This is a genomic window from Psychrobacter sp. UBA6291 (assembly GCF_002439405.1).
Taxonomy (GTDB): domain Bacteria; phylum Pseudomonadota; class Gammaproteobacteria; order Pseudomonadales; family Moraxellaceae; genus Psychrobacter; species Psychrobacter faecalis.
On the sequence record NZ_DJUD01000053.1, the window covers coordinates 1 to 41577 of the forward strand.

Annotated in this window: 29 protein-coding genes; 13 read left to right on the forward strand and 16 right to left on the reverse strand. The window is 43.8% G+C overall.

Going from position 1 to position 41577, the window contains the following annotated elements:
• The 10 genes from B3R91_RS09130 to B3R91_RS09175 all read right to left on the reverse strand — a co-directional run.
• The coding region (locus tag B3R91_RS09130) for a DEAD/DEAH box helicase family protein (RefSeq protein ID WP_286797327.1) at positions 1 to 1448 on the reverse strand (1448 nt) is incomplete at its 3' end.
• A gap of 137 nt (positions 1449 to 1585) precedes the next feature.
• The gene (locus tag B3R91_RS09135; protein ID WP_286797329.1) at positions 1586 to 1768 is read right to left on the reverse strand and encodes a DUF2256 domain-containing protein; all 183 of its coding nucleotides are present in this window, start codon (positions 1766 to 1768) and stop codon (positions 1586 to 1588) included.
• 51 nt (positions 1769 to 1819) lie between these two features.
• Positions 1820 to 2071 carry a DUF2256 domain-containing protein gene (locus B3R91_RS09140; RefSeq protein WP_286797331.1) on the reverse strand — a complete coding sequence of 84 codons (252 nt, stop codon included), beginning with the start codon at positions 2069 to 2071 and terminating at the stop codon, positions 1820 to 1822.
• Between the two features lie 171 nt (positions 2072 to 2242).
• Positions 2243 to 8386 carry a DNA repair ATPase gene (locus tag B3R91_RS09145; protein WP_286797332.1) on the reverse strand — a complete coding sequence of 2048 codons (6144 nt, stop codon included), beginning with the start codon at positions 8384 to 8386 and terminating at the stop codon, positions 2243 to 2245.
• Positions 8387 to 8668: 282 nt separating this feature from the next.
• Positions 8669 to 10672, reverse strand: a complete 2004-nt coding sequence (locus B3R91_RS09150; protein WP_286797334.1) for a flotillin family protein — start codon at positions 10670 to 10672, stop codon at positions 8669 to 8671.
• A gap of 147 nt (positions 10673 to 10819) precedes the next feature.
• Positions 10820 to 11488, reverse strand: a complete 669-nt coding sequence (locus B3R91_RS09155; RefSeq protein ID WP_286797335.1) for a hypothetical protein — start codon at positions 11486 to 11488, stop codon at positions 10820 to 10822.
• Positions 11489 to 11827: 339 nt separating this feature from the next.
• Entirely contained in the window at positions 11828 to 12838 is a 1011-nt protein-coding gene (locus B3R91_RS09160) for a Xaa-Pro aminopeptidase (RefSeq protein ID WP_286797336.1), read from the reverse strand.
• A gap of 221 nt (positions 12839 to 13059) precedes the next feature.
• Positions 13060 to 13551, reverse strand: coding sequence for an META domain-containing protein (locus B3R91_RS09165; RefSeq protein ID WP_286797337.1), 492 nt, complete (start codon positions 13549 to 13551; stop codon positions 13060 to 13062).
• Positions 13552 to 13911: 360 nt separating this feature from the next.
• Complete coding sequence (locus B3R91_RS09170; RefSeq protein ID WP_286797338.1) at positions 13912 to 15018, reverse strand: lipase secretion chaperone; 1107 nt, start codon at positions 15016 to 15018, stop codon at positions 13912 to 13914.
• A gap of 298 nt (positions 15019 to 15316) precedes the next feature.
• A complete protein-coding gene (locus tag B3R91_RS09175; RefSeq protein ID WP_286797339.1) occupies positions 15317 to 16405 on the reverse strand; it encodes an esterase/lipase family protein in 1089 nt (362 codons plus the stop codon).
• A 369-nt stretch (positions 16406 to 16774) separates the two neighbouring features.
• Between B3R91_RS09175 and map the strand changes: the two genes are divergently transcribed.
• Positions 16775 to 17566, forward strand: coding sequence for a type I methionyl aminopeptidase (gene map, locus B3R91_RS09180; RefSeq protein ID WP_414707544.1), 792 nt, complete (start codon positions 16775 to 16777; stop codon positions 17564 to 17566).
• 146 nt (positions 17567 to 17712) lie between these two features.
• Positions 17713 to 20484, forward strand: a complete 2772-nt coding sequence (glnD, locus tag B3R91_RS09185) for a [protein-PII] uridylyltransferase (RefSeq protein ID WP_286797341.1) — start codon at positions 17713 to 17715, stop codon at positions 20482 to 20484.
• Between the two features lie 165 nt (positions 20485 to 20649).
• On the opposite strand, the gene B3R91_RS09190 is transcribed toward glnD, so the two are convergent.
• Positions 20650 to 21318, reverse strand: a complete 669-nt coding sequence (locus B3R91_RS09190) for a hypothetical protein (protein WP_286797342.1) — start codon at positions 21316 to 21318, stop codon at positions 20650 to 20652.
• A 314-nt stretch (positions 21319 to 21632) separates the two neighbouring features.
• On the opposite strand from B3R91_RS09190, the gene dapC reads away from it, so the two are divergent.
• The 6 genes from dapC to B3R91_RS09220 all read left to right on the forward strand — a co-directional run bounded on the left by dapC (position 21633) and on the right by B3R91_RS09220 (position 29457).
• Positions 21633 to 22907: a succinyldiaminopimelate transaminase gene (gene dapC, locus B3R91_RS09195; protein ID WP_286797343.1), complete on the forward strand. Its 1275-nt coding sequence runs from the start codon at positions 21633 to 21635 to the stop codon at positions 22905 to 22907.
• 283 nt (positions 22908 to 23190) lie between these two features.
• Positions 23191 to 25305, forward strand: coding sequence for a DUF294 nucleotidyltransferase-like domain-containing protein (locus tag B3R91_RS09200; protein ID WP_286797345.1), 2115 nt, complete (start codon positions 23191 to 23193; stop codon positions 25303 to 25305).
• Positions 25306 to 25364: 59 nt separating this feature from the next.
• Positions 25365 to 25976 carry a 3'-5' exonuclease gene (locus tag B3R91_RS09205; protein WP_286797347.1) on the forward strand — a complete coding sequence of 204 codons (612 nt, stop codon included), beginning with the start codon at positions 25365 to 25367 and terminating at the stop codon, positions 25974 to 25976.
• 65 nt (positions 25977 to 26041) lie between these two features.
• Complete coding sequence (locus B3R91_RS09210; protein ID WP_286797348.1) at positions 26042 to 28099, forward strand: D-alanyl-D-alanine carboxypeptidase/D-alanyl-D-alanine-endopeptidase; 2058 nt, start codon at positions 26042 to 26044, stop codon at positions 28097 to 28099.
• A 104-nt stretch (positions 28100 to 28203) separates the two neighbouring features.
• Positions 28204 to 28728, forward strand: a complete 525-nt coding sequence (locus tag B3R91_RS09215; RefSeq protein WP_286797349.1) for an ABZJ_00895 family protein — start codon at positions 28204 to 28206, stop codon at positions 28726 to 28728.
• 168 nt (positions 28729 to 28896) lie between these two features.
• Complete coding sequence (locus B3R91_RS09220; protein ID WP_286797350.1) at positions 28897 to 29457, forward strand: DUF421 domain-containing protein; 561 nt, start codon at positions 28897 to 28899, stop codon at positions 29455 to 29457.
• A gap of 166 nt (positions 29458 to 29623) precedes the next feature.
• Here the strand turns inward: B3R91_RS09220 and B3R91_RS09225 are convergent, their stop codons facing one another.
• The gene (locus B3R91_RS09225; protein WP_286797351.1) at positions 29624 to 30070 is read right to left on the reverse strand and encodes a DUF2147 domain-containing protein; all 447 of its coding nucleotides are present in this window, start codon (positions 30068 to 30070) and stop codon (positions 29624 to 29626) included.
• A 276-nt stretch (positions 30071 to 30346) separates the two neighbouring features.
• Between B3R91_RS09225 and rlmH the strand changes: the two genes are divergently transcribed.
• On the forward strand, positions 30347 to 30835 hold the full coding sequence (rlmH, locus tag B3R91_RS09230) for a 23S rRNA (pseudouridine(1915)-N(3))-methyltransferase RlmH (protein WP_286797352.1): 489 nt from the start codon (positions 30347 to 30349) through the stop codon (positions 30833 to 30835).
• 116 nt (positions 30836 to 30951) lie between these two features.
• Positions 30952 to 31911: a DODA-type extradiol aromatic ring-opening family dioxygenase gene (locus B3R91_RS09235; protein WP_286797353.1), complete on the forward strand. Its 960-nt coding sequence runs from the start codon at positions 30952 to 30954 to the stop codon at positions 31909 to 31911.
• Between the two features lie 98 nt (positions 31912 to 32009).
• On the opposite strand, the gene B3R91_RS09240 is transcribed toward B3R91_RS09235, so the two are convergent.
• Together B3R91_RS09240 and B3R91_RS09245 are read right to left on the reverse strand one after the other, a co-directional pair.
• The gene (locus B3R91_RS09240) at positions 32010 to 33503 is read right to left on the reverse strand and encodes an amidase (RefSeq protein ID WP_286797354.1); all 1494 of its coding nucleotides are present in this window, start codon (positions 33501 to 33503) and stop codon (positions 32010 to 32012) included.
• A gap of 211 nt (positions 33504 to 33714) precedes the next feature.
• A complete protein-coding gene (locus tag B3R91_RS09245) occupies positions 33715 to 37020 on the reverse strand; it encodes a DNA translocase FtsK (protein WP_286797356.1) in 3306 nt (1101 codons plus the stop codon).
• A gap of 597 nt (positions 37021 to 37617) precedes the next feature.
• On the opposite strand from B3R91_RS09245, the gene trxB reads away from it, so the two are divergent.
• The 3 genes from trxB to B3R91_RS09260 all read left to right on the forward strand — a co-directional run bounded on the left by trxB (position 37618) and on the right by B3R91_RS09260 (position 40026).
• Positions 37618 to 38640 (forward strand): thioredoxin-disulfide reductase, encoded by a 1023-nt coding sequence (gene trxB / locus B3R91_RS09250; RefSeq protein WP_286797358.1) that lies wholly within the window; start codon positions 37618 to 37620, stop codon positions 38638 to 38640.
• The gene (gene aat / locus B3R91_RS09255) at positions 38641 to 39483 is read left to right on the forward strand and encodes a leucyl/phenylalanyl-tRNA--protein transferase (protein WP_414707543.1); all 843 of its coding nucleotides are present in this window, start codon (positions 38641 to 38643) and stop codon (positions 39481 to 39483) included.
• 105 nt (positions 39484 to 39588) lie between these two features.
• A complete protein-coding gene (locus B3R91_RS09260) occupies positions 39589 to 40026 on the forward strand; it encodes a MerR family transcriptional regulator (protein WP_144298154.1) in 438 nt (145 codons plus the stop codon).
• A 27-nt stretch (positions 40027 to 40053) separates the two neighbouring features.
• On the opposite strand, the gene rimI is transcribed toward B3R91_RS09260, so the two are convergent.
• Both rimI and B3R91_RS09270 read right to left on the reverse strand, forming a co-directional pair.
• Positions 40054 to 40539: a ribosomal protein S18-alanine N-acetyltransferase gene (rimI, locus tag B3R91_RS09265; protein WP_201592116.1), complete on the reverse strand. Its 486-nt coding sequence runs from the start codon at positions 40537 to 40539 to the stop codon at positions 40054 to 40056.
• A gap of 291 nt (positions 40540 to 40830) precedes the next feature.
• Positions 40831 to 41358, reverse strand: coding sequence for a peroxiredoxin (locus tag B3R91_RS09270; protein WP_068404024.1), 528 nt, complete (start codon positions 41356 to 41358; stop codon positions 40831 to 40833).
• Positions 41359 to 41577 lie beyond the last annotated feature (219 nt).

The window sequence follows — 41577 nt, forward strand, 5'->3', positions numbered from 1 at the left end:
ACTTTTGCAAGAGGTCTAATAAACTTTACTAAGTCCGCACCAATAATTAGAATCAAGCAGTAATCTTTCTCCCCTCTAACACTTCTTCCTAAACCCTGTTCAATTTTTTGTGCTATTTTCACATTAATAGAATCACTATTAACCCTAATAGCTTCCTCATATTTTTCAGAAAGTGAGTTAGTAAATGGTCTTCCATCTAGAATTAAAACTCTACATGTTTCATCCGGTAAATCAATACCATCATAACGATTTGCAAACACAACAGTATCTTTAAAAAATCCTTTTTTCAAACCTTCTATAGTAGCAACTATTTCATCCGATCTTGGTACAATAGAACCTAAAGAATTATATATTTTAGACTTATCGAAAGATGGTACTAATGAGACAACACCAAAACTCTTATCAAATGGCTTGGCTAATTTATTGATAACATCAGCTCTATCTAAGCTTTCATCTATTAACGAAGGAATAATCATCATTTTTTCTCCTGACCAAATTTGTTCAGGATTATCTAAAGGTCTCTCAATTGCTTGAGAGTTAAAACCGAGACCTTTTATAAAAAAAGAATCATCTTGAGTTGTAGCAGACATTAAAATTCTTTGGTTAGCATTATGAAAGAAAGAAAATCGTTCAATAGGTATATGTATTGGTGAAATCTCTAAACTATTCCCAGATATAAAAGCCTGACAGTTTTTAATATTATTTTTAATAAATGGCCAAGAGAAAATCACCTCTCTTTCATTTCTATAACTTGATAAAATATTAAGAACCTCATCTGATTTCTCAATCCAACTCCAGTAAGGTATTTGTAGAAAAGAGTTATATTCTCCACTTTCAATCTCTAAAAAAGTCCCTTCTCCTTGTTCTGCTAATGAGTCTTTAAAGAGTTGTAATAATTCTTTATAAGCAGGACGTTCACTATTTATATTAATTGCAAATGTATTTCTTATAGACTCTATGCAAGCATGAGAATCATCTAAAATAATATTCTTAATAGGAACAAAATTATTATCTAAGCCAAATATAGTTTTACCATTAAAAGCTTTTTGGACATAAGTAATAAGTATTTTTCTTCCATCTAAAAATTCATTTGGTAATGTATTATCTTGACCTATTGAACAATAACTAATGCCAAACTTATCTGCATCATTTTTTACTTGTTCAACTAGATATTTATTTGGGCATATATATAAGCAAGGTCCTTCGTTAGAGTTAACCTTAGATTGAAGGGCTATCAAACCTATTAAAGTCTTGCCCTCTCCAGTATGTAATTTAATAATCAGGTCTTTTTCATCTTTACGATTCGTATACCATTCTGACAGTATCCTACTTTGAGCTGGTCTCAATGGCCCAGCAATACTTCTTCTATCTAAAGACTCGTAAATTTCTATAGGATCAGTTTTCTTGATTATCTCTTTTTTATTGAGTCTTTTATTAAAATCAACCATCAGAATGCAAACCTTATTAAACTTATGTTTAAAAAATAAATAATCTAGTTACATATATTACTATTAATACTTGATAAATTTGAATCTTAGATAGGTATGGTTTTACCCATCGCCTTATACTCTTCAAAATATCTTAATCAAGAATATGCTCTTCTTTTTTCTGCAGTTCTAGCTAAATCTACTTTACCTTTAGCTCGCCGACACCGCTCAGAACAATAAATCACCTGCTCCCAGTCTTTCTCCCACTTCTTACGCCACGTAAACGGGCGCTGGCAGACGGGGCAGGTTTTTTGCGGTAGGTTTACTTTTTTATGTGCCATCGTCTGCTCCTTTCTGCCGTATATCTAACATCTATGGTTAATGTTTACTGCCTACTTAGCTTCTTTTTGATGATCCAGCCCTTCATACTTTTTAACGCGTCGGCATTGGTCGGAGAAATAGACCATGCTCTCCCAGTTTTTATCCAGCTTCTTAGTCCAACTAAACTCGCGCTCGCAGACAGGGCAGAGTTTTTTGCGGACGTTTTTCTTTTTGTGCGCCATAATTTTCTCATTGGTTTGATATAGTCGATTCACTACCATCGGATACGGTGTCAAGCTCGCTTCACCTACTGTTTGTAGCAACTTTACTCGCCGTCATCGTACCTAAAGTAGCTGTTGCCGACTATATTACCACTGTCTCTTACTCATCAGTCCTATTTATAGTGCTATTCATCAGCATTGCTCATAAGCGTTAATAATTAATCATTAGTTGTCAATCGTCAGCTATTAATCAGTAGTGATTAATCATAGCTATTAGTCATAATCATCAAATATTTTGTTCAGCCTATTAAGACTATTGACGATAAGTTTGCCAGATTGATCGGTGCTGCTATCAATTGCCAACTTCTCGTCCATCCGCATCGTCAGTGGCGTAAGCGCCTCTTTAAGTGCGTTTGCCATCAGTACAGTCTGTTGATGAATATCAGGAATATCGGTACCTGCTATTTGATTCTCATCACTCTTAGATAGGGTTTCAGATAGTCTATCAGCCATTTTTTGCGCCAGTTGTTCAACGGCATTAACCAGCTGTACCATCAGCTGTTTTTGCATCTCTTGGTTTTGCTTGAGATACTCGCTTTCCGCCTTTCCAATATTATGATCATGCTTATAGATTTGTATCAGCTGATTCATACTTTTTTCAATGCCATTGTCGATGCTGTCGCTGACGACCTTGGCATTGCTGATCACGCTATCGGCAAGGATTTTCTGTGCTTCTAACTGGTTATCAAGTTGGGCTTGCTGTCCTGCTTCTCGTAAGCGAGCGATTTTCTCTGGATTATTTTGCGTGAGGTACGTTTCAAATTGGCTACTGATAGCATTGAAACCAATCGCCAAGTCGACCAATTGTGCAACAATGCGCGCGCCTGTATCACCGTCTTCGCCGCCCATGGCTTTATTGCGTAAGAAGTCAGCCTTGATTTGCGCCCAACGCGCAGCCTCTGCCTCAGTCAATTTACCGCGTATCTCAGCGAGCTTCAGTAGATTGCTTTCTGCGCCTTGGGTCAATAGCTGCGACTCGCCTAGATAATGATCATCGATTAGCTGATTCAGCTCGTTCTCATTCATGACTGCCGAGAGTTTTTCAGTCATCTTATTCATATTACGGTAACTGCCTTGCAGCTTAAATATCGGCTCGACGCGATATTTATCATCCTGTGAGGCGGACGTAATATAGGCTTGGTTGACATCGAGAATAACTTTTTGCACGGTAAACATATGGCGCAAGATGGCGATAATCTCATTAATCTCCGAGGTGCTATAGGGATAAGTCAGCTCGCTGCTTTGTGCTTGGGCAAGATTGGTATTGTTTACCTTTGCCATCTTTATAAGACGATGAACATCGCTCAAATCACGGTTGGCAAGGGGCGCTAATACCGCGTTAGAGGTCAGCGAATTTTCAATATAGCTGAGGGCAAATATCTCTTCCATGCCGCTCATGATATCGCCTAAATTGTAGATATCGGCGCGGTTGGCAAGCATATCAGGCACTTTAAACGCTTCGCCACTTTCGGTATATGGGTTACCCGCCATGACCACGCAGAACTTTTTACCACGCATATCATAGGTCTTGGTCTTGCCTTGCCAGACGCCATCGATGCGGCGTGTACCATCGCCAAGTGAGATGAATTTCTGCAAAAATTCCGCATGGGTATGCTGAATATCATCGAGATAAAGCATGACGTTATTACCCATCTCAAAGGCTAAGTTAATTTTATTCAGCTCTTCGCGGGCGGTGGCATTGGGCGCTTTTTCGGGATCTAAAGACGTCACATCATGACCGAGTGACGGACAGTTAATCTTCATAAAGATAAGGCCAAGACGATTTGCCACATACTCCATCAAGGTGGTTTTACCGTAACCTGGCGGCGATATCATCATCAGGATACCCATCAAATCGGTACGCTTATCCTCGCCAACCGTGCCCATCTGCTTGGCGAGATTATCACCGATTAACGGCAGATAGCTTTCATTAATCAGACGGTTACGTACAAATGAGGATAACGGACGCGGCATAAATTCATCAAGTCGCAACGTTTCTTTTGATGTATTTAAAATCTCTGAGCGCATCGCTAGATAGCGCCGATAAGCAGGAATGACTTGGGTGTCGTGATGATGCAAACGACTTAAGAAATCATCAACGGCAAAGGTTAAGGTTTGCTGATGAATGCGCTCATGCTCACCTAGCAAATTATTGACTTGAATTTCAAGCGAGACCTTACTTATGCGACGCTCGAAACTGTGCGCTTGATTGAGTGGGTTATTGAGGCTGGTTAACGAGGTCGATAAAGAGGTCGTCGAAAACGAAGTGCTCGTTGCGCCTTTATTAATACTATCAAAGCTTACCCCTGACTCGATAAGATGCTGTACCAAATCTTCTCTTTGAGTATCATTTAGCTGAGTAAGTAAAACAGCAATTGCTTCGGGCACGTAATGACGATCACTTGCCAATTGCTGTTGGCGTAAGATGTTTTCTTCATCGATTTTTGCTTGCTGATCTTCGCTAAGTGCATTGTCACCGCTTTCATCGCTCTGACTGTCAGCTATTTTATCATTGCCATAAGTTTGATCGAGCAGCGCATAAAACCATGTGGCTAGTAATTCATAGGCTGATTTTGGCTGTAAACCAAGCTTGCCAATCGAGGACTGTAGTTGCTCAAAACCCATGTTATTTTGCGCATTGGCTGACGCGCTATTTAGCGTTTTGCTCAATAGCTCACCTAACTGCTGCGCTTGTTGGCTGGTCTGCCACTCGATATTACCATTGGGCGTAGTAACTTGCCCCATAACGCTGACCAAGTATTCACAAGCTTGCTGCACGTAGCCTTGCTGAAAGACAGTCGTGTTACTAACCATAGCGGGTTGATTAATTTGGCTAATCTCTGAATCTGAGCTATCTTCTAAAGCAAATTTATCGGCGTTATAAGCGGCAACAAAGCTCTGCATCACATGCGTCATATCTTCAACCAGCAATGCTTTTGCAGTATCACTGCTCAGGCTTCGATGCAATTGTTCAGCGGTAATGGCTCTATCTTGCCAGTTGTGTACCCGCGTCAGTACCAGCTCATTTAACCAAGTATCATAACCAAATTGACGTAGCGCTTCTAAGCCGAGCGCTTTGGTTAAACTTAACTGCCAGTAAAACAGTTGCGCCAACGCCCGTACTTGCGGGGTATAAATCAGTAGCCCAGCTTCACGTAGGGTGGGTAATATTTGCAGCAATAACAGCGTCGCATCATGGTCATGAATACCTTTGTCATAACCGAGCTGATAACGCGGCGTGGCATAGGCCCTGACGAGTTTAGGTAGCGGACTGTCCTCATCTATCTCACCCTTGCTATCGAAGGTTAACCGCGTCGCATCATAGGCCTGATATAAACGCGCTTCCGTCAAGCCGTCTTGGCTTTTTTTGGCACTTTCGATAATGCTATACGCCAAGTACTCAGCGCGATAAACGCTGTCAGACTCAGAGGCGATATTGATATCCCAATAAGGGCGCAAGGCATTTAACTCAGCATTATTGAGCACTTCATAATAATCGGTGCCCGTTAGATGCAAATTGAGCACACGCTTGCCATCTGACTGCTGACGACTGAGCAACGTTAAATCTAAAGGCTGAGTATTAACCGAAAAGCGATGTTTGCCCAATTTAATAATCTGACCGCCATCTTCGAACAAGTCAGACTTATCTTTTAGACTCTTATAACTCTCAACTTGTATGGCTTTTAGGCGCGCGTCTATGTCATCGGCTTTGACACTAAAGCCCATCGCTTGCAAGTTCTTAGCGATAGCGCGTACTTTTTGGACTAAGCCATCTGAGGCAAAATAGGTATTGAGCGCCTCCTCTTCCTTAAAGCCAGTGACGCCTGTGCTCTGCGTACGCTTTTTGATACTCTCAAGCATCCGCAGCGCACCATCACCTAAGTTCTGGGCTTTACGATTTCGGGTATCAAGCAGCTGCTGTTTATGATTTTCAAAGGTTTCGTAAATCTCTTCACGCTTGGCTATGATATCTGCTAAAAACTGATCACCACTACCGCTCTCTGGATCAGCGAACTGGCTTTCCAATTCTTCTAGCTGTACTAGTAATTTCGCCATTTGCTCGTCTGATTTCTCAGGCGTATTGGCAATCGACAAGGCATTAGCAATGGACTGACCAAATAGCTTAAACTGCGCGCCAAATTGCGCGACTGCTTCAGCAGAACCTAAGTTTTTACGCTTATGATTAAGCTTGGCTTTGCTTTGATTGAGACTCGAATAAATGGTCGATATGTCATCGATAATTTGGGTACGGACCGTGGCATCGGCAACATCTAATGTGCCTAATAGCTCGGTCAATAAATCTAAGCCTTGTGCTGTCTCATCAATTTTTTCGAGTACGGGCTTTAGCTCGCTATTGGTTTCGGCCGTATTTAAGCGTTCGCTGACCTCTGCTAATATGTCTTCGTAGCTTGATAATGCTTTGTCTCCACTTAAAAATACGACGGTCTTTTCGGCGAGCTCGCTTTCTGCTGCTTCTAACTGTGTTTGCAATGCCTGTAGCTTAGCGCTATCTAAATAACGCAAGTCCTCCAAGCTGACCAAGCGGCCTTTTTGTCGTCTTAACGCCGACAGCTGCTCCACATAATCACCGGCAGACTCAAAGGTGGTCACACGTATTTGCCGTAGTATCTCATTTTGCTGCGTATCGGCATCGGCTAACGCCGTTTGGGTTTGCTTTTGGATGCTTTGTACTTTGGCAAACTCATCAATGACCAATTCAGCAGTCGCCGTTACGTCCTTAATACTACTGGCAACGTCATTAAGCTCAGGGTCAGACAACCAGTAATAGCTATCAAAGAGACGGCTGGTATTATCCGCTAGCTCCTCATAGAGTTTTTGTGACACGCTTTGATTATCAATAAGGCGGGTGATGCTATAAAGGTCGGAGATACCCCGTACCAATTCTTTATTACCAATTTTGCCATAAAAACTGCTGCTTTCAGGCAACGCACTGACATACTCAGGTGACGCATAAGGCGTATGCCATATCTGCATCGGGTGAATGCGTGACGGCTCACTTTGGTCATTAAATAGTACCAAACGCCCATTGTCCGCCAATGCCATACCATTGCAGTAAATGGGATTTGCCAATTGTTTTTTAATAAGGTTGTAAGGAAATAACCCTGTGATACCCAAAGCGACATCGTAAAATAAAAACAACACGTCTTCACCATTGGGCGATACGATTTTACGTTTAAACTTTAAGTCTTTAGCACCGACACTATTGGTATCGAACAGCTTATACTCACCGGTTTGCAGATAATAACCACCAGGAAATATAATGCCGTGATCTTCTGGCAACTGCACACACGACTGCCCAATCGCATCCAATCGCAATACGGCTTCAGTCAAGGTGTTGTAAACAAAATAACGATAACTTTCTTCGCGATACGGCAGTATCTTGAGCAGTATTAAACTGCCAACTTTGGCATAAGCAATTTCAGCGTCAGTCAACGACTGGGTGCGATCATTCACAGGCTCGCTATAAATACCCTGCCCTGATTGAGTATTATCCTCAATCTTAATGGTCAAATCGCCACCAATGGTTTCCACAAAGATGGTATCTAAGATATTCATATGCGGATATTTACCATTGACCATCTGCTCACGCGTGGTATCTACCCAATCAAAATCGTAAGCAGGAGGCAACTCGATATCACGCTCGCCTCGATTGTCTACGTAGGCAATTTGGGCTGACTTTGGTGTGCCTTGGCTAAAATCTAGGGCAAAACGAAAGACACGAATATCGGTGATACGCTCGCCAATTTGAAAGGCCAATAGCAGTTTGCTGTCTTTGACTGTCAGCTGAATCAGGCGCGTGTGCTTGTAATAGCGATATAGTTCATTAAAATCTTGGACAAATGCCTCTTGATCTAAAAAGGTATTTTTTAAATCTACTTCTTCCAGCTGATATTCTTGCTCAGCGCTTTCCTTATCCATGCTATCGTTACTATCGAGACCATTCTGCTGACTTTCATCACCACCATTTTTATTAGTAGGCTCTATCAATCGATATAGCGACAACACATCTTTGATATTACTCGCCCGCTTTAGCCCCATAAAGACGTTGTAGCCAAACAACAGGTAGTCGCCAACTTGTACCATATCTTGCGCCACACAGTTGTATTCGGTACGAATACGGGTGCGGGCGATGACTTGCATCTGCGTGCTGCCAAACTCTTGCAGACGCGCATGATTCAGCTTAGCGGTCTGTTGCTCTAGCCGACTACCCTGCTCAATAAGACGCTTTTTAATAAGTTCATAAGCATTACCTGAAGCGACCGCTTGATCCGTTTGTTCGGATTGATTCTGGCTATTGATATTATTTGAATTGGTTGGGTTTTGCGTATCTGCCATCGTTGCTCGTCCATTTTTAGGCAATCAGATAAATCTAAGGTTTTTCGAACTAAAGAAGCACTTGGCTCGTCTAAGAAAACGAGTGGTCACCGCTGGTTTTTTTTAGATGAGCCAACTCATGGTTAATAGTAGTCATTAACTACTGCTATGTTAAAGCGTTTAGATTGAGTTGGTTAAAACAATCCGCCACTTAAGTGACAGATTGCTTATTAATGAAAAGTTATGGGTCAAATCTTGCTGATAATAAATCAGTCATGTCGACTAACGATGATACTAAGCCGTTTAATCATCATTCTGCTTGTTCGCTTTGGTCATTACTTGATTGGCCATCATCGTATTGATAATGCCGCTCAATGTATCTGACTTGCCAGCGAGACCATCAATGGCTTTACCGATAGACAATGACTTGGCAAAGTTATCGAAGAAGTGCGCTTCGCCGCCAACGATATCGATTTTGGCTTTTTGTAGCGCAACTGCCAAGACTTCAGCATTTTCTTTGGCAATCTCTTTACCGGCCTCTATAGACGCCATCGCTTCTTGTAGCGCAGTTTCAAGACCCATACGGAATTCTTCGTGCTCGCGTGCCTCGACGGTCATGCTGCCCATCGCATTGAATTTTTCGACCAGACCATCGGCTTCAGCTTGGAAATGCGCACGAGTAACTTCCGCTTTTGCCAGTCCAACTTCACGTTCCGCCTTGGCATTTGATTCACCACGAGCGGCAATCACTTGCGCGTTTGCCATACCGATGTCACGCTCGGCTTTGGCATTAGACTCACCGCGCGCGGCGATAATCTCAGCATCAGCCATACCTTTTTCACGCTCTGATTGCGCTTCCGCTTGACCAGTCGCTTTGATAATATTAGCCTTGGCAAGCCCTTCTTTTTCCAAAGATACCGACTTGGCTTCTTGAATGGCCGCTTCAGCAAAACCATGCGCAGACTCTTCAGCTTTGATACCTTCCGCCATTTTCATTTTGGCTTCCGATTCTTTGGCAGCTGCCTCAAGATTGGCCGTCGCAAGTGTGGTAATCTCAACCGCTTTATGCTTAGCAGACAACTCTTCTGCTTCAGCCTTTTTCACCTGACGTACTTTGATTTCTTCGGCATCGGCTTCGGCAGCTAGGACACGTGTTTGCTTCGAGCGCTCGGCTTCGCTCACTTCGCGAACTTCCTTGATACGCTCTTCTTCTTGTGCAACCGTTTTATCTACCGCGATACGCTCACGAATGACGTTAGCAATTTCTTTTTTCTCAAGCTCAATGGCGCGTTCAGCTTCAATACGCTGCAAGTCGACTTCCCGCTCACGCGAGACGATTTCTAAATCACGAGCGCGGGTGACTTTTTCTTCTTCAATCACAACGGCACGCAAGCGGTTCTGTCCAGCGACTTCAATTTCACGCTGTTGATTTTCACGCTGAATCGCTAAGTCTTGCTCAACCATGATAACGGCTGTCTCTGACTTTTTACGCTCTTCTTCTTCAATCTTGCGCGTTTCAGCTGTTTCACGGGCAATCACTGAGGCGATTTCACGGCGCTGTTTGGCTTCGGCATCGGCTTGTTGACGCTCAAGCTCAAGCATCGCCTCTTTAGTCTCGACGTTTTTCTTCTTAACAGCCAGCTCTTCGTCACGCTCAAGCTCATTGGTGATGACGTTTTGGAAGGCCGTTAGCTGGGTAATCTTTTTGATACCTTCAGCATCCAAAATATTGCTTGAATCGAGTGACGCTTTCGGCGTTTGCTCTAAGTAATCAATCGCCACGTCTTCTAAGACATAACCATTAAGATCATTACCGATTTCTTGCACGATGCTGTCACGAAACTCGCTACGGTTTTCGAAGAGTTTGACAAAGTCGATTTGTTTGCCGACCGTCTTTAGTGCTTCAGAAAATTTGGCATTAAACAGCTCATTGACCGCCACTTTATCAGAGGCGCGCTCCACCCCAACCGATTTGGCAACTTTAAGGACGTCTTCTTCTGTTTCATTAACACGCAAGTAAAACGCCACTGTAATATCCGCACGCATATTATCGGCGCAAATCAGCCCTTCTTTACCGCGTCTATCGACTTCTAAGGTGATAAGGGAAATCCTCATCAATTCTTTTTTATTGATAATCGGCCAAACAAAACCACCATCAAAACGTACGGCGATTTTACTCACGCCATTGATAATCAGCGCTTTACCCTGCTCTACCTTAAAATAAAAAGCCTTGAGCATTAACAGCGCTGCCATAATAAAAACAAACGCCAGCACCACAACCACGCCGACGATAATGAGTATATCCATATTCATTCCTTTAATGAGAACATTGCAACCAAATTTAAAACAGTTAATACCATACTTAAAAACAAACTATTAGCTATCTCTGTACCGCCAATCAGCCAACTTATAAAGCGAATGGAGAAATGTTATTTATTTCAATTTTAAAATTATTTATAGCGGCGGTTTATACGACTTTTCTTTTACGGGGGCGACTCGGTAGGCGTTGGCTTCTTCTAAATATTCTATCAACGTCACTCTATCACCCTGCCTGAGCAAATCATCATTGATTTCTGAACGAATTTTGAGTATCAAGCCTGCGCCGCCGTCATTTAATTCTGCTTCACCATGTTTGTCAGTCACACTCAATGTACGTACCACGGCGATTTTACCGATATTACTAGACGCATTACGCTTAGGGATTTTGGCAATATTTTTGCGAATGGGAGCAATGATCATACCTGTTAGCCACATGGATACGACCAACACAAAGATGAGCGCCCCTGTACCAAAGAGATAATACAAAAGACCAGAGTCAAAATATTGATGTAAAAAGCTCGTATATAAGTAGCTTAATAGCCAACCGATTAGGCTGATTAAGCTTAGTATGATGATGAGTGGCACGCCATAAAGACCAAATTTGAGCATGAGACCAGTGAAAAACCCCGTCGATGACAAGGTAGAAACATCACCATCGGGCTCACCAAAATCTACGCTATCCATATCTGCCATGCCGAGTAATGACACCAGCCAATATAACGTCACAAACATGACAAGCCCCGTAAAAATAAACGTCGGGTACAAACTGATTTTAGTGATAAAAACTAAAAAGGACTCTTGCATGAACCGCTCTCTCCTTTTGCTCGCCTAATCCAACCTTTTGATGTCTTGGTTATACGATTTTTTATATGACTGAAAGTTACTCGACGTTTCTTTAATGAGATTTACTTCATTCAGATTTATTCATTCAGCTTCAACTATTGCCTTAGTGCTCAAGACTTTATTTCAGAAATTTTGCTTGTTGTATTTTGAACAATAAGACAGTACTGCCGTACAATCTTGGGCTATAAGGAATTTAACGTACGGTTATGCCACCTCTAAATCGTAGGGTATTAAATCAACTTATGTTTCTTTGTTAGTGATTATATATACATTCCATTACATAATACATAGGTTTTGCCCTTAACGACCCCAAATCGGTGAGCGCACGACGCCGCCTGTTTTACTGCTAATCGCATAACTTGAATTGCCAGCTAAAGAATGAATCACCAAACTGCTACCACTTTGACCGCTTACTTGCGAAAGCTTTGTGGGATAGACAGCATACTGTGCAGAAGGCGACAGACGCGCGGGCTCATCAAGTCCTGTCTCTGCTAGATTAACCACTTGCCTTGTAGCCAGTGTCATGACCGCCGCCTTACGACCATTAAGATAGGCTAAATACTGTCCATTCAAGCTCAGTTGCGGGCTGGCTGCATAGCCTGCGGTCGGTATCAATGTCGCCTTACCGGTAGCAAAGTGATAGCGATAAATACTGGGACGACCAGCGCGCACTTTGTCGCTGGTATAGACAAAGCTTTGCCCGTCGCTTGCGTAGCTTGGCTGCACTTCCGTGCTCGCTAAGGTCGTAAGCTGTTTGGTATGACCGTCACTTAAGCGCATCTCATAGATATCAGCATTGCCGCCGACGGTTGAGCTATAAAGCAGTTTTTGCCCGTCAGGCGAAAATGAGGCTGATAAGTTACTGCCCTCGGCATTGACGATTAGATTTTGGGTGTTGCTGTTGCGATCATAAATATAAATCTTGGGAGACTGGCGCGCGACTTGTTTGCTATAGACGAGCATTTGACCATCGGCAGACCACGCTGGCGCATAAATATAACCATTGAGCTGATCTATCAATTGGCGGTCGCTACCATCAGGACGAATACTATATAGCGTTGATATCTTTGCCGCGCCTGCTCCCTGCTCTTCGACATAAGCAATGTGCCCGTGCCGATCTATCGCTGGCATGCGCGCCGTCAGCGGATTACTCGCACTTGTATCAATAGGTGTTTTGGTTGCATGATTCGCTTTAGGCATCGTACTTGGCAACGTCTGACAGCCCGTTAACAAACTAAAAGCCGTTATCGCCGTGATGCCAGTTATTGTGCGTAGGTTGACAGATGATTTTTCTCCAAATATTTCTAACATAAATGACATCCAATAAAATACTGATAAATACAAAATGAGAGTTTTGATAAGGTTAAAAAGTTGATGGCATAAGAAATATCTTAATGGCTTAAACATTTGACCTTAGCGACTTATGACAGTGTAGCGGAAAGCGTCACGAATTTTAGATAAAAAAATGCCCCACTGCTTAGTGAGGCATTTTAAGTGATCAAATTTTAAAACGTTTATACTAAACGATTAACTTATTTAGAAACGGCTTTAAAATGAGCCACTTGATTACTATTAGTAATCGTCAAGATAGGCGTGTTATTGGCATTCTTATTAATGCTATATTTACCTTGTACCGTTGCAAGTGTCGTCGTATCAAAGCTGGCTTGTGGCTCAGGGCACGCCATCATTGTTGATAAAACATTACCGAGTACGACATTGCCATTTACCACACTATAGTTGGCACCCATATTATTGCAGGTATTGATAAAGCTCACGCGGTCATTACCGTTATCTTTAAAGAAATTAAGCGTCAATGGTTTGTTTGGATCAAAGAATAATTGGCTAACTTTGTCGCCATTGGTGCGCTTAGCATCGACAAGCTGCCAGTTATACGCTTGTAGGGCGTCAACAGTAATTGGCTGGGTCACAGGCGCGGTCACGCTAGGTGTGGTTTGGCAGCCGGCAGCAGCAAGTGTACCAACCGCAAGGGTAGCAGCCATCATCATTTTAGTCATGTTTTTCATATAAACTCCTAGAGGTTTCAAATATAAAAATAAAAGTGCAAAGGTAAAAAAATATTGTTTTTATCATATTAAGCAGCATTTTCTCAGGTTAATGCGTCCTGATTAATGTGCTTTGCTTAATATTTTTTTATCGTTAGTCTAAACAGTGAGGTTATTATGCCCATTTTTCATAAGCCTGTCATGATAGATTGAGTACCAATTACCGCTATATTTGTTCTACTTTATAGCTTTTTTGCTAACACACCTTGTTACAATACCTATTCCCTGCTAGTACTTCAGTTAAAAATACTCTTTAGGCCACTGAGTTTGTCATTTCACCGTTAAATACTTTTTATTTTTACCTAAAAATTAACATCAGATTTAATTGGGAGTTGCGGCCTTTTGTTGTTGCAAAGCGGCATAACCTGCCAAACGTTTACGTTCCGTCTCATTAAACAATTGCTGCTCTATTTGATTGATTTGGGTTTGTGCTTGTGCCTTATCGGCATTCTGACTTAGTAACTGCTGTTTTTGGGCTTGATACTGCTTAAAACGCTGATCAAAATGAGCATCTTGTTGATCGACCTGCGCGAGCCTTGCTGCTGCTGGCGCGCCAACCAACTCACGGCGCATATTGTATAACTCTTCAGCCGTTGCACCCTTGGCTTGTAGCTGCTCTGTACGAGTAATTAGCTCATTAAGATTGGCCTGCTGAGCGATATTGGCTTTGGTCGCATTATCAGGCATACGGCTAATATAATCTTGCTTTGCTGCTTCTTTTTGGGCGTCGGACATTTGCTTATCTTGGTTAATTTTGACCATCGCAATACTATAATCATCATATGCATCTTCTGCGCCAAAAAAGGCGGTTATAGTAGTTTTATCAAAGTGCTGCTGACGTAATTTTGCGACATCTTGCCGCTGCTGCGCCACCACATTTAAATCCAGCTCGCCATTTTTGGTCGCCTGTAGTTGCAGATTGCCATAACGTTTTTCTATAGCAGGAATTGCTTTAAGATAGGCGATATACTGGTCAAATATCTTCATCGCTTGGCTAGCTGCAGGCTCTGGCGTATGACTGCGGATATAACTCTCCACCCGCGCATAAATGACTGCTTCATCCTCTTCACCTAGCGCCGATAAAAAATAATCAAATAAGCGCCGTAGCCCTTCGGTGACGACCAACTGTTTGTTTTCATCAATGATAATCTCACCGTCGACCTCCGTTCCTTGCAAAGAGCGCGGTAGATTCTCAAGACCTGTGGTAAATTGAGAAGCGTCTTGCTTGGATAATGTGCCAACATTATTATTAACATTCGCCTCGTCTATGATGCTGGCATTAGCTTGACTATTCAGCGCTGTAGCCTCTGTTTGAGAAGAAGGTTTACCAGCATTATCGGGCTTAAACCACCAAATAGTCGCCACAACTAAAACGATTATCACGGCGATAATAATGAGCAAAAATGGTGGACGGCGATTAGTTGGCATAACGACACTATCTTATTTAATCAAGCGGTTGATAAGGAATTTACTATTCATAAAATGGCACAAAATAAAAGGGCCCGTTACATAGTGACCCTTTTATTTAAAAGTGGTTAATTTGCTAACTTATAAATGAGCTCTAAAACAAGCTTTAAAAAATAGCGGTGGTGTTCTAAAAAGTATGCTGGCGATAAAAGTCAATAAGAAATCTAAGCTAAGTTCTCTGATTCTATAAAGCTTTCAAGGCTTCAAAAATTGTTCAAATTTTAATCAGCATACTTTTTGACACACCACCAAAATAGCTTTATAAGTTGGCTTTTTTCAGGCGGTTAACCTGATCGCGATACAAGGTTTTAGGGTCTGGCTGTCCCCATGCCGTCAAGCCTAATACTTGATTTGATGAATCTAAATGGTTCATTTCATAGTCATCACGAATCACGTAGCCTAAACGGCTAGAGCAAGCAGAAACCAAACCATCATTGCTCTCACCATCAAAGGTGGTCCCAGTCAATGCTAAGAGATAATCACTGGGATCTAAGCCATTGGTCACTTGACCGATACCGCTAAAAGAGTAGTACTTGATACCGTTGACTTCAGTATTGGTAGGTTGACCACAATAACTGCTAGGCATAGCGGCTGGAAACTTGGCATTAAACTTCGCCGAAGATGTAGTAGATAGCGCCGTTACCGCCTCCCAGCCATCTTGCTCTTGTATCTCTTTAAAGCTGATACCTGAGCCGACGTCCATAAAGCCACCAACGAACTTAAAGAAGCCTAAAGCAATCTGAGAGCCTACGTTAAATTCACCTTCAGCATAGCCACTATTCGCGCTACCTTCCACGACTTGCTTAATAACCCAGTCGGCCATTTTTGAGCCTTGCTCGGGACTTGAAACCGCGGTCACGGAGGCAACGTAATTAGGCGCCACACCAGCGACATAACGAATATCGATACCGCCCATACTGTGACCAAATAAATTTACTTTGGGTTTACCTGAAATCGCTGTAATGGTTTTGATTTGTTGTAGCAATTGCTCACCGCGCACTTCACTGTTATTAACAGCGGAGGTCTTAGTGCTATAAACCTCACTGCCACCTGCCATCAAGGTTTCAGGAATGCCATAAAAGTAGTCAAGCACGCCAAACAGCTTCGTCCAGCCGCCAAGCCCATGCGCCATTACGACAGGATATTTGGTATCAGTATGTTTTGAGGTGAAAAATTTGCTATCGACCATCTTACAGCCGGTGGCATTGGCGCAATTATAAAATTGTCCCGCTGCTTGAGCAGAAGTGGTTTGTAAGGTCATGAGGAGCACACCGGCAGCAATAGCGCCAAGTGAAGGTAGAAAGGCACTGGGCATTATGGCAGCGCGCAGGCGAGATTTTAGAGTCATAACAACATCCTTGTTATTGTAAAATAAAAGCGTGAAGCCACTTTTATGTGGCTTATCTTTAACGTTTATTTTTTCACGCTTAGCTATTGCATCCTGCAGTAAGCGCTAAAAATCGTTGCCAATTCATTTAGCAAACAAAATTACCATACTTCTATCATCTACAACATTCAACTGTTTTTTGATATATGAGTCATATTTCCATGACTTTATAGTCACGTATCTACATATAGATAAGCTGAAACAGCTAATATCACTATAACGCTAGGGTTGATAAATGTGTACAAAGTTGCTAAGGGTTAGCAGAACAGCGACGCTTGCATTTATGGTATAATTGCCTACCTAAATTCTATAACTATAAGTACGACTATGATGACCAAAAAATCCCTTATCCAATCTCCTGAAGCCATAGAAAAAATGCGCGTGGCTGGTAAACTTGCCAGTGATGTCCTTGTAATGCTCGACGAGCACGTCAAAGTTGGCGTCAGTACCGAAGCATTGAACCAAATCGCTCATGACTATATTGTTAACGTGCAAGACGCGATTCCTGCGCCGCTTAATTATAACGGCTTCCCAAAATCTATCTGTACCTCAGTCAATCATGTGGTTTGTCACGGTATTCCAACCGACAATAAACTGCTCAAAGATGGCGATATCATCAATATCGATGTCACCGTGATTAAAGACGGCTATTACGGTGACACTTCGAAAATGTGGATTGTCGGTAATGGCTCTATCATGGCGCAGCGTATTTGCAAAGTGGCGCAAGATGCCCTTTATGCTGGTATGAGTGTGGTCAAAAACGGCGCGCGCTTGGGCGATGTCGGTGCGGCTATTCAAGAAGTGGTCGAGCCTGAGCGCTTTAGTATCGTGCGCGAGTTTTGTGGTCACGGTATCAGTAATGAATTCCATCACGAGCCGCAAGTCATGCACTATGGTAAAAAAGGCACAGGCTTTGAGCTAAAAACGGGCATGACTTTTACCATTGAGCCGATGATTAATCAAGGCACGTGGCAGACCAAGATTTTGCCGGACGAATGGACGGCGATTACTAAAGACCGCAAGCTGTCAGCACAGTGGGAACATACCATGGTGGTGACGGACAATGGCTGTGAAGTCTTTACCACACGCCCCGAAGAAGACTTAAGCTTTTTGACCCAGTAATACGTAAAAAGATCGCCTAGGCGGTCTTTTTTTTGCCTAAAAATTCAGGCATATTGGCGGTGCTATTTTTTGTTTTTCAGCGTGATATTTGCATTCACCCATTTTTTTAGCGCCTCTATTTACAACCTCTTAATCGGATACCCTTCATGTTTACTTGCGATGTCGCGACCATTGATTTGACACCTATGCCTCTATTATCAGACCATGGCACTACCACTGATAGCGCGACGTCGTTCAGTAATCGCGAGCAAAATATTTCCGAGCACAGTATTTCTAAGCACAGTATTTCCGAGATTGGTATTGCTGAGTGGCTACTCCAAATCAATGACGATATCAGCCGCGAGCTCGAACGCGGCGTCAATATTCGCCAATTGGTAGCAGCTCGTGCTTGCGTCATCGATGAATTACTCATTGCGTTGTTCAAATGGTTTGAGCTTGATAAAACGGACTTAGCCTTATTTGCCACTGGCGGTTATGGGCGCGGTGAGCTGTCGTTATATTCAGATGTCGATATTTTGCTGCTAACGCCAGACGAGATTACGGTTGATAATAAAGAGAAAATCGATAATTTAGTGGCGCTATTATGGGATATTGGACTTGAGCCCGCCCTATCGGTGCGCAGCGTCAGCGAATGCTTGGAAGCGGCGCTCGACCACACCGTTGCCAGTACTTTGTTAGAAGCACGGTTGTTAGTCGGCAATGAAGCATTGCAAGATGTGCCCCATAAAATCGTCAATACCCAGTGGTCACCACGTGATTTTTATGAAGTAAAAATCGCTGAAGCAAAAGCACGCTATTTGCAGCACAATGCCACTGAGTACAATCTTGAGCCTAACATTAAAACGGCGCCCGGTGGTCTGCGTGATATTCATATCATTGGCTGGGTGACCAAACGCTACTTTCGCGTCAGTAAGCTTTATGACTTGGTACAGCAAAACTTTTTGACCGAAAAAGAGTTCGATGAGCTTAACTTTGCCGAAGGTTATTTATGGCAAATCCGCCATTATTTGCATGAGCTGACTGGGCGCAATGAAAACAAGCTGCTGTTTGATTATCAGCGTGAAATTGCGCAAATGATGGGCTATGAGACGCAGCCTGACGACCAACCAAATGCCGCCGTTGAGCGCTTTATGCGTGATTATTATCGCTGTGCCATGCAGATATCGACGCTATCTGAGATGCTGACCAATCATTATTACGAAACCATTATTGAGCCGCAACTGCCGGATGAAGAAAGACCAAAAAAACATCCGATTAACGCCCGCTTTAACCGAGTCGGCGAACAGATTGCAATATCGCATCATCGCGTCTTTGCTCAGCACCCTGAGGCGATATTAGAGATGTTTTTGCTGATGGGTCAATACGGTATTAAAAACGTCCGTACCCATACCTTGCGTGCGTTAAAAATAGCGGCGCGCGGCATCGATCAAGCGTATAGAGACAACCCGTCGCATCAAGCGCTGTTTTTAGCCAATTTAAAAGAGCAAAACTATCTATTTCATCGCCTGCGTACCATGAATCGTTACGGCGTTTTGGGCAGCTATATCCCAGCTTTTGCGCAAGTGACTGGGCTCATGCAGTACGATTTATTCCATCGTTATACCGTTGATGCGCATACGTTATTTTTGATTCGTATTTTGCACCGCTTTACCGATCCGCGCTTTTTTGAGGACTTTCCACTGGTCAGCTCTATCTTTCAGCGTATCGAGCGCAAAGAGATTTTGGTGTTGGCGGCGATGTTTCATGATATTGCCAAAGGCCGCGGCGGCAATCATAGCCAGCTTGGCGAAACAGAAGCGATTGAGTTTTGTCTTGCTCATGGCATGAGTGCTGCGGACGCGCATTTGGTCGGCTGGTTGACGCGCTATCATTTGCTGATGTCGATGACAGCGCAGAAAAAGGATATCTCCGACCCAGAAGTGGTGACGCTATTTGCCGATTTAGTCGGCAACGTCACTCATTTAAACCATCTGTACGTCCTAACGGTCGCCGATATGAATGCCACCAACCCCCAGCTTTGGAACAGCTGGCGCGCGACTTTGATGAAGCAGCTGTATTCACAAACACGGCGTATCCTGCGCGCTGACATTGACGCCCCAACCAACCGCCAAGACATGATTAAAGCCACGCGCAAACAGGCGCTGGCGATGCTTGATAATGTCGATAATCAGCATATGAATCGCGATGAGGTTTTAAGGCTATGGGACGACTTGGGCGATGAGTATTTTTTGCGCGAGATTGCAGAAGATATCTTGTGGCATACCGAAGCCATTTTAAACCATCCGCCCATCGGCCGCGCCTCCGATGCCAATAGCCAACCCTTAGTTGTGTTACGTGAGCATCGCGAGTTGGCACTTGATGCGGTGCAAGTGTTTGTTTATACGCAAGATCAGGTCAATTTATTTGCCGTTACCATGGCGGTGTTTGATCAGATGAATCTCGATGTTTTGGATGCGCGTATCATTACCGCGACGCGAGATTTTGCCTTAGATTCCTACGTGCTGCTCGACCGCAGCGGTACGCTATTGGTTGATACAGACAGCCAACAAGAGCTTAAACAGCGCTTAATCGACGCCTTTAAAAATCCGACGGTGCCCAAGCTTACCAATAGAAAAATGCCGCGCCAGTTGCGACATTTCGATGTTGCTACGACGATTCACTTTGAGTTTAATGAAGCCTCAAATCAGCATATCATGAGCTTAGAGACGCTTGATCAACCAGGCTTACTTGCCCGCGTTGGTCAGGTGTTTTTACAACAACAAATTGAAGTGCATGCCGCTCGTATTACCACGTTAGGCGAGCGCGCAGAAGATATGTTTTACATCAGCGATCAAAACGATCAGGCATTGTCGGCGGATAAACTTGAGGCATTAAAGGCAGCATTGATAGCAAGCCTGAGCATTCGTAACGATGGTTAATTGCTATATAACTGCTTATGTTAGAAGTTAATCGTTAGAAGCTAAATTATAAATACGAAAAACGCTTTATCGTTAACCTTCAACGATAAAGCGTTTTTTTAAGACGAAATATCAACGATAGCTTTTGACCAAATATTTATAAGCTACTTATATTAAACGCATACTTTATAAGACGCTTTTATAGATCATCTCGCTTGCCATCTCTTTAAGCTCCTCATCGGCAAGCTCCAACGGCAAAATCTCTGCTTCTACCTGCTGCTGCCCAAGCATCAAGCGCCCAGCGTCTACCTCTTTTTGTAGCAGACGATGCAAACTGGCCAAATGAAATTCGCCGTCGTAGTACTCAAAGATTTGCTGTAAGGAAATCGGGGCTTTGGCATGCACATCATTATAAAGCGTGTCAGCGGCCAAAATAGTCATCTCGTTAAGCGCTTCTTCACGCAAGACATCGACTTGATTGATCTTATTTTGTAAATGCGTGGCCATACGGCCCTTAAAACCCAACATGACGATAAAAATCAGCGTCTGTATCACAAACAAACCCATGTACTGCCATAAAGGCAATGAGATGTTTGACAGTTTGCTCAGGAGCATAAGCACCATCGCCACCACCACATAGCTGACCAATTGCCAGAGCAGCCACATCATAAAGCTGTTATCGCCAAACCAAAACATCTGCCGCTCTTTTAACAGCGTCAACTGCTGCCGCGCCTGCCACCAATTGTGCTCGCGCTGTTTTAGTTGCTCGTATAGCTCAACACGCTGGCTACCCTCAAATTGTTGCACATTGATATCTTTAGCGCCACGCTCATCGGTTTTTAAAACACTAGACATATCAAGTTTCCTTAAAATAAGCGGCCGTTTTTACGGACAGTTATTTTTTGCTTGGTTAATAAATGACGCTATTTTAATTTTATCTATACTTAATCGCATGATTAAAATTGGCCAATCTCAATAGAGGTTACCGTCTAAAAAACAAGCGCTATGCGAGGTTATTTACCGTATAAATTGCTTTAAGTGCTGGTTTTAACTCAACAATAAACCGTTTGAGAAGAAAAAAGACAAAAAATAAGAGAAGTGCTACACTGCTCAAATGTAATTTTTCTTTATCACTTTATTATTAATTGTCTATTATAGTTAGCCTACCTATGAATCACAACTTGACGACTCTGCACCCTTATCCGTTCGCTAAGATGGCGACTTTACTCGCGGACAGTACGCCAGCCTATAACTATAGTGAAATTAAGCTCGGTATTGGAGAGCCAAAACACGAGCCGCCAGCATTTGTGTTGGACGTCCTACGCGAAAACTTGGACAAAATAAGCCAATATCCAACCACCAACGGGCTGTTTGAGCTGCGTCAAACCATCGCTCACTGGTTAGAAAAGCGCTTCTTTCTCAATCATCTCGACCCGCATAGCCAAGTATTGCCAGTCATGGGTACACGCGAGGCGATTTTTAGCTTGGTGCAAGCGGTTATTGACCATCCACAAACCGAGTTGTCCGAAGACGAAGCCAATCAACTGGCGGCTCATAATCAGCCAAGCGCGCAGCCCTTGCAAAAAACAGATGAAGCACCAACGATTGTGATGCCCAATCCGTTTTATCAGATATACGAGGGTGCTGCCATACTCGCGCAAGCGACGCCGTACTTTATGCCTTGCAGCATCGATAATGATTTTAAAGGTGACTATCGCGCGGTACCGAGGGACGTTTGGACGCGCACGCAGCTATTGTTTGTCTGTAGCCCAAACAATCCAACCGGTTCCGTCATGACCATGGACGATTGGGAACACTTACTGCGTTTGTCCGACCAGTACGGCTTTATCATTGCCAGCGATGAGTGCTATAGCGAGCTGTATTTTGACAGCGCGCCGATTGGCCTGCTGCAAGCTTGTGCAGCGCTCGGTCGCCATGACTTTAAAAACTGTGTGGTATTTCACTCTTTATCCAAGCGTTCAAACTTGCCCGGCCTGCGTTCAGGCTTTGTCGCCGGTGACGCCAATATTTTACAGCCTTATTTGCAATATCGCACTTATCAAGGCTGCGCGATGCCAATACCGCATCAGCTGGCATCTATCGCTGCTTGGGAAGATGAAAAGCACGTGGCGCACAATCGAGCGCTTTATCAAGAAAAATTCGCCTTATGGATGTCAGAGCTTGGCGAATTGCTTGATTTACGCATGCCAGAGGCGGGTTTTTACTTTTGGGTAAAAGTCCCTGAGCAATTTAATGGCGACGACGAAATCTTTGTCAAAGCTTTGTATGAGCAAGCAAATATTCACGCGCTGGCGGGGCGTTATCTGTCACGCGAGGTCAATGGTAAAAATCCTGGGCAAGGTTATGTGCGTATTGCCTTGGTTGCTAGCGTTGAGGAAAGCCGCGAAGCCATCAATCGTATCCGTCAATTACTTGGCGCTTAACTTGCCGCTGAAACAACATTTTTTAAAACTGAGTTTAAAAACCTGTCTCAAACATTGGCCAGGAAATCTAAGTATTAAACAATAAATAACACCTCAATATTCAACATAGTATCAGAGAACCGTACATAACCACAGTATCATCGTGGTTATATGCGGTTTCTTGCTATCTTGCCGATTAAACAATGCTATAGTAGAAACAACGCGACACTTTTTTATATCCCCTTATCACTCATAAAATCCCTTTTTCCAAAATTTTACTAAATATGCCATCAAGGATGATGCCATGCCCCATCTTGATTTTACCCAGCCACCTTTTGACGTATTAAGCGCGGCTGAACGTCAAAGTATTAGAAAAAATACCCAAATCCGTTATCTTGCTAAAGATGAGCGTTTATCTGCTGATGATTTAAGCTATTTTTATGTGGTCATTAAAGGACAAATCGAGCAGCTGCTTGCTGGCGAGTTCGTGGCGACGTATTTGGGTAGCAATCATACCGACCATCTAAATAGTAATGATTGGTTTGACAGTCGGCGGTTGCCAAAAACGTTTATAGAAGAGGATAACGAAGCAGCCACTTTCATACCTATAAAAAGTACCGTACCTATAAACAATGACAAACCCAAAAATGAAAGTGACATATCGCCCTACGAATTTCGTGCGATTGAAGACACCCTGCTGCTGCAAATCAATGGCACAACCGTTGACAAAATCAGTGCCCAGAATCATTTGGTGCGCCAATTACTCTCAGAAGATTTACCTGAACGATTAAAAGCATTGCAGCAGCGGCGAAGCGGGCAAAGCTTAGATACTAGCTCTCATGGCTATAATGAGCAGCAAGAAGTGCAGCAAATCATGATGCAGCCAGTGATTGATGTCAGCCTATTGCCGGTGCATATCATTGATGCCACCAGCAGCCTCTATGAGGCGGCGCATATCATGACTAAAGCTGGGCTTAAGCATGTGTTGGTGCGACCGCTCGACCAATCACACCTTGCTGAAAAGCAAACATTAGATAATGATTTAAAAACGGATTTAGACCAAAACTTAGACCTAAATTTAGGCAACAACCTAGATAGCAGCTTAGTTACTGATAGCGCTAACGGCCAAATTCCCAACAACTATTCTGGTCGTACGTTAGGTATTTTAACCGATACCGATATCTGCCGCGCAGTGAGTGAGCAGCAAAACCCTGCGACGACGCCTTGCCAGCGTTATGCAAGCTTCAATCTGCGCACCATTGATGCGGACGATGAGATTGGCGATGCGCTATTAACCATGACGCGCTACCGTATCCATAGGCTGCCGGTGATTGATGCCAACGGCAAGGTTGCAGGCGTGCTTGGGCAAAGTGATATGCTCGCTCATATTGGTCATCATTCGCAGCTGATTAGTCTGCAGATTGAACAGGCAAAAGACTTGCCGAGCTTAGCTACCGCGGTTGAGCTTATCGGGCGCTATATTCGCGCGCAGCACCAAAACGGTATCAAAGTCGGTAATGTCAGCCGTATGGTACAGACGCTTAATGCGCAAGTTTTTACCAAACTGTGGCAACTTATCGTACCTGATGAAGTGATGGAAAATACTTGCGTCATCGTCATGGGCTCAGAGGGTCGCGGCGAGCAAATCATGCGTACCGACCAAGACAATGCGCTGATTATTCGTGATGGTTATAGCCATTCTGACTTAGCTCAGTTCGCTGAAACCTTTAACCATCATTTAGCAACTTTGGGTTATCCGCTGTGCGATGGCAATATCATGATGACCAATCCGATGTGGCGGCAGCCGCTCAAACAGTTTAAAGCGCAGATTAGCTTATGGTTTAGAAATACCGACCCGATACATAGTATTTATTTGTCGGCCATATTTGATGGCGAATATGTCTGCGGCGATGAATCGCTACTGACGAGTGTGCGCGAACATTTAAAAATTGCCCATCGCCAGTCAGACCTGATGTTTGTCCGCCAGTTCGCCCGTGCCGCTTTACAGTTTGGCGATGTCGGTCAATGGTGGCAAAAGTTTGTGCCGCTCCTTGGCGGTAAAAAAAGCGCCTACGATATCGATCTTAAAAAAGCCGGTATTTTTCCGCTGGTGCATGGCATTCGTACTTTAGCCTTAGAAAACGATATTTTTGATGCGCCGAGTAGTAAAGGACGCCTTAAAGCCTTGGTGCAAGTGCGCGCCTTAAACCAACAGCGCGCTGACACTTTGCTTGAAGCATTAGAGTTTTTTATGGCGCAGCGTTTGTCAGTGGCGCTATCAACAGATGATAAGCATGCGCGGCAAGTTGATCCGACCACTTTATCGGCACTCGAGCGAGACTTATTAAATGAATGCCTGGCCGTGGTCAAAAGCTTTAAGGGTCAATTAAGTCGCCATTATCAGCTAGAGTTTAATTAAAATAAATAAGTCAGTTGATAAGAACGCTGCGCGCAAAAATAAAAGGGAGCAAAAATAAGATGCGTTGGCTAAAACAGTTATCTTCTCATTGGCAAAAAAACCATTTGCAGCGCCCTGAGCTGGCATCGATGTTTAATACACCTTTGGCTGATAAATGGGTCGCGATTGACTGTGAGATGACAGGACTCAATCCAAAAAAGCATCACCTGCTATCTATCGCTGCCATTCATATCAACGGCGATAGCATTGATACGGGTAACGGTCTGCATTTGGTTTGTCGGCCGCCAGTGATGCCTGATCGTGATACCATTGTGATTCATGGGCTGCGTACTGCCGATGTTGAGCATGGTATGAGCTACGATGAAATGCTGGCTTTAGTACTGCCTTTTATAGACAATCGACCGCTAGTTGGGTTTTGCCCGCAGATAGATACAGGTTTTTTGAACCCTTTGGTCAAGCGCTATATGGGCACCACGCTACCGAACCAAGTTATTGATATACGGCAATTATACATTCGGCGTATGGGCGATCGTACGCAGGGTATTCCTAATCAATCACAGCATTTGACCAATATTTTAGCGCATTATGAGATCCCAGAGCTCGGCACACACGATGCTTATAACGATGCCATCATGACAGCCATGGCATTTTTGCACCTACGCCAACGCTGATACTACGTGAAAATAGCAACTCATGTTACCATAGGCTGTTTTTGCCACCTGATGATAGACCGCTCATGCTACCCACTTCTAAAACTCATAACCGCCCTACCGTCTTCGCTAAATTAGCGCCTTTTTCTAAGCAACCATATACGCTCAATAAGCCTGCTCACTACCTAGTATCGCTGACCTTATTTGCGAGTGTTTTGCTAACGCCGCTATGTGCGCAAGCGGTTTTACCAGAAGCGATTCAGACAGCGCTTACGCGTGCAAACTTAAATGCGACCGATATTAGTATTGTCATCACCCCAGTCGGTGATAAAACTGCGAGCCGCTTACCTGCGCCTATTCAGGTGATTGATAGCCCTAAAGCCGCTAATCAGCCTGAATCGCTAACTACATATAGTGCTGCCGCAGAGCCTAACGGCATCCAAAAACAAACGACTCAAAATAGTAATACTAATGCTAAAGAAATAACGGTACATCAAAGCACTTTAGTGACGATTGAAAAACAGACGATTAAGCAACATGCAAGACAGCTGCATGCTTATACCGATGACCCTTATACCTATCAAAGTATAGAGAGCGTGCCACCGCTACTGCCCGATGACGCTTTAAAACCCGCTAAAAGTAGTAATGAAAATGAAAGCAGCAAAAACAATAACGACAAATCGACTGCTCATAATCCCGCTATCAAAATTTCGTTTTCACCGCTATTAAGCCATCAAGCCGATATTGCGCGCACGCCTGCCAGCACCATGAAACTGGTACCAAGTTTTATCGCCTTAGATACGTTGGGCGCTGACTTCGTTTGGCATACTCGTGTCTATCATACTGGTATGATCATTGGCGATACGCTCTATGGCGATTTGGTTATTCAAGGCAGTGGTGATCCAAAAATGACCCACGAACGCTTACAGCAACTGCTTTATAAAGTGCAAACGGCTGGTATCCGCCATATCAACGGCGATATCATCGTCGATAGTAGTGTCTTTAAAAATGTTACCAAAGACCCTGCAGCCTTTGACAACTCGCCGCTACGTCCTTACAACGCCAGCCCCGATGGTTTTTTGGTCAATTTTAGCAGTGTCGGTATTCAGAGCTATCCGCTAGACAATACGCGCGCCCAGCTAACCTACACACCGCAATTGACAAATTATCAATTGCCAAGCATGATAAATATGCGCTCGGCTGCGTGCGGGCAAGCGCGCTATAGTATTGCGCCGCAGTGGCAAGCGGCACAATTAACGCTCAATAGCAATTTACCAGACAGCTGCGGCGAACATGCTTTTTATGTTGCCTATCCTGATGCCAAAGATTTCGCCGCCCGTGTCATTGCCTCTAAATGGCAAACGCTTGGCAATACCTTAAGCGGTAAAGTCATCGCTCAAGAAACGCCTTATCATGCCAATAAAATTGCTAATAAACAGAAAAAATCGTCACATGGTTTGGCAGCGATTGCCATGTCGCCCTTGCCCATTGTCAGCTATCCTTCTTTAAACCTTAAGCAGCAGATTTATGATATCAATCACTTCTCTAATAACGTGATGACCGAGCAAGTAGCGCTTTCTATTGGCGCTTATAAAACAGATGTGAATAAAAAAGACACGCATAACGAAAGTATTTATAAGCAAGGCACTGATACCTATAAACTGCTTAATAATCAAGCAACCAGCTTATATCAATTTGATCAGCCAACCGCGACCGACTATCCGCAAGCGCTGCAATCAATCAATCGATGGTGGCAAACCAACTTGACTAGCCCGCCGCCGCATTTGACCAATGGCTCAGGACTCTGCCGCGACTGCAGCATCAGTGCCGCCAATCTAAGCGAGCTGTTGACCTACGCCTACAACCAACCGAGCTTTGATGCTTATGTGAGCTCACTAGGCATTGCTGGCGTCAGTGGCACCATCAGCGCCCATAGTGACCGCTTGCCAAAATCGCAAGCCATCGGCCGCGCTTGGATAAAAACCGGCACCTTAAATAATGTCACCTCGATGGCAGGCTATGTCAAAGGTTTGTCTGGGCAAGATTATGTGGTGGTCGGACTGATTAATACAGATCATGCGCTTAATGCCTATACTGCCCGTACCGTATTAGATAGCATGTTAGATTGGACAGCACAGCATTGATAACAATATTAATATCGTCAATATTGTTAAAAAATAATAGTAAACAGCTCAATGCTTAATATATTTTAGCAACTTATGCTTTACCCTTTATAAAGGTTATTTTTATGGCACGCAAACCAATGCAACTTAGCAAGCGTCTTAGTTCAGCAAAAGATACTCAAACAGCGGGCAATACTTCTGACAATCCAAACTTAATGTCGCCTAAAATGGCGCCATATATCGGATTCTTTGCGGTTGGTTATGTTTTGGCCAGCGCCATATTTATGATGGTGCAAACCAAATTTGCCCTAAACTCACAGCTGGTCACTGTCGTATCCATCATCGTCGGCGCTTATATCGCGGTGCATAAATTTATTAAGCATCAACAGCGCGCGCTAGATAGAAAAGAAATCAATCGCTTGATGTTTGGCGGCGTTGCGGTAGTTTGGCTACTTACCATGGTTTATTTCTTAGGTATCTGGTTTTTCTTATTTGATGCCGTGAGCCGTGAGGTATTAACCGAGATGGCTATACAGCGACCGCTACCGCTGCTTTCGGCATTGGTGATGATATTGGTGTTGAGCTTAGTCAGCGCCCGTCTTAGTATCTTATTGATCAACCGCCTCCTTAATCCTAAGCAGAGCCGCTAATCGTCAAGCCCTTTGAGTGCCTGCCATTATTGAATGCCTATAGAGACAACCTCATACAAACTTTTTGCCCTATTAATGATGAAATTCCGTTACGCTGTTTGTAGCCAAACCCTATTTGCTAGCGACAAAACAGCGGACGGTATTTTATGATTAATAGGAGCCCAGATAATGGACATGCTGCTTTTTGACAATATAGAAAAACTTGGGCGCATTATCTTAACAGCGGTCATGGTTTATGCGTTAATTGTGTTAATTACCAAAGTATCTGGCAAACGCTCAACCTCGCAGCTCAATAACTTTGACTGGATTGTGACGGTGATGATTGGCTCTTTGAGCGCCAGTACGATTTTACTCAAAGAAATCCCGTTTATCGAGGGCAGCGCCGCTATCGTGACCTTGTATTGTTTACAGTTTTTAGTGACTAAATATGCTTCTGTCTCAGCCAGTTTTAGTCATCTTATTTTATCGGAGCCGCGGATTGTTTTTTATCAAGGGCAATTCTTACCAGATGCCATGCGTGCTGAGCGCCTAACGCGTCAAGAGCTAGAAAGCGCGATGCGTTCTGAAGGGATGAATAGTTTTGATGATATCGAAGCCATTGTTTTTGAGTCAGATGCGACATTGACGATTATTCCAAAACCTACGCCCTCGGATAGTAAAAACGACGAGCAACAGAGTGATGACGGCGTATCAGAAACCATCAAGCCGCTAATGTCAAATGATGATTAGGAAAGATGCTCTAAGCGCTTTAAGATGATAGCGTTTTAAAATAAAAGCATTGAGTTAAAATCTAAAATTTAAAACATGAAAAAAGGACAGCACATATCAATCTGCTATCCTTTTTGTTTTACAAGCTTGCTTTATAAATTTGCTTTTATAAGAGCACTGGCAAAAACTACTTAATGCGTTGCCACGTTTGCGAGCGACCAAAGACAGGTGTACCGACATAACCGCGCAGTTTTAAGCTTTGGCCATTATCACTCAAGGTTAGCTTACCAGAGTAAGTTTTTCCTGATTCAGGGTCGACCAGCTTACCGTCACTCCACTGGTTATTACCATCGGCCTTTAAGCCTGACAATATTTGTAGGCCTTCAACCGGTTTGTTTTTTAAGCTGCCAGGGCATTTGGTACAAAGCGCGTCTGCCTTTTCTTTATTCAATACTTTGATGATTTTTCCTGAAACTTTACCACCGCTTTCGGTCAATTGAATAACGGCTTTTTTCTCGCCAGTTTTATCATCAATGGTTTGCCACTGCGTACCGTTTAAAGAAGCAGAAAACACAGAGGTTGAGAGTAGCGCACCTGCGCTAAGTGCTAATAGTCTTGATATAGTACGGTTCATGAACGACTCCTTTCGTTTAAAAAATGTTGCAAACTATCTTATGCTCTATCAAAAAGACGGTACAGGGTTGCTGACGCTTTTTTTACCATTCAACGATAAATACTAGTTAACAATAAGACCATGTAACGATAAAAACCGTAAGCATAACAAAGAACAACTGTTGGTCAAATGCTAGTAAAGCATAAAAAAATACTTTGTAAAAGGTCTGTTTGTTACAATATCTTAAGCGCAGAATTTTTTTGTTGCATTTAACCCATTATAAAAGTGGTCTATATTATGAAAGTAAGAATATTGAGTGTTGGAAATAAAATGCCCAAATGGGTACAAACCGGTTTTGATGAATATTTTAAGCGTATCCAGCCCATGCTTAATACTGAAATCGTAGAAATTGCCGCCGCTAAACGCGCCAAAAACCCCTCAGACGCCAATTTGGCGCAGTACCGTGAGCAAGAAGGTCAAGCGATATTGGCCACTCATGCTGCGGCTGGACGCGAGCAATTATGGGTGCTCGACGTAAAAGGTAAAATGCTCTCAACCGAACAGCTGGCTGAAAAACTGGCTGATGGCATGCAGCAAGGCGATGATATTGCGTTGGTCATTGGCGGCGCTGACGGCGTATCGCCAGAGGTATTGGCAAAAGCAGATGTGAAATGGTCGTTATCGGCGCTGACGCTGCCGCATCCTTTAGTGCGCGTGGTATTAATGGAACAGCTGTATCGCGCCATGAGTATCAATCACAACCATCCTTATCATCGCGGTAATTAAAACCTTTATAAAAACAGTCATTTGCTATAAAAATCAACTATGCCCTATCAAAAATAATGGCGACGCGTCATGGTAAAACGGATTGAAATATAGGCGCGCGCCCTAATAAATGCACCATGAAACATCCTAAACCTGCGACACCTAAAGCCATGACCGCTGCCTCGCAACATAAGAGCGAGCGTCAAAATACAACAACATCCAAGCCCGCGCCCATTACCTCAGCGGCTGCTTGGACAGGCACGCCTGCGCCCATTACCTCAGCGGCTGCTTGGACAGGCACGCCTGCGCTAGCAAGTGCTATAACGCCATCAAAACAGGCTAAACTGCCCGCATTATTTATTTCGCACGGCGCTCCGACGCTCGCCATCGAACAATCGGCAACCACCAGTGCGTTGGCACGTATCGGTCAAAACTTGCCCAAACCGCGCGCCATCATCATTATGTCAGCGCACTGGCAGTCGGCTAAGCTTGAAATCAGCAGCAATCCGCGACCAAAGACGTGGCATGATTTTTCTGGCTTTGCGCCCGAACTCTATGAGTTGCAGTATCCAGCAGCCGGCCAGCCAGCGCTTGCGGAGACATTGGCCCAGCAGCTAACGGCGCGTGGTATTACCTGCCGTGTAAACCCTTTACGCGTCAGTGACCACGGGGTTTGGGCGCCGCTTTTACACCTGTATCCTGAGGCTGATATACCCATCGTGCAAATATCCTTGCCACGCCATTATGACAGCATCGCTTGCTATCAGTTGGGCGCGCAACTGGCGCAATTGCGTGCCGAGCAAATCCTTTTGATTGGCTCGGGCAATATCACCCACAATTTACAGGCATTACGTTGGCAAGCAGAGAGTATCGATGAGACCGCCAAAGACTTTAAAGTTTGGCTGCTGCAACAACTAAAAACGGATATTCCAAGCGCTTTAGATTGGCAGCAATATCCTAATTATCAAAATGTACATCCAAGCGATGAGCACCTATTGCCATTATTTTTTGCTTTAGGTGCCGGTCAACGCGTCTCTGTGGTGCATCAAAGCATGGCGCATCACAGTTTGGGTATGGATATTTATCGCTTTGATTAGTGCTTATCTACTACAGCCCCTAAACTTTTAATCAAAGCGTTTTTGCTAATCTCTACTTTTTAATATAGAAGTTATCAAAACTCTTTCATCATATAAAACTATTTCTCAAAAGCCGGTTTGGTAAACATGCCAGCACGCTCCATCTCGCCTGCGATACTAAATAGCGTCGTTTCATCATTCATGCGCCCGATCAGCTGCATCCCAATCGGCAGACCTTTTTTACTCATACCAACAGGTAACGACATTGCTGGTAAGCCGGTGACATTACCCAAGATAGTAAAGCCCATTTTACCAAGTACTGGGGCGCTGAGCTTTTCAATCATACCTGAGCTAAAAGCAAATCTGCCCATGTTAATGCCTTTATTGAGCAGGCCTGCGCTGCGCATCAGTGTTTCATCCATACGGCTTGGCGGTAGTACGCCATGCTTGACCGCAGGCGTTGGCACGGTCGGGCATAAAATCATATCGTACGTCTCAAGCAGCAAACCTGTTTGGTATTGGCTATCGTGCCAGCCATGCTTAGCGTGGGCTAAATCAACGGCGGATAATGAGCGCCCAAGCATCGCCATATTATAAGTCTGCGGCTCAAGGTTTTGGATATGCTGCGCGCCGTAACAACGCTCGATATTATCAATGGTAAAAGCGGTATGGGCACAGACCACCACTAAAAAATCATGCCAAAATTGCTCAATATTAATATTTGGCTCAGCTGGGACCACACGATGACCCATGGCTTCTAGTTGTTTCGCGGTTTTTTCTAATACGGCAAGTACTTCTTTATCGACCTCGGTATTGGCAACCAATGGCTGTTGATGCAGGGCGATGGTTAATTGCCTTGGCGCGCGCATGGCGGCTTGCAAAAACGTGCCGTCGGGCGGTGCAATGACGTAAGGCGCGCCGATTTCTGCGCCGCTTGTCGCATCAAGCATCGCCGCGCTATCACGCACACTTCGCGTAATTACATGGTCAGCGACCGCCCCTTCCCAGCCCTCGCCAATTTTTGGGCCCATAGGGTTACGGCCTCGACTAGGCTTAAAGCCAAACACGCCGCACCATGCCGCTGGAAAGCGTATCGAACCACCGCCGTCACCTGCGCCTGCCATTGGCACGATACCACTTGATACCGCTGCGGCACTACCGCCCGATGAACCACCAGAGCTATAGCCTTTTTTAAAGGGATTGTGCGTGACGCCATGAGCTTTGGGCTCAGTAGTGATAATCAAACCAAATTCTGGCGTATTGGTTTTGCCAAAGGTATTGACGCCAGTGGCTCTCATACGCTTAACGATTTCGCTGTCGCTTTCTGATACGATATTGACGCTGCGACTGCCCATGGTAATTGGCTCATCGGCAAAATGAAACGACAGGTCTTTGAGCAGATAAGGGACGCCGTTAAAGACGCCTGTTGGCAAGCCTTTTTCTGCAGCAGCATAAGCACGCTCATCAAAGCGGTGGATAATGGCGTTTAATTTAGGATTGAGCGCATTGGCTTGATTCACGGCGGCATCTAACAATTCTTTGGCACTGACTTCCCCTGCATTCACCAGCGCTGCCAACGCTAATGCATCGTACTGGGTATATTCTTTAAACATAACTGACCGTCCTTGGAGAGTGACAGATTTATACTTTTTTAAATTGATGCTTATTCTTTTATAAACACTCACCAGTTTAGTATAAAAAATGACGATTTATAATCGATATACAAACTCATTGGTCATTCAGACGATGACAGTATTCTTTTCCCATAAAAAAAGACGAGCCACGTTCGTTACTCGTCTTTTTTTATGGGAAATCTATTAATTTTTACATCAACAGCTCGCGCTTACCACTTTTGCCCATAGAGCTGACCAAGCCAGCCTCTTCCATCGAGTCAACGATACGCGCCGCGCGGTTATAGCCGATGCTAAATTTCCGCTGGATACTAGATGCTGATACTTTACGCGTTTCCATTATAAAAGCCACGGCATCATTATATAAATCGTCATCTTCGCCAGAGGCATTTGCGGCACTACCGCCGCCACTGGGACTCGATAGCTCAAAGTTGCCGGCCATATTATCAATATAATCGGGTGCGCCGCGTTCACGCCATGCATCACAGACACGGTTGACCTCTTCGTCACTGACATAAGCACCATGGACGCGGTCGGGCTCAATTTGCCCAGGGCCTAAGAACAGCATATCGCCGTTACCAAGCATGTCTTCTGCGCCCCCGCTATCCAAAATCGTCCGCGAATCCACTTTTGAGTTTACTCGGAGCGCAGCACGCACTGGGATATTGGCTTTAATCAAACCCGTGATAACGTCAACTGACGGACGCTGAGTGGCAAGCATTAAATGAATGCCAGCCGCGCGTGATTTTTGTGCCAAGCGGGTAATCAGCTCTTCGGCTTGCTTACCGACTTGCATAATCATATCAGCAAACTCATCGGCGACAATAACAATCATCGGTAAGGTTTTAAGCTTTGGCGCTTGGCTAATACTGACGCTGTCATTGGGACGCCATAAGGGATCAAGCATCGGATTCCCAGATTTTTCAGCAGCGATGACTTTTTTATTAAACTCGTTAAGTTTACGTACCTTGAGCAAACTCATCAGCTGATAACGGCGCTCCATCTCTGCCACGCACCATGACAAGGCGCTGGCCGCTTCGGTCATATCAGTGACCACAGGTGTGAGAAGATGCGGAATATCATTATAGTTGGCAAGCTCGAGCTGCTTTGGATCAATCAAAATCATACGCAGCTCATTTGGCGTATATTTGAGCAGCATCGACAATAGCATCGAGTTGACCAAGACCGATTTACCAGAACCTGTCGTACCAGCAACGAGCATATGCGGCGCGCGCGCAAGGTCGGTGATAATCGGCTTACCGCCGATATCTTTACCCATCGCCATGCTGATTTGCGCTTTGGGGTCTTTAAATTTTTCCGTATTTAGTAGCTCAATCAACCGCACCATTTCGCGCTTTTTATTGGGCACCTCGATACCGATATACGGCTTACCCGGAATGACCTCGACCACCCGCAACGACGCCATCGATAGCGAACGTGCCAAATCGCGTGAAATGCCCGTCACCTTGCTGGCTTTAACGCCAGGCGCAAGCTCTACTTCAAAGCGCGTCACCACAGGGCCTGGAATGGCATTGACCACGTTTGCTTTGACGTTGAATTCTTGCAGCTTAATCTCTAACAACTCTGACAATTGCTCGAGCTCAGCGATGGTATAGCTTGGCTTACGGTCAGGGTCTGGCTTATCTAAAATCGACAGCTCTGGAATCGGTGTCAGGCTACTACGATAAGCGGCGGTTTGCATCGAGCGTGATTTTTGACTAAAAGCGGCATCATCACTAATATGCGGCATCACCGGCAGATTAGTGTCGTCAGCTCGGCTGTCATCTTCTGGCACCATGTCAGTAATATGATTACTGCTATCACCCTCTGGCACCGCAAAGCTTACGGTCGGTTTAGTGGCCGCCGGAGCAATATTGGTCACCGAAGTACCAGTGTCCACCGTTGGTGCTAATTTAGGATTGGCAGGCGGCGTATTGGTCGGCGTCATGTCAACGATTTCACTGATTTCATCGGCTGGAGCAGCGTTACCTGCTTGCCAGTCTTTCGTCACTGCGTGTTGAGTTGACAGCACTTCATGTTGGGTAGAAGACTCAGAGTCATCGGTAAACTCAGAGTCTTCGATAGACCAACTTTCAGAGAGATCATCTATTGAGTCATCAATGCCATTATCAAATAAATCCTCTGCTACCTTTTGCTCCTCGGCGAAAGAAGTCTTTATTACTGGCGCTTCAACGATAGTTTCATCTTGCTCTAACTCAGATGCTAATGGCACTGCTGCATGTTCGGCCAACCACGCATCTGCTAAGTGATTAACTGCTGAGCTATCAATTGCTAAGCTATCAACTGCTAAATCAACGCTTTCTGTTATTTCATCTTCATCATTAATATCATCGAAAGCATTAGACGTAGCAGCAGATTTAGCGAGGGTTGAGGTGTTTGTAGCAGCAGTATCATAACCAAACGTCTCTTGCTCAGCCATTGCTTCACGCGCCAACAAATCATCAACCGTATCGGCATCATTCCAAGCAAAACTTGGTTCAACTTTGCGTGCAGGCGCCATCACAGGATTTGCGACAGGCGCTGAGGGTTGCTGTTGGTTAACATGACTAAAATTGCTTACATTAGCTGAAGCTGTTTGTAATTGCTCATCTTGCGCTGCGCTATTCGTTGCCGTTTGTGCCACTGCTGCTGCCGCTGACATAGACGCTTTAACGCTAGCACCAAGACCTGACGTCGCTAAAAACTCTTTCAATACGTTGTTAAAGCGACCACTTTTATCGGCGGTTTGAGCATGATTAGCATGGTCAGTAGCTGGCAAATCGAGTGGTAACTGCTCAAAGCCCTGCGCCGCTTTTGCATCGCTCACACTTTCATCATTTTGCTGTTGCTCAGATGCTGCTGGTGCGGCTTGTATATTATCGCGTTTACTATCACGCGCTTGAGCCGCATTGTCTTGAACTGCAGCATCGCGCCATGACCATGTTTTGATTTTTTGATAAATCGCTAGCCAATGAATATTAAAGGCAAACGTAGCAGTAATCACCACAAATACCGTCAAGAATATCACACTACCCCACTGCGATAAAAGCTGGGCCAAACGTGCTTGCAGCTCAAGCCCAATAATACCGCCAGCAACCCCTTTAAGCCCAGACGTCATTGGGTCTGCAACTTGCTGTACTAGCGCCACCAATTGCGCAAACAAGGCACTGGCACTTAAGAGCAAAAATACATAAGCCACCAAACGTAATAACCAAAACGTTGGTTTGTTGTCCCACCAAATCAGCACCGACTCATAAACCAAAAACGCCAGTAACCACCAAGCACCAAACCCAAAAAAGCTATAGAGCAAATCTGACAGCCACGCGCCCATCTCACCGCCCATATTATTTACGGTGGTCATGTCACTACTGATGTGCGACCAGCTCGGATCGTTACCCGTATACGTCATCAAAATGACAAACAAATAAACCGCCAGCATTAACCCAAGCAGGGTAAATATGCCCTTTTTTAAATACTCAATAAGTGGTGCTGATATCACGTAAGATCTGCCTTGTTGTCAATACTCGTTGTTAATGCTCGTTAGTGCTGGTTATTAATTAAGTGGTTGCTAGCTTATGGTTGAAATTTCTCATGCTGAAGTGATTTTCTACTATTAGATGGCAATATATAAAAACAATGTATAAAAGCAGTGTATCAGTCATCATCTAACTTTCTGCGTTATTCACTGACCACTACGCTTGCATAACTTCTTATAATAACAAATACATAGGCGTAGTGGCGACAGTGTTATCAAGAAAGCGCAGAAGAAAATGCATTATTAAGCGGTTGAGCAAAAAATGCAGTCATTAACCGAACATTCGCCACACTTTTCAGTAATAAAGCGGTGTGCAATAAAAAATTCTGCTTTCATTTTAAGAGCAGTTTTTAAGCGCTCCGTGCTTTGATTCTAATGATATCCATATTCATTTTAGCAAACTTGCACTTTTTGCCCTCAGCCCTTATGTTATTATCACACAGCAATAAGAAAAACCATATTCATCGCGACTTTTAGCGACTATTTTTTATAACATTTATCATTTGTACCACGTATTTTAATTTTTATATTTCTTATTTAGATAGCAAGCAAGGAAATTTTATGGCAACTGATAGCACGGCTCCGCGCCACGAAAAACTCATTATTTTAGGCTCAGGCCCTGCCGGTTACGCCGCTGCCGTTTATGCAGCACGCGCCAACCTAAAACCTGTCATGGTCACCGGTCTAGAAGTTGGCGGGCAGCTGACCACGACTACTGAAGTCGATAACTGGCCAGGCGACGCACATGATTTAACTGGTCCTGCGCTTATGGATCGTATGAAAGCCCATGCCGAACGTTTTGGCACCGAACTGGTCTACGACCATATCAATGAAGTCAATTTAAACGTACGCCCTTTTACTCTAATCGGTAATAATGGTAGCTATACTTGTGATGCCCTGATTATCTCAACGGGTGCATCTGCGCAGTATTTAGGATTAGAGTCAGAAAACAAATTCCGCGGTCTTGGCGTATCAGCTTGTGCCACCTGCGATGGTTTCTTTTATAAAAACCAGAAAGTCGCGGTCATTGGTGGTGGTAATACCGCTGTTGAAGAAGCCTTATATTTATCAAACATCGCCTCTGAAGTGACGCTAGTCCATCGCCGCGACAGCTTGCGCTCTGAGAAAATCCTGCAAGATAAGCTGTTTGAAAAAGTCAAAAACGGTAACATCAAAATCGAATGGAACCATAAAGTTCGCGAAGTCGTCGGCGATGATATGGGTGTCAATGGGTTGGTCATCGAATCGATGATTGATGGCAGCACCAAGCAATTAGACGTGTTTGGTATGTTTGTCGCCATTGGTCATAAGCCAAATACAGATTTGTTCAAAGGCCAGTTAGAAATGAAAGATGGCTACTTAATCGTTAATAGCGGTCTAAATGGCAATGCCACCCAAACCAGTATCGAGGGCGTATTTGCCGCGGGTGACGTCGCCGACCACGTTTATCGTCAAGCCATTACTTCGGCGGGTACTGGCTGTATGGCAGCGCTTGATGCCGAAAAATATTTGGACGCTATGGGTGAAACAGTCGCTCGTGACCACACTTATGCTTCCACATTGACTGAAGATAAAGAAGCATAAATGAGCGATTTTGCTAAAGATAACGACCGCATTGATATTAATATTAATGCGGCTGCTATAGCGCCTGAAACTTTTCGTCAATACATAAAAGGTCTTGGGCGTTATAATTTTCCCGATCCTGCGATGGTGGACCCTGATGGCATCGGTATCGTTGCTGTCGGTGGAGATTTATCACCGGAAACGCTGATTTCTGCTTATGCGCAGGGATTATTTCCGTGGTTTAATGAAGATGAGCCTATCGCGTGGTGGTGTCCTGAGCCGCGCTGCGTTATGCTGCCCACTGATTATAAGCCTAGTAAATCACTACGCAAACAAGCGAATCGCAGCCGTTGGCAATTAACCCTCAATCAAGCGTTCGACGACGTTATCCATGCTTGTAGTTTACCGCGTAGCGATGGTTTAAATAGCACGTTACCCGAGGGCGAACATACTTGGATTCATAGTGAAATGATTGACGCATATACTGAGCTACACGTGCAAGGCTTTGCCCATAGCATTGAGGTTTGGGATGATAAGCAGCAATTGATTGGCGGTTTATATGGTTTAAAAATAGGCGGTATTTATTTTGGCGAATCGATGTTTCATGTTGCTTCAAATGCTTCAAAGCTCGCCTTTTGGAGCTTAATGCGTTTATGTGAGCAAAGCCATGTCCAATTGGTAGACTGTCAGCTACCAAACGACCATTTATTAAGTTTGGGAGCTGAAATCTTGCCACGCGCTAAGTTTTTGCTAGAGCTAGATACTTTAATTGGCAGCCGTTCAGTCAAATGGCAAAAAAACTCTCATCAATCTTTAGCGGTCTCACTTCTCGATAAACCTCAGCCTTGGCAATTGAAAGTATAAAGTAAACTTAAATAAATCTATTTATAGTTAAACATAGTAACGAATAATGCTTGCTATCATTTTTTACACAATTAGTAATTTAGGTATTTTACTTACGAGGTCAGCATGGCACCCGACACAGCGTTTTTATTGATTGGCACACTAGCGGCGCAGGCCAATACCACCAAAGATACCATTCGTCATTACGACCAATTGGGGTTACTAAAATCTCGCAAACGCCAAGCAGGCTCCCGGCTTTATACCGAATTTCATCCCGAATGCGTCGAGCGTATCGAGCTCATCAAAAGTGCTCAAGCCATTGGTTTTACATTAACTGAAATCAAAGACAGCTTAAATGATTATTACGATGGTCAACTTGATATTGATTTGCAGCTAAGCCTTACGGAGCAGAAATTGGCGCAAGTTAAAAAACAGCAAACGACAATTAATCTGATGATAGAAATGTTGGCTGAACGCATCGAGGTGCTTGAACGCATGAAAACCGATAAAAATTATCTCTCTAATATCGAGATATGCAAAAAGAAAATACCGCCGCAAGCATAATTTAACTATTCTCTAAACAACCCATTGTTAATCGTAAAATCGCTGCATAATCAAGGCATCGATAGCGGGCCGATGCGGCAGTTGATAATAACTCTTTCGCTTATGAATGACGACAAAACCTTGCCGCTCATATAAAGCAAGCGCTGGTGCATTATCTGCGCGCACTTCTAATAATAAGCTCTCTACCTTATTATTTATTAACTCATTATTTAATGTAGCAAAAAGCTGCGAGGCAATACCTTGACGCTGATAATCAGGATGGGTGCCGATACGTAATATCTCTGCTTGCTCAAAAACCACTTGATATAAACAATAACCAACGATCTTATAGCCTGCTTCCTCTTCTGGTTTATACACTATCATTATATGCGTACTATCTTGCGCGAGCATCTCAGCCAATGTCTGCTCAGTCCATGCGTCGTGCGGCTGTACGAGCGTTTCAATATTTGCGACTGCTTGAAGCGCTTGTTGTCGCTCTGAGGTATTGGTTGCTAATTTCTTTATAATAAACACCGCTTTTCCTTTTATTTTTCTTATGCCTTAACGGCTATGTTAGCGTAATTTTTAAACTTATTCATAAATGGCATTCTATATATGTCATAAATACATACCTAAGCTGTCTATATTCAAAGATATCTTAGACGTTTATTTTAATATTACCAAAATTTTGTAGAAAACATAAAAAAACTGCTTAGCCCTTATACTTAAGGATTAAGCAGTTCGACAGTATTTGAGCTTCAGCATTCAAGTATTTATCGACGCCCGATGATACCAGTCAAACGTCAATGCACTTAAAAATTGTGATTAAGCATTACTTTTCAAATATTCTAACATGGTATCTGCATCTGATACTTCAAATGGATCTGTTGGACAATTGTCATCAAAACCCGCTTCTTTAAACACTTTTTTGATTTCTTTGTTATCGACATACATCGAATACCGCCATGAGCGCATACCAAAGCCAAGATTGCTCTTATCAACCAGCATGCCCATTTTACGAGTGAACTCACCATTGCCGTCAGGAAGCAAGAAAACGTTTTCACGGTTTTGCTTTAGGCCCCATTGGTACATGACAAAGGCATCATTAACAGAAATGCAAACGATTTCATCTACGCCTAACGCCTTAAATTCATCGTAAAGCGCTTCATAACGAGGTAGATGGCTGGTCGAACACGTTGGCGTAAAAGCACCTGGTAGAGAGAAAACCACCACTTTTTTATTGGCAAATAACTCATCTGTGGTTAGGTCATACCATTTAAATGGGTTGTCTCCGCCGATAGATTCATCACGAACACGAGTTTTGAAAGTCACATCAGGTACATGGGTAATCATTATTTACTCCAATTTAGGTTATTGTGTTTTTATTTTTAAAATGCTACCGCTATATAATAAAGGTTATAGTTATCTATAAGCAAATCTTTAATCTACTATATATAAATCAGTCTTTATAATTTATAGCTTTGGAGTTTATTTTTTCAAATTAGAGAAAAACCCTAGTATTTAACCCCTTATCCGCATTCATACCCCATAAAAAAAGCCACCCTTTATCAG

Excerpts from the sequence above, each read along its gene's own strand:
- B3R91_RS09150 (WP_286797334.1), bottom strand. The coding sequence starts at position 10,672 with ATGGATATACTCATTATCGTCGGCGTGGTTGTGGTGCTGGCGTTTGTT.
- glnD (WP_286797341.1), top strand. The coding sequence starts at position 17,713 with ATGTTTACTTGCGATGTCGCGACCATTGATTTGACACCTATGCCTCTA.
- B3R91_RS09175 (WP_286797339.1), bottom strand. The coding sequence starts at position 16,405 with ATGACTCTAAAATCTCGCCTGCGCGCTGCCATAATGCCCAGTGCCTTT.
- map (WP_414707544.1), top strand. The coding sequence starts at position 16,775 with ATGACCAAAAAATCCCTTATCCAATCTCCTGAAGCCATAGAAAAAATG.
- B3R91_RS09160 (WP_286797336.1), bottom strand. The coding sequence starts at position 12,838 with ATGTTAGAAATATTTGGAGAAAAATCATCTGTCAACCTACGCACAATA.
- B3R91_RS09260 (WP_144298154.1), top strand. The coding sequence starts at position 39,589 with ATGGCACCCGACACAGCGTTTTTATTGATTGGCACACTAGCGGCGCAG.
- B3R91_RS09190 (WP_286797342.1), bottom strand. The coding sequence starts at position 21,318 with ATGTCTAGTGTTTTAAAAACCGATGAGCGTGGCGCTAAAGATATCAAT.
- rlmH (WP_286797352.1), top strand. The coding sequence starts at position 30,347 with ATGAAAGTAAGAATATTGAGTGTTGGAAATAAAATGCCCAAATGGGTA.
- trxB (WP_286797358.1), top strand. The coding sequence starts at position 37,618 with ATGGCAACTGATAGCACGGCTCCGCGCCACGAAAAACTCATTATTTTA.
- B3R91_RS09135 (WP_286797329.1), bottom strand. The coding sequence starts at position 1,768 with ATGGCACATAAAAAAGTAAACCTACCGCAAAAAACCTGCCCCGTCTGC.
- B3R91_RS09170 (WP_286797338.1), bottom strand. The coding sequence starts at position 15,018 with ATGCCAACTAATCGCCGTCCACCATTTTTGCTCATTATTATCGCCGTG.
- B3R91_RS09240 (WP_286797354.1), bottom strand. The coding sequence starts at position 33,503 with ATGTTTAAAGAATATACCCAGTACGATGCATTAGCGTTGGCAGCGCTG.
- B3R91_RS09155 (WP_286797335.1), bottom strand. The coding sequence starts at position 11,488 with ATGCAAGAGTCCTTTTTAGTTTTTATCACTAAAATCAGTTTGTACCCG.
- B3R91_RS09210 (WP_286797348.1), top strand. The coding sequence starts at position 26,042 with ATGCTACCCACTTCTAAAACTCATAACCGCCCTACCGTCTTCGCTAAA.
- B3R91_RS09220 (WP_286797350.1), top strand. The coding sequence starts at position 28,897 with ATGGACATGCTGCTTTTTGACAATATAGAAAAACTTGGGCGCATTATC.
- B3R91_RS09205 (WP_286797347.1), top strand. The coding sequence starts at position 25,365 with ATGCGTTGGCTAAAACAGTTATCTTCTCATTGGCAAAAAAACCATTTG.
- B3R91_RS09200 (WP_286797345.1), top strand. The coding sequence starts at position 23,191 with ATGCCCCATCTTGATTTTACCCAGCCACCTTTTGACGTATTAAGCGCG.
- B3R91_RS09145 (WP_286797332.1), bottom strand. The coding sequence starts at position 8,386 with ATGGCAGATACGCAAAACCCAACCAATTCAAATAATATCAATAGCCAG.
- B3R91_RS09165 (WP_286797337.1), bottom strand. The coding sequence starts at position 13,551 with ATGAAAAACATGACTAAAATGATGATGGCTGCTACCCTTGCGGTTGGT.
- aat (WP_414707543.1), top strand. The coding sequence starts at position 38,641 with ATGAGCGATTTTGCTAAAGATAACGACCGCATTGATATTAATATTAAT.
- B3R91_RS09235 (WP_286797353.1), top strand. The coding sequence starts at position 30,952 with ATGAAACATCCTAAACCTGCGACACCTAAAGCCATGACCGCTGCCTCG.
- B3R91_RS09270 (WP_068404024.1), bottom strand. The coding sequence starts at position 41,358 with ATGATTACCCATGTACCTGATGTGACTTTCAAAACTCGTGTTCGTGAT.
- B3R91_RS09225 (WP_286797351.1), bottom strand. The coding sequence starts at position 30,070 with ATGAACCGTACTATATCAAGACTATTAGCACTTAGCGCAGGTGCGCTA.
- B3R91_RS09215 (WP_286797349.1), top strand. The coding sequence starts at position 28,204 with ATGGCACGCAAACCAATGCAACTTAGCAAGCGTCTTAGTTCAGCAAAA.
- dapC (WP_286797343.1), top strand. The coding sequence starts at position 21,633 with ATGAATCACAACTTGACGACTCTGCACCCTTATCCGTTCGCTAAGATG.